At 72.2% G+C, this 57,671-nt stretch carries 46 protein-coding genes and 1 tRNA gene (1 of these 47 running past the window's edge); 26 read left to right on the top strand and 21 right to left on the bottom strand.

The features are described 5' to 3' along the window. Positions 1 to 492: the 3' portion of a molybdopterin-synthase adenylyltransferase MoeB gene (gene moeB, locus CI785_RS14100; RefSeq protein WP_105032743.1), read on the top strand. It extends 750 nt beyond the left edge of the window; 492 of the gene's 1,242 nt are visible here — the last part of the coding sequence; its start codon lies off the left edge, out of view; the stop codon is at positions 490 to 492. A gap of 27 nt (positions 493 to 519) precedes the next feature. Here the strand turns inward: moeB and CI785_RS14095 are convergent, their stop codons facing one another. Next, positions 520 to 1,905, bottom strand: a complete 1,386-nt coding sequence (locus CI785_RS14095; RefSeq protein ID WP_105032742.1) for a glutamyl-tRNA reductase — start codon at positions 1,903 to 1,905, stop codon at positions 520 to 522. Positions 1,906 to 2,087: 182 nt separating this feature from the next. Here CI785_RS14095 and hemE point away from each other — a divergent pair, with 182 nt between their 5' ends. The 8 genes from hemE to hemL all read left to right on the top strand — a co-directional run bounded on the left by hemE (position 2,088) and on the right by hemL (position 10,815). Continuing rightward, positions 2,088 to 3,149, top strand: coding sequence for a uroporphyrinogen decarboxylase (hemE, locus tag CI785_RS14090; protein WP_105032741.1), 1,062 nt, complete (start codon positions 2,088 to 2,090; stop codon positions 3,147 to 3,149). 2 nt (positions 3,150 to 3,151) lie between these two features. Continuing rightward, on the top strand, positions 3,152 to 4,672 hold the full coding sequence (gene hemG, locus CI785_RS14085; protein WP_105032740.1) for a protoporphyrinogen oxidase: 1,521 nt from the start codon (positions 3,152 to 3,154) through the stop codon (positions 4,670 to 4,672). 72 nt (positions 4,673 to 4,744) lie between these two features. Continuing rightward, positions 4,745 to 5,464: a hydrogen peroxide-dependent heme synthase gene (hemQ, locus tag CI785_RS14080; RefSeq protein WP_105032739.1), complete on the top strand. Its 720-nt coding sequence runs from the start codon at positions 4,745 to 4,747 to the stop codon at positions 5,462 to 5,464. Positions 5,465 to 5,511: 47 nt separating this feature from the next. Beyond that, positions 5,512 to 6,666 (top strand): ferrochelatase, encoded by a 1,155-nt coding sequence (locus CI785_RS17585; RefSeq protein WP_240615265.1) that lies wholly within the window; start codon positions 5,512 to 5,514, stop codon positions 6,664 to 6,666. Further along, on the top strand, positions 6,663 to 7,613 hold the full coding sequence (gene hemC / locus CI785_RS17580) for a hydroxymethylbilane synthase (protein WP_240615210.1): 951 nt from the start codon (positions 6,663 to 6,665) through the stop codon (positions 7,611 to 7,613). The genes CI785_RS17585 and hemC overlap by 4 nt, the downstream gene beginning before the upstream one ends. A gap of 7 nt (positions 7,614 to 7,620) precedes the next feature. Continuing rightward, on the top strand, positions 7,621 to 8,487 hold the full coding sequence (locus tag CI785_RS14070) for a uroporphyrinogen-III synthase (RefSeq protein ID WP_105032738.1): 867 nt from the start codon (positions 7,621 to 7,623) through the stop codon (positions 8,485 to 8,487). Continuing rightward, the gene (gene hemB, locus CI785_RS14065) at positions 8,484 to 9,467 is read left to right on the top strand and encodes a porphobilinogen synthase (RefSeq protein WP_105032737.1); all 984 of its coding nucleotides are present in this window, start codon (positions 8,484 to 8,486) and stop codon (positions 9,465 to 9,467) included. The genes CI785_RS14070 and hemB overlap by 4 nt, the downstream gene beginning before the upstream one ends. Before the next feature lie 10 nt (positions 9,468 to 9,477). Next, on the top strand, positions 9,478 to 10,815 hold the full coding sequence (gene hemL, locus CI785_RS14060; RefSeq protein WP_105032736.1) for a glutamate-1-semialdehyde 2,1-aminomutase: 1,338 nt from the start codon (positions 9,478 to 9,480) through the stop codon (positions 10,813 to 10,815). Between the two features lie 115 nt (positions 10,816 to 10,930). On the opposite strand, the gene CI785_RS14055 is transcribed toward hemL, so the two are convergent. Further along, positions 10,931 to 11,737 carry a 3'-5' exonuclease gene (locus CI785_RS14055; RefSeq protein ID WP_105032735.1) on the bottom strand — a complete coding sequence of 269 codons (807 nt, stop codon included), beginning with the start codon at positions 11,735 to 11,737 and terminating at the stop codon, positions 10,931 to 10,933. A 160-nt stretch (positions 11,738 to 11,897) separates the two neighbouring features. Here CI785_RS14055 and CI785_RS14050 point away from each other — a divergent pair, with 160 nt between their 5' ends. The 3 genes from CI785_RS14050 to CI785_RS14040 are packed head-to-tail and all read left to right on the top strand — an operon-like array spanning position 11,898 to position 19,134. Beyond that, positions 11,898 to 12,374 carry an MGMT family protein gene (locus CI785_RS14050; protein WP_105032734.1) on the top strand — a complete coding sequence of 159 codons (477 nt, stop codon included), beginning with the start codon at positions 11,898 to 11,900 and terminating at the stop codon, positions 12,372 to 12,374. Positions 12,375 to 12,403: 29 nt separating this feature from the next. Beyond that, entirely contained in the window at positions 12,404 to 15,730 is a 3,327-nt protein-coding gene (locus CI785_RS14045; protein ID WP_105032733.1) for an ATP-dependent helicase, read from the top strand. After that, the gene (locus tag CI785_RS14040) at positions 15,730 to 19,134 is read left to right on the top strand and encodes an ATP-dependent helicase (protein WP_105032732.1); all 3,405 of its coding nucleotides are present in this window, start codon (positions 15,730 to 15,732) and stop codon (positions 19,132 to 19,134) included. Before CI785_RS14045 ends, CI785_RS14040 begins: the two co-directional genes overlap by 1 nt. 67 nt (positions 19,135 to 19,201) lie before the next feature. On the opposite strand, the gene CI785_RS14035 is transcribed toward CI785_RS14040, so the two are convergent. After that, entirely contained in the window at positions 19,202 to 20,635 is a 1,434-nt protein-coding gene (locus tag CI785_RS14035) for a phosphotransferase (protein WP_170068243.1), read from the bottom strand. 162 nt (positions 20,636 to 20,797) lie between these two features. Between CI785_RS14035 and nudC the strand changes: the two genes are divergently transcribed. From nudC to CI785_RS14020, 3 genes are read left to right on the top strand one after another with little or no spacing between them, the layout of a single operon-like run. Then, positions 20,798 to 21,754, top strand: a complete 957-nt coding sequence (nudC, locus tag CI785_RS14030; RefSeq protein WP_105032730.1) for an NAD(+) diphosphatase — start codon at positions 20,798 to 20,800, stop codon at positions 21,752 to 21,754. Next, positions 21,754 to 23,856, top strand: a complete 2,103-nt coding sequence (locus CI785_RS14025) for an ATP-dependent DNA helicase UvrD2 (RefSeq protein WP_105032729.1) — start codon at positions 21,754 to 21,756, stop codon at positions 23,854 to 23,856. The genes nudC and CI785_RS14025 overlap by 1 nt, the downstream gene beginning before the upstream one ends. Next, positions 23,843 to 24,418 (top strand): M48 metallopeptidase family protein, encoded by a 576-nt coding sequence (locus tag CI785_RS14020; RefSeq protein WP_205753641.1) that lies wholly within the window; start codon positions 23,843 to 23,845, stop codon positions 24,416 to 24,418. Before CI785_RS14025 ends, CI785_RS14020 begins: the two co-directional genes overlap by 14 nt. A 130-nt stretch (positions 24,419 to 24,548) precedes the next feature. Here the strand turns inward: CI785_RS14020 and CI785_RS14015 are convergent, their stop codons facing one another. Then, the gene (locus CI785_RS14015) at positions 24,549 to 25,973 is read right to left on the bottom strand and encodes a zinc-dependent metalloprotease (protein WP_105033204.1); all 1,425 of its coding nucleotides are present in this window, start codon (positions 25,971 to 25,973) and stop codon (positions 24,549 to 24,551) included. Between the two features lie 369 nt (positions 25,974 to 26,342). On the opposite strand from CI785_RS14015, the gene CI785_RS14010 reads away from it, so the two are divergent. The 3 genes from CI785_RS14010 (at position 26,343) to CI785_RS14000 (ending at position 30,857) form a co-directional block, all read left to right on the top strand. After that, positions 26,343 to 27,437, top strand: coding sequence for a YlbL family protein (locus tag CI785_RS14010; protein WP_105032727.1), 1,095 nt, complete (start codon positions 26,343 to 26,345; stop codon positions 27,435 to 27,437). Positions 27,438 to 27,680: 243 nt separating this feature from the next. Beyond that, positions 27,681 to 30,716, top strand: a complete 3,036-nt coding sequence (locus CI785_RS14005) for a UPF0182 family membrane protein (RefSeq protein ID WP_420808248.1) — start codon at positions 27,681 to 27,683, stop codon at positions 30,714 to 30,716. A gap of 67 nt (positions 30,717 to 30,783) precedes the next feature. Continuing rightward, positions 30,784 to 30,857, top strand: a tRNA-Met gene (locus CI785_RS14000). Between the two features lie 213 nt (positions 30,858 to 31,070). On the opposite strand, the gene CI785_RS13995 is transcribed toward CI785_RS14000, so the two are convergent. The 3 genes from CI785_RS13995 to CI785_RS13985 form a co-directional block, all read right to left on the bottom strand. After that, entirely contained in the window at positions 31,071 to 32,462 is a 1,392-nt protein-coding gene (locus tag CI785_RS13995; protein ID WP_105032726.1) for a cryptochrome/photolyase family protein, read from the bottom strand. Between the two features lie 123 nt (positions 32,463 to 32,585). Further along, positions 32,586 to 33,380 (bottom strand): PspA/IM30 family protein, encoded by a 795-nt coding sequence (locus tag CI785_RS13990; protein WP_105032725.1) that lies wholly within the window; start codon positions 33,378 to 33,380, stop codon positions 32,586 to 32,588. A 62-nt stretch (positions 33,381 to 33,442) separates the two neighbouring features. After that, a complete protein-coding gene (locus CI785_RS13985) occupies positions 33,443 to 35,569 on the bottom strand; it encodes a TPM domain-containing protein (protein ID WP_420808247.1) in 2,127 nt (708 codons plus the stop codon). A gap of 447 nt (positions 35,570 to 36,016) precedes the next feature. On the opposite strand from CI785_RS13985, the gene CI785_RS13980 reads away from it, so the two are divergent. From CI785_RS13980 to CI785_RS13965, 4 genes are all read left to right on the top strand, one after another. Beyond that, positions 36,017 to 37,456: a S1C family serine protease gene (locus CI785_RS13980; RefSeq protein ID WP_105032723.1), complete on the top strand. Its 1,440-nt coding sequence runs from the start codon at positions 36,017 to 36,019 to the stop codon at positions 37,454 to 37,456. Positions 37,457 to 37,652: 196 nt separating this feature from the next. Beyond that, positions 37,653 to 38,480: an electron transfer flavoprotein subunit beta/FixA family protein gene (locus CI785_RS13975; protein WP_205753640.1), complete on the top strand. Its 828-nt coding sequence runs from the start codon at positions 37,653 to 37,655 to the stop codon at positions 38,478 to 38,480. 38 nt (positions 38,481 to 38,518) lie between these two features. Then, positions 38,519 to 39,466, top strand: coding sequence for an electron transfer flavoprotein subunit alpha/FixB family protein (locus CI785_RS13970; protein ID WP_105032722.1), 948 nt, complete (start codon positions 38,519 to 38,521; stop codon positions 39,464 to 39,466). 3 nt (positions 39,467 to 39,469) lie between these two features. Further along, the gene (locus CI785_RS13965; protein ID WP_105032721.1) at positions 39,470 to 40,222 is read left to right on the top strand and encodes a PIG-L deacetylase family protein; all 753 of its coding nucleotides are present in this window, start codon (positions 39,470 to 39,472) and stop codon (positions 40,220 to 40,222) included. 172 nt (positions 40,223 to 40,394) lie between these two features. On the opposite strand, the gene CI785_RS13960 is transcribed toward CI785_RS13965, so the two are convergent. The 7 genes from CI785_RS13960 to folP form a co-directional block, all read right to left on the bottom strand. After that, positions 40,395 to 41,264: an anti-sigma factor gene (locus tag CI785_RS13960; RefSeq protein ID WP_157940278.1), complete on the bottom strand. Its 870-nt coding sequence runs from the start codon at positions 41,262 to 41,264 to the stop codon at positions 40,395 to 40,397. 16 nt (positions 41,265 to 41,280) lie between these two features. Next, positions 41,281 to 41,898: an ECF RNA polymerase sigma factor SigK gene (gene sigK, locus CI785_RS13955; RefSeq protein ID WP_105032719.1), complete on the bottom strand. Its 618-nt coding sequence runs from the start codon at positions 41,896 to 41,898 to the stop codon at positions 41,281 to 41,283. A 190-nt stretch (positions 41,899 to 42,088) separates the two neighbouring features. Then, the gene (locus CI785_RS13950) at positions 42,089 to 42,898 is read right to left on the bottom strand and encodes a class I SAM-dependent methyltransferase (RefSeq protein ID WP_105032718.1); all 810 of its coding nucleotides are present in this window, start codon (positions 42,896 to 42,898) and stop codon (positions 42,089 to 42,091) included. Between the two features lie 20 nt (positions 42,899 to 42,918). Beyond that, entirely contained in the window at positions 42,919 to 43,386 is a 468-nt protein-coding gene (locus CI785_RS13945) for a tRNA (cytidine(34)-2'-O)-methyltransferase (RefSeq protein WP_105032717.1), read from the bottom strand. A gap of 9 nt (positions 43,387 to 43,395) precedes the next feature. Then, positions 43,396 to 44,358 carry a J domain-containing protein gene (locus tag CI785_RS13940; protein WP_105032716.1) on the bottom strand — a complete coding sequence of 321 codons (963 nt, stop codon included), beginning with the start codon at positions 44,356 to 44,358 and terminating at the stop codon, positions 43,396 to 43,398. Positions 44,359 to 44,604: 246 nt separating this feature from the next. Further along, positions 44,605 to 45,348: a pyrimidine reductase family protein gene (locus CI785_RS13935; RefSeq protein WP_205753639.1), complete on the bottom strand. Its 744-nt coding sequence runs from the start codon at positions 45,346 to 45,348 to the stop codon at positions 44,605 to 44,607. Then, positions 45,345 to 46,289 carry a dihydropteroate synthase gene (gene folP / locus CI785_RS13930; RefSeq protein ID WP_240615209.1) on the bottom strand — a complete coding sequence of 315 codons (945 nt, stop codon included), beginning with the start codon at positions 46,287 to 46,289 and terminating at the stop codon, positions 45,345 to 45,347. The genes CI785_RS13935 and folP overlap by 4 nt, the downstream gene beginning before the upstream one ends. Before the next feature lie 103 nt (positions 46,290 to 46,392). Between folP and CI785_RS13925 the strand changes: the two genes are divergently transcribed. From CI785_RS13925 to CI785_RS13910, 4 genes are read left to right on the top strand one after another with little or no spacing between them, the layout of a single operon-like run. Continuing rightward, positions 46,393 to 47,616, top strand: coding sequence for a cysteine desulfurase family protein (locus tag CI785_RS13925; protein ID WP_105032714.1), 1,224 nt, complete (start codon positions 46,393 to 46,395; stop codon positions 47,614 to 47,616). Further along, entirely contained in the window at positions 47,613 to 48,749 is a 1,137-nt protein-coding gene (mnmA, locus tag CI785_RS13920; RefSeq protein WP_105032713.1) for a tRNA 2-thiouridine(34) synthase MnmA, read from the top strand. The genes CI785_RS13925 and mnmA overlap by 4 nt, the downstream gene beginning before the upstream one ends. A gap of 43 nt (positions 48,750 to 48,792) precedes the next feature. Then, a complete protein-coding gene (locus CI785_RS13915; RefSeq protein ID WP_240615208.1) occupies positions 48,793 to 49,230 on the top strand; it encodes a chorismate mutase in 438 nt (145 codons plus the stop codon). Continuing rightward, complete coding sequence (locus tag CI785_RS13910; RefSeq protein ID WP_105032712.1) at positions 49,223 to 50,254, top strand: uroporphyrinogen decarboxylase/cobalamine-independent methonine synthase family protein; 1,032 nt, start codon at positions 49,223 to 49,225, stop codon at positions 50,252 to 50,254. The genes CI785_RS13915 and CI785_RS13910 overlap by 8 nt, the downstream gene beginning before the upstream one ends. 28 nt (positions 50,255 to 50,282) lie before the next feature. Here the strand turns inward: CI785_RS13910 and CI785_RS13905 are convergent, their stop codons facing one another. The 7 genes from CI785_RS13905 to CI785_RS13875 all read right to left on the bottom strand — a co-directional run. Continuing rightward, complete coding sequence (locus tag CI785_RS13905; protein ID WP_105032711.1) at positions 50,283 to 50,951, bottom strand: DUF4166 domain-containing protein; 669 nt, start codon at positions 50,949 to 50,951, stop codon at positions 50,283 to 50,285. Continuing rightward, a complete protein-coding gene (locus CI785_RS13900; RefSeq protein ID WP_105032710.1) occupies positions 50,948 to 51,934 on the bottom strand; it encodes a phosphotransferase family protein in 987 nt (328 codons plus the stop codon). The genes CI785_RS13905 and CI785_RS13900 overlap by 4 nt, the downstream gene beginning before the upstream one ends. Further along, complete coding sequence (locus CI785_RS13895) at positions 51,931 to 53,223, bottom strand: DUF58 domain-containing protein (RefSeq protein WP_105032709.1); 1,293 nt, start codon at positions 53,221 to 53,223, stop codon at positions 51,931 to 51,933. Before CI785_RS13895 ends, CI785_RS13900 begins: the two co-directional genes overlap by 4 nt. A gap of 68 nt (positions 53,224 to 53,291) precedes the next feature. Then, positions 53,292 to 54,374 (bottom strand): AAA family ATPase, encoded by a 1,083-nt coding sequence (locus CI785_RS13890; protein WP_105032708.1) that lies wholly within the window; start codon positions 54,372 to 54,374, stop codon positions 53,292 to 53,294. After that, positions 54,371 to 55,513, bottom strand: coding sequence for a DUF4350 domain-containing protein (locus CI785_RS13885; RefSeq protein ID WP_170068242.1), 1,143 nt, complete (start codon positions 55,511 to 55,513; stop codon positions 54,371 to 54,373). Before CI785_RS13885 ends, CI785_RS13890 begins: the two co-directional genes overlap by 4 nt. Positions 55,514 to 55,596: 83 nt before the next feature. After that, positions 55,597 to 56,238 carry a DUF4129 domain-containing protein gene (locus CI785_RS13880; RefSeq protein WP_105032706.1) on the bottom strand — a complete coding sequence of 214 codons (642 nt, stop codon included), beginning with the start codon at positions 56,236 to 56,238 and terminating at the stop codon, positions 55,597 to 55,599. A gap of 58 nt (positions 56,239 to 56,296) precedes the next feature. After that, positions 56,297 to 57,671, bottom strand: a 1,375-nt coding sequence (locus tag CI785_RS13875) for a DUF7847 domain-containing protein (protein WP_105032705.1), incomplete at its 5' end; no start/stop codon positions are given.

The following is a 57,671-nucleotide window of genomic DNA, read 5'->3' as shown; positions in this document are numbered from 1 at the left end:
CCGCTGCTCGGGCGGGTGCTGGTGTTCGACGCCCTGGACATGAGCTGGCGGGAGCTGCGCGTACGGCCGGACCCGGCGGCGGCGCGGATCACGGAACTCGTCGACTACGAGGAGTTCTGCGGCCTGCCGTCCAGGGCGCCGGCGGCACGGGACGGGGACCGGGTCCCGACCGTCACGGTCGACGAGCTCGCCGGACTCCTCGCCGCGCGCTCAGCGGGCACGGCGGACTTCGACCTGCTGGACGTGCGCACTCCGGAGGAGCACGCGATCGTGAGCATCGACGGCGCCACCCTGGTCCCGAAAGAGCTCATCCTCGACGCCGACGTGCGGATCGACAGTGGCAGGACGGTCTACGTGCACTGCAAGTCCGGTGTCCGTTCCGCCGATGTGGTGCGTTTCCTGCGGGAGCGGGGCCATCCGGCCGCATGGTCGGTGGAGGGCGGGATCATCGACTGGGTGCACAGGGTCGAACCGGACAAGCTCACGTACTAGCCGGCGCCCCCGGTCGCAGCAGCGCGGTCAGGCGCTGCGGGCCGGCCGTTCGTGGTCGACGGGGCAGACGGCGCCGTCCGGGTGGGCATGCCCGTGCACGAGGTCCCGCAGCACCACGGCGGCACCGGATGCCGGGTCCGCGGGGGCCTTCTCGGCGACCGGCGCGAGGTCGATGCCGTACAGCGCCTCGAGGGCGGCGGTGTAATCCTCCTGGCGTCCTTCCGCCGCGAGCTCCCGGGCGCGGACGGTCGGCACGTGCAGGAGCTGACGCACCATGCGCCGCAGGGCGAACTCGACCTCCTCGGCGGCGGCCGTGCAGCCGTGCTGCGCGCGGACGCGTTCCATCTCGGAGTCGAGGACCGCCTGGGTGTGCTGCCGCAGCGCCACGATGGCGGCGTTCATGGCCCGGGTGGTCTGCTGCTCCTCGAAGGAGCGGGCGGCCTCGCGGACGAGGTCGCCGGCCTGGGCGAGCGCGTCGGCCTGCTCCTCGGGAGCCGCGGCACGCACGGACTCGAGCGTGATGAGCTCGACGTCGGCGAGGGTCCCGACGGCGGGATCGAAGTCATGGCTGAGGGCGAGGTCGATGACGACGAGGGGGCGGTTGCTGCCCTCGCGGACACGCTCGACGTCGGCGGCGTCGATCCGCGCGTCGCTGCCGCTGCAGCCGATGACGACGTCGGCCCGGCGCATCGCGCCCGGCAGGTCGGCGGCCGTCACGGCGGTGCCGCCGCGCGTGGCGACGAAGGCCTCGGCGCGTCCCGAGGAGGAGAAGACGGAGATGTCGGTGCAGCCGCGGTCCTTCAGGGCGGCCATCGTGGCGCCCGCATAGGCGCCCGTGCCGAAGAGCACCACCGTCTTGCGGGACCAGTCGGCGTCGGCGGAGATGTCGCCGGCGAGCTCGAGGGCCACGGAGACGATGGAGCGCCCGCGGCTGCCGAGGGCCGTCTGCGCGCCCACGTCCTTCGCGGTCCTGGAGGCGGCCTGGAACAGGCGCACGAGGCCGCCGCTGGCGGCTCCCGAGCCCTGCGCCTCGATGAGGGCACGGCGCACCTGCCCGGCGATCTCGCGTTCGCCGATCACGGCGGAATCGAGTCCGGCGCCCACCGCGAAGAGGTGCTCGGCGACGCCCTGGCCCGTGTGGGTCTCGAAGGAGGCGGAGACCGACTGCTCGGGGATGCCCGAGTACTCGCTGATGGTCGAGACGATCGAGGAGCGGGCCGCCTCGACGTCGTCCTCGGTGGGGGCCTCGGCGTAGATCTCGAACCGGTTGCACGTGGCCAGGACGACGGCGCCGGAGACGGCCTGGTCGTCGGCGAGCACGGCGGCAGGGACCTGGGGGGCCCCGACGCTGAGCCGGGCGACCGTTTCCAGGTCCACGTTCGAGTGTGTCGCTACAAGTGAAAGAAGTACCACAACCCCTCGATCATACCGAGAACGGGTGTCCCGTACCGAATAGGCGATCCTTACCGCGGCTTGCCTTCCGCGGATTCCCGCGGGATCCTGCCCCTCCGGCAGGGGCGTGATCTTGGCCACGCGGCGTCCCGGCGCGCGGCCCCGGTTAACCATCCGCCGCGATCTTCGGCAGAATCGGCTGTATGGACCTTGGCGCATCGCACCCGCTGGTCGACGGACGCACGTCCGGTTCGGCCCTCATCTCGGCCTATCGGGGGCGGACGCCGCACCGGCGCCCCGTGTGGTTCATGCGCCAGGCCGGACGGTCGCTGCCGGAGTACCGGGCACTGCGCGAGGGCACGGACATGCTGGCCTCGTGCCTGGACCCGGAGATGGCCTCCGAGATCACCCTGCAGCCCGTGCGACGGCACGACGTCGATGCCGGCATCTTCTTCTCCGACATCGTGATCCCGCTCAAGCTCGCGGGCGTGGACGTGGACATCGTCCCCGGCGTCGGCCCGGTCCTCGGCAAGCCCGTGCGGTCGGCCGCCGACGTCGCCGCCCTGCCTACCCTCACCGGGGAGGCGCTCGAGCCCATCCGTCGGGCGGTCGCGCTCACGGTCGCCCAGCTCGGCTCCACGCCGCTGATCGGGTTCGCCGGCGCACCGTTCACGCTGGCCGCGTACATGGTCGAGGGCAGGCCGTCCCGCGACCACCTCGGGCCGCGCACCATGATGCACGCCGATCCCGACACCTGGCGCGCCCTGACGCAGTGGGCTGCCGACGCCTCGGGCATGTTCCTGCGCGCGCAGCTCGAGGCCGGCGCCAGCGCCGCCCAGCTCTTCGACTCGTGGGCCGGGTCCCTCGGCCTCGGGGACTACCGGACCCACGTCGCCCCGGCCTCGCGCCGCGCACTGGACCACGTGCGCGGCCTCGGCGCGCCCCTGATCCACTTCGGGACCGGGACGTCCGAACTGCTCGTCGCCATGCACGAGGTGGGCGTGGACGTCATCGGCGTCGACTACCGGCTGCCCCTCGACGAGGCGAGCCGGCGCCTCGGCGGGACCGTGCCGGTGCAGGGCAATATCGACCCGGCCCTGCTGCCCGCCCCGTGGCCGGTCCTGGAACGGCACGTCCGCGAGGTGCTGGCCGCAGGCGCCTCGGCGCCGGGCCATGTGGTGAACCTCGGACACGGCGTCCCGCCGGACACGGACCCGGACGTCCTGACGCGCGTCGTCGAGCTCGTCCACTCCGTGGAGCCGTAACCATGACGAAGGGCACGGCCGGCCCCGAGGGCGACGCCGCGACTTCGCCGTCCGGCGGCCCGCCGGAGCGTGCCCCGCGCCGCATCGTCGTCATCGGCGGAGGCATGGCAGGGCTCGTCGCCGCGCGGACGCTGCTGCGGCGGGGGCTCCGCGTCACCGTGCTCGAGCGCTCCGGCCGGTTCGGCGGCACGGTGGACGGGCGTCTGCTGGGAGGCTTCCAGCTCGACAGCGGCGCCGAGTCCTTCTCCACCCGTTCCGCGACCGTCCCCGCACTCGCCGCCGAGCTCGGGCTCGACGGCCGGATCGTCACCCCCGACGCCACCGGCGCCTGGGTACAGCTTCCGGGCAGGGACCTCCGGGCCTCCGCGCAGCCCCTGCCGAGCTCCGGAGTCCTCGGCATCCCGGCGGATCCGTCCGACCCGGCGATCACCGCGGTCATCGGCCGCAGCGGCTCCCTCCGAGCCGCCCTGGACAGGGTCCTGCCCGTCGGGCCCCTCGCCACGCGCAAGAAGGTGAGCCTCGGGGAACTCGTCCGGACGCGCATGGGGGAGGAGGTGCTCACCCGACTCGTCGCGCCGGTCGCGGGCGGCGTGTTCTCCGCCGACCCCGACGACCTCGACGTCGACTCCGTGGCGCCGGGGCTCCGGGCGACCATGGCCCGCCTCGGCTCCCTCGGTGCCGCGGCAGGGGCGCTGCGCCAGGCCGCGCCGGCCGGCGCCGCGGTCGCCGGACTCGTCGGCGGGATGGCGCAGCTCCGCGACGCCCTCGTGGCAGAGCTCACGGCCGACGGCGCCGATCTCAGGACGGGGGAGCAGGTCACGGGTCTCGTCCGGTCCGGCACGGGCTGGACGGTGACCACCGAGCACTCGACGCTGACGCGGCGCATCTCCGCCGACGGCGTCCTCGTGGCCACCGAGGGCCGCGCCGCCGTCGACCTCCTCGCACCGGCCATTCCCGCCCTGGCGGCCGAACGGCCGGATCCGGTCCCCGGCGTCGCCCTCGTGACGCTGATCGTCGACGTGCCGGAACTGGATGCCGCCCCGCGCGGCACCGGCGTGCTCGTGGCCCGCGGCGTCGAGGGCGTGGCGGCGAAGGCGCTCACGCACTCCACCGCGAAGTGGGCGTGGCTGCGGGACCAGGCCGGTCCCGGCTCGCACGTCCTGCGGCTGTCCTACGGGCGCGTGGGGGACACACCCGCCGACGTGGGGCTCGCGACGCCCGACGGCGCCCTCTACCGCCATGCGCTCGCCGATGCCTCGGCGCTGCTCGGCGTACCGATCCTCGAGGCGGACGTGCTCGACTGGGACGTGGTGCGCTGGGCCGGCGCGCTGCCCCACGCCTCGGTCGGGCACCGGGAGCGGGTGGCCCGGATCCGCGGACTCGTCGCGGACCAGTCCGCGTCCCTCGCCGTCACGGGCGGATGGCTCGCGGGAACCGGCCTCGTGGCCGTCATCGACGACGCCCGGGCCCGCGCCGGGGTGCTCGCCGACGCCCTCGCCGAGGGTCCTGCCGTCGCGCTGTGACGTTCATCTCTTCTACCCCTCGTAGAAGTGAAGGGATTCGGTTCGCCTCCCGGCGAGGGGCAGACTAGTACCATGACTGAGCACACCGGTACCGACCCCGCCCACGCTCCCCAGCAGACCGGAGAGGGCGCCGATGCCCCCAGTGAGCTGTTCTACACACTCTGGACGGTCTTCGCGCGCACTGCCGCGACCACCGGATCCGACGCCCGACAGCTCGAGGAGGTCACCTCGTCCTTCGCGGAGGACGGCGTGGTGCTCCGCGGCTTCTACGACGTCTCCGGCATGCGGGCCGACGCCGACGTGATGGTCTGGCTGCACGGGCCCCGCCCCGAGGACCTGCAGGCCGCCGTACGCCGACTGCGCCGCACCGAGACGTTCGCCGGGACCGGCGTGGTGTGGTCCGCGATGGGCGTCCACCGCGACGCGGAGTTCTCCAAGTCGCACAGCCCGGCCTTCTCGCGGGGGGTGGCCCCCGCGGAGTGGGTGTGCGTCTACCCGTTCGTCCGGTCCTACGAGTGGTACATCCTGCCGCAGGACGAGCGTCGCGAGATGCTGATGGACCACGGCATGAAGGGACGCAAGTACCCGCAGGTCATCTCCAACACGGTGTCATCCTTCGCCCTGAACGACTACGAATGGATCCTGGCACTCGAGGCTCCCGAGCTCGTGGACCTCGTGGACCTCATGCGGTACCTCCGGGAGACCGAGGCGCGCCGCCATGTCCGCGAGGAAGTGCCGTTCTATACCGGCCGGCGGATCAACCCCGACGAGATTGCAGAGGTGCTCCAGTGACGACACAGGCTTTCGACCCCCTCGAGGGTGTCGACGAGAACGGCCGCATGGCCCCGAAGGCGTACGACGCCGTGGTGCTCGCCTCCTTCGGCGGCCCGGAGGGGCAGGACGACGTCATCCCCTTCCTGCGGAACGTCACCCGCGGCCGCGGCATCCCCGACGAGCGCCTCGAGGAGGTCTCGCACCACTACCGCGCGTTCGGCGGGGTGAGTCCCATCAACAGCCAGAACCGCGCCCTGCGTGCGGCCATGGAGGCCGAACTGCGCGGGCGCGGCATCGACCTGCCCGTGTACTGGGGCAACCGCAACTGGGAGCCGTTCATCGCCGACACCCTGCAGGAGGCCTACGATGCCGGCCACCGCAAGGTCCTCGCCGTGACCACGAGCGCCTACTCCTGCTACTCGAGCTGCCGCCAGTACCGCGAGGACCTCGGCATGGCCCTCGTGAAGACCGGACTCGAGGGCAGGCTCGAGGTGGACAAGGTGCGGCAGTACTTCGACCACCCCGGCTTCGTCGAGCCGTTCGTCGAGGGCGTCGGCGAGGGACTCGCGAAGGTCCGCGCGGGGCTCGCCGGGCAGGGCACGCCGGACGCACCCGTCCACATCATGTTCTCCACCCACTCCATCCCCATGGGCGACGCCGAGGCGGCGGGACCCCGGGACGGCGAGGGCGGCCCAGCCCACGAGGAGGGTGCCTACGTGGCGCAGCACCTCGCGACCGCGCAGGCCGTGCTGGACCGCATCCCGGAGGCCGCCGGCGTCGAGTGGTCACTGGTCTACCAGTCGCGCTCCGGCGCGCCCCACATCCCGTGGCTCGAGCCGGACATCAGCGACGCGCTGCGCGACCGCTACGAGGACGGGACCCGCGGCGTCGTCATCGTCCCGCTGGGCTTCGTCTCCGACCACATGGAGGTGGCCTGGGACCTCGACACCGAGGCCATGGAGACCTGCGCCGAGCTCGGCATCGTCGCCGACCGCGTTCCCACCCCGGGCACCCACCGGAAGTTCGTCGAGGGCCTGGTGGACCTGATCCTCGAGCGCACCGTCGAGAACAACATCGCCGACCGCCCGGCGGCGACGGCCCTGGGGCCGTGGTACGACGTGTGCCGTCCCAACTGCTGCGCCAACCGCCGCGGCGAGAAGCCGACCGTCGCGGCCGTCGATTCCACCGTGGGGACGCCGCTGCCCAACCCGGGGATGTGACAGTGCCCGGTATCCGGGTCGGCACGCGGGGCAGTGCCCTCGCGCTGACCCAGACCACCACCGTCGCCGAGCGCGTGGCGGACCTCGCAGGGCTGCCGTACGAGCTCGTGCGGGTCCGCACGGAGGGGGACATCCTCAAGGGGTCGCTCTCCCAGATCGGCGGCACCGGGGTGTTCGTCGCAGCACTGCGGGACGCCCTCCTCGAGGAGCGGTGTGACGTCGCGGTGCACTCGCTCAAGGACCTCCCCACACTGCCCGCGCCGGGGCTCACGGTCGCCTCGGTCCCCGAGCGTGAGGACGTCCGGGACGCCCTGTGCGCGCGGGACGGCCTGACGCTCGCCACGCTCCCCGACGGTGCCCGCGTAGGCACGGGGTCGCCCCGCCGCGCCGCCCAGCTGAGGGCCGCACGGCCGGGCCTGGAGGTCGTCGACATCCGCGGGAACGTGGACACGCGGCTCGGGCGGGTGGCGGGGCTCGTCCCCGGGGCTCCGGGAGACCTCGACGCCGTCGTCCTCGCCGCCGCGGGACTGCGCCGGCTGGGGCGCGACGACGCCATCACGGAACTGGTCGACACCGACGTCATGCTGCCGGCGCCCGGCCAGGGTGCGCTCGCGGTCGAGTGCCGCGAGAGCGAGGCCACACCGGGCATGCGCGAGGCACTGGCGGCCTACGACCACCTGCCCACACGCCTCGCGGTGACGGCCGAACGTGCCGTCCTGCTGCAGCTCGAGGCGGGGTGCGCCGCGCCGATCGGTGCCCTCGCACGGCTGCAGGGAGACGAACTGGCCCTCGAAGCCGTGGTCTGCAGCCTGGACGGCCGCGCGATCCTCCGGCGTACGCGCTCGGCACCCGCCACGGATGCCGTCGGTGCGGCGCAGCTCGGGCTCGAGCTCGCCGAGGAGCTGCTCGCCGCCGGTGCCGCGGACATCGCGCCGCTGAAGGGCTGAGCCCTCCGTGGTGCAGGCCCGGGCCGACGCGCCGGTGGTCGTCCTTCGGCATCCCGCACGGTCCGTCCGGATCGCCGAGGCCCTGCGCTCCAGAGGCAGGGCTGTGTTCGCGCTGCCTCTCACCGACACGGAACTGCCCGAGGACCCCGGGGCCGTCACGGTGGAACTCGCGGCGCTGGGGCGCGGCCACTACGCGTGGCTCGTGGTGACGAGCGGCAACGGTGTGCAGGCCCTGGAGCTGCTGGCCCGGGCGCGGGGGACGACCCTGGCGGATGTCGTCCGCACCGGCGCTGCAAGGGTGGCCGCCGTGGGGTCGGCGACGGCCGGACTCCTGGCCGATGCCGGCTTGCTCGTCGACCTCGTCCCGGGGCAGGCGTCCTCCTCGGGCCTGCTCGATGCCTTCGGGCCCGGTCCCGGGTCGGTCCTCCTGCCTCAGGGCGACCTCGCCCCCGACGACCTGCGGGCCGGCCTGACCGCCCTCGGCTGGTCGGTGCGCCGCGTCACCGCATACCGCACCGTGCCCTATCCGGCGGACCCCGCCCGGCATCTGCCGGGCGTCGCGGAGGAGGGGGCGCCGCCGCCCCTGCTGTCCGCAGGCGACGTCCTCGGGTTCGCCGCGCGGCCTGTCCACCCCGCCGTCGTCTTCACGGCTCCGAGCACCGTGCTGCAGTTCCATGAAAGGCTGGGGGGCGGGCCGCTCGCCTTTCTGCCGGTGGCCATCGGGCGCACCACGGCCGCGGCCCTCCGGTCGCACGGCTGGGAGCCTGCCGCGACGGCCGCGGAGCCGACCCCGCAGGGGATCGCGGCGGCCGTCGAGGAAGCCTTCACACGCGGCGTGCCCGTCGCCGCATCACGGAACGGAGATCAGCCATGAGTTTCCCCCAGCACCGGCCCCGGAGGCTGCGCTCGACCCCTGCCCTGCGGCGCATGGTCGCGGAGTACCGCGTCCATCCGTCCGAGCTGATCCTGCCGGCCTTCATCCGGGAAGGGCTCACCGAGCCCTCGCCCATCCTGTCCATGCCGGGCGTCGTGCAGCACTCCACGGACTCCCTGAAGCGTGCGGCGGCCGAAGCCGTGGAGCGGGGCGTGGGCGGCATCATGCTCTTCGGCATCCCCGAGCACCGCGACGCCACCGGCAGCGCGGGCATCGACCCCGACGGCGTCCTCAACCGGGCGATCGCCGACGTCCGCGCCGAGGTGGGCGACGACCTCGTGGTGATGAGCGACGTCTGCCTCGACGAGTTCACGGACCACGGCCACTGCGGCGTGCTCGCCGAGGACGGCTCCGTGGACAACGACACGACCCTGACCCTCTACGCGCGGATGGCCGTCGAGCAGGCCAACGCCGGCGCACACGTCCTCGGCCCGTCCGGCATGATGGACGGCCAGGTGGCCGTCATCCGCCAGGCGCTCGACGAGGCCGGACACCAGGACACCGTGGTGCTCGCCTACGCCGCGAAGTACGCCTCCGCGTTCTACGGGCCCTTCCGGGAGGCCGTCGACTCGCAGCTCGTCGGCGACCGGCGGACCTACCAGATGGACGCCGCGGACAGGCGCGAGGCGATCCTCGAGGTGGAACTCGACATCGAGGAGGGCGCCGACATGGTCATGGTCAAGCCGGCCATGAGCTACCTCGACATCCTCGCCGACGTCGCCGCCATGTCCCCGGTCCCCGTCGCCGCGTACCAGATCTCGGGTGAGTACGCCATGATCGAGGCGGCGGCCGCGAACGGCTGGATCGACCGTCGTCGCGCCATCGAGGAGTCCGTCCTCGGCATCAAGCGCGCAGGTGCGCAGATGATCCTCACCTACTGGGCCTCGGAGCTGGCGCTCTGGCTCGACGAGAAGAACTAAGGAACCCGCCATGACCACATCCCCGACCACGTCGGACACCCTGTACGAACGCGCCCGCGCCCTCATGCCGGGCGGCGTCAATTCGCCCGTGCGGGCCTTCGGTTCGGTGGGCGGTACACCGCGCTTCCTCGTCGACGCCCACGGCGCCTACGTGACCGACGCGGACGGGCAGGAGTACGTGGACCTCGTCTGCTCGTGGGGTCCGGCGCTGCTCGGGCACTCGCACCCGGACGTCATCGCCGCCGTCCACCGCGCTGTCGACCACGGGCTCACGTTCGGCGCCTCGACGCCGGCCGAGGCCGACCTCGCACAGCTCGTGAAGGAGCGCGTCCCCGCCGTCGAACTCCTGCGCATGGTCTCCACCGGCACCGAGGCCACCATGACCGCGGTGCGCCTGGCGCGCGGGTTCACCTCGCGCAACCTCATCGTGAAGTTCGCCGGCTGCTACCACGGCCACGTCGACAGCCTCCTCGCGTCCGCAGGATCGGGCGTCGCCACGCTGGCGCTGCCGGGTTCGGCCGGCGTCACCGAGGCGACCACGGCCGAGACGCTGGTGCTGCCGTACAACGACGTCGAGGCAGTCGAGGAGGCCTTCCGGACGCACGGCGACTCCATCGCCGCCGTCATCACGGAAGCCGCCCCCGCGAACATGGGCGTCGTGACGCCGGCGCCCGGCTTCAACGCGTTCCTGAGCCGCATCACCTCCGAGCACGGCGCGCTGTTCATCGTCGACGAGGTCATGACGGGTTTCCGCACGCATGCCGGCGGGTACTGGAAGCTCACCGGCGGGGCGGACGACGCCGAGCACCCCTGGACGCCCGACCTCCTGACGTTCGGCAAGGTCATCGGCGGGGGCATCCCGGCGGCGGCACTCGGCGGACGTGCGGACGTGATGAACTACCTCGCTCCGATCGGGCCCGTCTACCAGGCGGGCACGCTGTCGGGCAATCCGATCGCCATGGCGGCGGGCGTCGCGACCCTGACGGCCGCCACCGACGACGTCTACCGCCATGTCGACGCGCGCTCGCTGGAGGTGAGCGACGCCCTCACCGCGGAACTCTCGAAGGCCGGCGTCGACCATTCGATCCAGCGGGCCGGGAACCTGTTCAGCGTGGCGTTCGGCACCGCCGAGCACGGCGTGTGGAACTACGCCGACGCCCAGGCGCAGGAGGCGTTCCGCTACGGACCGTTCTTCCACTCCATGCTGGACTCGGGCGTCTACCTCCCGCCGTCGGTGTACGAGGCATGGTTCCTCTCCGCCGCGCACGACGACGCCGCCATGGAACGCGTGCACGCCGCACTTCCCGCCGCGGCGCGGGCGGCGGCGGCAGCGGTTCCGGTCGACTGACGGCAGCGGCCGCGGCTGCAGCGCCGTTCCGCGGCGTGCCGGCCCGCGACGGGCCGGTTCCCGCGCGGCCTGCAGGCCCACTCCCCGCTGGGCCTGCAGGCCGGGGGGCATCGCATCAGCCCGCGATCGGCGCCGTCCGGAGGGAAGGCGCCGATCGTCCGACGGGCGGCACGGTGTCGACCGGTCCCGCCCGCAGCGCCGTCGGCGGCTCCACCGGAGCCGGGCCCGGATCCTCCGGCGGCGCGATGACGGGCCATGCCCGCTCGATCACGGCGTCCGGCTCCGTCCGCCGGAGGTACTCCTCGAAACCGGCCGCCTGCCGCTCCGCCCAGACGATGAGTGCGGCATGGAGGTCGGTCGCCGGTCGCCGGAGGAACGCGTACCGGTCGGCGAGGATCCTGCCGATCTCGAGGGTCGCGAGGACATCGGCGGCAGACGTGTGCGCGTTCTCGAAGCGGACGCCGTAGTGCTCGCACAGCGCCGTCAATGTCCGCTTGCCGCGCCGGTACCGGTCCGCCTGCTTGTCCATGACGTAGGGATCGATCACGGGCGAGGGGCGCGGGACGGGCACCTCATGGCGGCGCCCCTCCTGCTCCAGCACCGTGAAGTCGTACCGGGCGTTGTAGGCCAGCACGGGGGTGCCCTCGCCGAAGAGTCGTGCGAGGACCGCCGCGATGCCGCGGACCACCTCCACGGCGGCCAGTCCGTGAGCGCGGGCGTGCTCCGTCGAGACGCCGTGGATCGCGGCGGCTCCCTCCGGGATCTCGACACCCGGGTCGGCCAGCCACTCGTGGTGCTCGAGCACCTCGCCGCTGCCGTCGACGAGGACGATCGTCGCGGTCACGATCCGTGCCGACAGCGGGTCGCGCCCCGTCGTCTCGAGGTCGAAGGCCGCCCGCGGACCCTCATGCCAGCTCGTCATGCGACCACCGTACTGGCGGGCTCCGACGCTTTGGCGGAGCCCTCCGGCGAGCGCCGCCCCAGGCGGTGTCGCCACCCGGGGACGGCGGACCATGGGGCCGCTCCGCCCTGACGGCACGCTGCGACGGGTGGCGGGACGAGGGCCGGGCTACTGTTGGCGCATGCATCCCCGACCCGCGGGCAGTGTCGAGCCGGAGCCGCAGGACGCCGCCGGGCCGGGTGGGGCACCGTCCCCGCGCGTCGACCCCGACGCATACGTCGAGGCCGTGCTCGCCGTCGCCGGGATGATCCCCGCACGCCGCGTGCTGACGTACGGGGACATCGCCGAACTCCTCGGCTGCGGCGGTCCCCGGCAGGTCGGCAGGGCCCTGTCCCGCAGCACCCGGGACGTCCCGTGGTGGCGCGTCCTGCGCGCCGGAGGCCACCCGCCGCGCGGCTTCGCCCTGCCGGCGCGACGCCACTACGACGACGAGGGCACGGCCCTGTCCCTCCCGTCGGGACCGGCGGGCCCCGAGGAGTACCGCGTCGATCTCGGCGTCGCCCGCTGGTGGCCCTCGGAGGCGGACCAGGCGCGGATGGCAGGGCTCGGTGAGGCACTGCAGGCCGGGCGAGAGCGCCAGCCGTTGCGCTGCCGCTGATTGTCCGTGGCATGTGATGGTCTTGAGGCATGACGAGTACTCTCCCCGACGCGCCGCCGGCGGCCGGCGGTGCCCCGCACCCCGCTGCCACGGCTCGGCACCGGGGGTACGAGGCCGTCCTCGCGTCGCTGGAGGACGTCTCGGGGCAGGTCCTGGTCCTCGGTGCTCCCGGGAGCGGGAAGTCGTCGCTGCTCACGGATCTGGCCGTGCGACGCATCGAGGCGGGGTCCATCGGGCCGGAGGGGCTGCTGCTCCTCGCGCCCACGCGCGCAGCGGCCACCCGGCTCCGCGACGAACTCACGGCGAAGCTCGACCGCAGCATCAGCACGGCGCCCGCACGCACCTGGGCGTCCTACGCCTTCGACCTCATCCGACGGGCGAAGGCCGAGGGCCGGATGCCCCTGATCCCGCGCACGCCGCGGCTCCTGTCAGGCGCGGAGCAGGACCTCATCATCAAGGAGCTGCTCTCCGGGCACGGACGGGACGGCGCCGCATCGCCCGGGTGGCCCTCGAGCCTCGCCCTGGCGCTGCCGACGCGCGGGTTCCGGCAGGAGATCCGCGACCTGTTCGACCGTGTGAGCGAGTACGGGGTGCCGGCGGACGACCTCGCGAAGTGGGGCCACCGCTTCGACCGGCCGGACTGGGTGGCCGCGGCGGCGCTCTACCGGGAGTACCGCGACGTCCTCGACCTCCGGATGCCCGAAGCCTTCGACCCCGCGGGCATCCTGACCGCCGCCCGGGAGATCCTCGAGACGGACCCTGACTTCCTCGACCGGGAGCGGCAACGGCTCCGCCTGATCCTCGTCGACGACTACCAGGAGGCCAATCCCGCGATCCATGCGCTGCTGGGCCTCATCGGGACGGGCAACGACGTCGTCGTCACCTCCTGTCCCGATACCGTCGCGCAGGGCTTCCGCGGTGCCCGCCCCGAACTCACCGGACGCCTGTCCACCCTCTTCCGCCGCGGCGGGGGCCTGACCACCGTGACCCTGCCCGCGTCCCTGACCATGGGGGACCGGCTCGCGGAGGCGTGGGGCAACGTGGCCGCCCGGATCGCCACGACCGGCGTCAGCACGGCCTACCGGACACCCCAGGGCGAGACCGCCTCCGAGCAGGAAGCCGAGCCGGGCGGGCACCGGACGGGGGAGCAGCACGGGACCCGGGAAGACGGTCCGACGGCTGATCGTCCGGTGGTGTCCGCCCACGTCCTGGACAGCGCGTTCCACGAACAGCGTTTCGTCACCCAGCGGATCCTCGAAGCCCACCTGTTCGACGAGCGCAGTCTCGACGACATCGCGGTGATCGTCCGGAACGGAGCGCAGGTATCCGCCGTACAGCGCTTCCTGACCGCGCAGGGCATCGCCGTGAACGTGCCCGCCGCGGAGACCGCGATCCGGGAGGAGCCCGCCGTCCGGCCCCTGCTCGATCTCTACGCCGTGGTGGTGGGGAGGGCGGAACTGGACGCGGAACTGTGCATCTCCCTGCTGACCTCGCGGATCGGCGGGGCAGGCAGTCTCGACCTCCGCCGGCTCCGCCAGATCCTGCGGCGCACGGAACTCCAGCAGGGCGGCGGCCGCACGAGCGACGAGCTCCTCACCGCCCTGTTCACCTCACCCGTGGACATCGCCGCGCTGCCGTCCGAGGGTGCCCCCGTCCGGCGGCTGCACCGCATGCTGGAGGCCGCCAGGGCCGCGACAGCGGACCCGGCACGGGACCCCGAGACCGTCCTGTGGGCCCTCTGGTCGGCGTCCGGTCTCGCGCAGCAGTGGTCCACCGCAGCGCTGTCCGAGGGACCGTCCTCGGCCCGTGCGGACCGGGACCTGGACGCGATGATGGCGCTGTTCCACACGGCCGAGCGCTTCGTCGAGCAGATGCCGGGAGCCGACCCCGAGCTCTTCCTCGACTACATCCTCAGCCAGGACATCCCCATGGACACGCTGACGCAGCGCACAGCCCGGCAGGCGTCCGTCTCGGTGCTCACACCCGCGAGCGCAGCCGGGCGGCACTGGCCGTTGGTGATCGTCGCGGGCGTGCAGGACGGCGTCTGGCCGAACCTCCGGCTCCGCGGAGAACTCCTCGGGTCCGGGGAGCTGCGTGCACTGCTCGATCACGGGGAGTCCTTCCGCAGCACCCGGGACCCGGTGTCGCTGCTGCAGGACATCCGCTTCGACGAGCTGCGGACCTTCTCCCTCGCGGTGTCCCGGGCAACCCGGGAGCTCGTCTGCTGCGCGGTCTCGTCGCAGGACGAACAGGCGTCCCAGTTCCTCGACGTGCTCGACCCCCTGCCGGCCGGTGCGGTCGAGCGCGCGCGCACCGAGGTGCTGCGGCCCGTCACCCTCCGCGCCCTGGTCGCCGAGCTGCGCAAGTTCGCGCAGGACCCGCAGGCCGCCCCCGCCCTGTCGCGTGAGGCCGTCCGGCACCTGGGGCACATGGCCGTGCTCGAGCCGCCGGTGCCCGGTGCGCACCCGGCACAGTGGTGGGGTGTCTTCGGCCTGAGCAGCGAGGAACCGGTGGTGCCGCCGGATCAGCCCGTGCCGGTCTCGCCCTCGAAGGTGGAGTCGGTGCTCACCTCGCCCCTGAGCTGGTTCGTCTCGGCCGCCGGGGGAGAGAGGACCACCGACTTCGCCCGCTCCCTCGGGACCCTCGTCCACCAGATCGCGCAGGACCTCCCGGAGGCCACCGGCAACGAGTACGTCCGCGAACTGGAGCGGCGCTGGCCGCAGCTCGGGATCAAGGACACCTGGGAGGGACGGGCCGACTTCCGGCGCGCCGAGACGATGGTGCGCAAACTCGCCGCGTACGTGCTCTCGATGCGGAAGGAGGGCCGGATGCTGCACGCGACCGAGGTCGATTTCTCGGTGGACCTCGAGGTGCGGATCGACGGCGCGGAGCGGATCGCACGGCTCCGCGGGCAGATCGACCGGCTCGAGCTCGACGCGGAGGGCCGGTTCGTGGTCGTCGACCTGAAGACGGGCAGGAACGCTCCCGCCGGAGCCGACATCGCGCGGCATCCGCAACTCGCCGCCTACCAGACGGCCGTTGCCGCAGGGGCGCTGGCAGGCGATGACACCGGTACGCCCGACGACGGGGCCGCCGCGGGAGACCCGGGCACACCGGGCGGTGCGTCGCTGGTCCAGCTGGGCAAGAGCGACAAGAACGTCTCGGTGCAGGCGCAGCCTGCCGTGGGCCCCGAGGACACCTGGGCGAGGACCATGATCCAGGACGCCGCCGCGCTCATGGCGGCCGCGACGTTCGAGACGATCCACGACCCCCGGCGGTCCGGGTTCGGCGGTAGCGGCTGCCGGTTGCCCGAGATCTGCCCGCTGTGCGAAGAAGGCAAGCAGGTGACGCAGTGATGGCTCCCGAGCCGACGACGATCCGGTACTCCGCCCGGCGACTCGCGGAGCTGCTCCACTCCGACCCCGATGCCCCCGTGCCGTACCCCACCGAGGATCAGGCGCGCGTCATCGAGGCCCCTCTGGAGCCGCTCCTCGTCATCGCCGGGGCGGGATCCGGGAAGACCAGGACCATGGCCGACAGGGTCGTCTGGCTCGTCGCCAACGACCTCGTGCGCCCCGAGCAGATCCTCGGCGTCACCTTCACGCGGAAGGCCGCCGGTGAGCTCGCCTCGCGCGTCCGGCAGCGCCTGGCCCAGCTCTACACGGCCCTCGACGGGGAGCCGTCCGCCCCGGCGGGAGCCGACGCGCTCGACCGGCTCGACCCGGCCATCTCCACCTACCACTCCTTCGCGAACGGGATCGTGCAGGACTACGGGCTGCGCATCGGCGTCGAACGCGACTCGGTGATGCTCGGCACCGCCCAGTCCTGGCAGCTCGCCGCCTCCGTGGTGGAGACCTACGACGGGGAGTGGGAACACCTCACGGGTGCGAAGAGCACGCTCGTGAAGGCCGTGCTGGACATGGCGGGGGAGTGCGCGGAGCACCTGGTCAGCCCCGCGACCGTGCGGGACGAACTGCGCCGCCACATCGAGTACGTGTCCTCGCGGCCCTATGTCGCGGGCTCCCCGAAGACGTCCACCCAGGACGCGGCGAAACTGCTCAACAGGCTGCGCGTCCGCGTCACCGTCACCGAGCTGACCGAGCGGTACGCCGCTGCGAAGCTCGCGCGCCGCCAGCTCGACTTCGGGGATCTGGTGTCCCTCGCTGCACGGATCGCCCGGGACATCCCGGAAGCGGGCACGATGGAACGCGAGAAGTACAGGGTCGTGCTGCTGGACGAGTTCCAGGACACCTCGCACGCGCAGATGGTCCTGTTCTCGCGGCTGTTCGCCGACGGGCGCTCCGTCACGGCGGTCGGCGATCCGCACCAGTCGATCTACGGCTTCCGGGGCGCTTCCGCCGGGCAACTCGCGACCTTCCGGACGGCCTTCCCGAAGGTGCACGACGGCGGACTCACGCCGTCGGAGGTCGCCCACCTGTCGGTCGCCTGGCGGAACTCGACGTCGATCCTCGAGGCCGCGAACACGGTGTCCGCGCCGCTGAACGTTCCGGCGCCCTGGCTCCGCACCACGTCGGTGCAGCAGGTCCCCGGTCTCGTCGCCAGGCCGCAGGCACCGCTCGGCGAGGTGCTGCTGGGGCGATTCCTCACGGACGCCCCCGTGAGCGTCGCAGATCCCGGACCGGAGGATGTGCAGCACACCGTGCCGGCCCTGAGCGAGGCGGAGGCCGTCGCCCGGGAGGTCCTCCGGCAGCGCGGGCGCAGCTTCGAGACCGACGACGACGGCAGTCCGCTGCGGCCCACGATGGCCGTGCTGTGCCGCGGGCGCAAGCAGTTCGATCCCATCCGGCGGGAACTCGAGCGCGCCGGCGTCCCGGTCCAGATCGTGGGCCTCGGCGGGTTGCTGCGCACCCCCGAGATCGTCGATCTGCTCGCCACCCTGCGGGTCCTGGGTGATCCCGACCGCTCGGATGCGATGCTCCGGCTCCTGGCCGGCGCGCGCTGGCGGCTGGGCCCGGCCGACCTCATGGCGCTCGGCGACTGGTCCCGGCAGCTCGCCCGGACGCGCGAGGCCCTGTTCCGTCGCGGTGGGGCGGCGGGGGAGGAGCTCGACCACGAGCAGGGTGAAGCCGCCGTCGTGGCGCCCGACCTCGCCGAGGCGGGCAGCCTGGTCGAGGCCGTCGACTACCTCCCGCCCACGGACTGGGTGTCGGCCTCGGGCAGGTCGCTCAGCGAGACGGCCAGGCGCCGGCTCGATGCGCTGCGGCGTGAATTGCGGGCGCTGCGGAGTTTCGTCGGGGACGACCTCGGCACCATGATCGGTGAGGTCGAGCGTGCGATCCTGCTGGACATCGAGGTGGCGGCGAAGCCGGGTGTGAGCATCCACGAGGCACGCCGCAACCTCGACGCCTTCACGGAGGCCGTCGCGGGATTCGTGTCCACCGCCGAGAGGGTCGACCTCCCGGCGTTCCTCGCCTGGCTCGAGGCGGCGGACCAGGAGGAGGACGGACTGCCCGTGACGCAGCTCGAAGCGAGCCGGGACGCCGTGCAGCTCCTGACGGTCCACGCATCCAAGGGGCTCGAGTGGGACGTCGTCTTCGTGCCGGGCCTCAACGACGGGTCCTTCCCCAGCGGCAAGGATTCACGGTGGAGCAGCGGCGACGCCGCGATCCCCTGGCCGTTGCGCGGGGACGCGAGGGAACTCCCGCAGTGGGACTGGGAGCAGCAGGACCAGAAGGAATGGCTGACCAGCGAGAAGGAGTTCACGGGCGAGGCCCGGGCCCATGCTGAGCGGGAGGAACGCCGGCTCGCGTACGTCGCCTTCACCCGGGCGAAGCACGCGCTCGTGTGCACCTCGTCGGCGTGGGGCGGGGGCCGGTCGCGGCCGTCGGCGCCGTCGTCCTACCTCGCGGACCTCGCGCACCTCGCCGAGTCCGGTTCCGCCGGGTTCACGATGCCGCACTGGGTCGCGGAGGAGGACGAGGGCGATGCCAATCCCGCGAACGCGAGCCCCGAGCGTGCGGGGTGGCCGTTCGACCCCCTGGGTGCCCGGCGCGCCTCCATGGAACGCGCTGCGCGTGCGGTCCTCGAGCAGGCCGCGGCACCCGCCCCCGAGGTGGAGGTCGACGGCGGCCGCTGGGGACGGGAGGTCCGGCTGGCCCTGGCCCGGCAGGCGCGCGAGCGGGAGCGGATGCCCCTCGCGCTGCCCTCGCACATCTCGGCCTCGACCCTCGTGGAGCTCCGTGAGGACCCGGGCGCGGTGATGCAGCAGCTGCGGCGCCCGCTGCCCCGGCGCCCGGGCTCGGCTGCGCGGAAGGGGACGGCGTTCCACGCCTGGATCGAGGAGTTCTACGGCTCCGGCGGCATGCTCGACCTCGGCGAGTACCCTGGCGGAGCTGACGCCTACGTGGACGAGACCCTCGGCCTGCAGGACATGGCCGCGATCTTCGAGCAGTCCGAGTGGGCGCTCCGCGAACCGGCAGCGATCGAGGCGCCGATCGAGACGAGGATCGGTGGCATCGTGGTCCGCGGGCGCATCGACGCGGTGTTCCGGGACGCCGACGGCGGCTGGGACCTCATCGACTGGAAGACAGGTCGCCCTCCTGCTCCCGACCGGCGCGCAGCCAAGGCCGTGCAGCTCGCGGTGTACCGCCTCGCCTGGTCCCGCCTGAAGGACGTCCCGCTCGCGAAGGTGCGGGCTGCCTTCTTCTACGTCGCGGACAACCTCGTGGTCCGCCCGCACGACCTCGCCGACGCGGCGGAGCTCGAGGGGATCATCCGGGCTGCGGCCACGGCGGCGTGAGCACGATGCCGGCCGCCTTCCCGTGCGGGGCCGGTGAGGTCGACGCCCGGGAAGGCGGCCGGCGGCCTCAGTTGCGGGAGGAGACGATCGGCAGGGCCGAGGTCGCGACGTCGTCCGGCGACCCTGCGCCCGGCGCGTCGTTGCGCAGCAGGGCCGTGGCGGAGGTCGCGCCGGTCCGCTGACGACCGGCCGTCAGGCGGGCGTAGGCGAGGGACGAACCCGAAGCGGTCCCGTCGGAGTCTCCATGGGGAGCCGACCGGTCCTCGTCGCGGCTGGAGGGCTGCGCCGAGGGGCTGCCCGGCAGCCGGTGGAACCGCTGGCCGGCAGGACCATCCGGATCGTAGGCATGGCTACCCGCCCTCCAGGAACGGCCGTCCGCGCCTGCGGCCCGGTCGCCCGTCCCGGCCCGTTCCTGCGCCGGAGAGTCCTGCAGAGCACCCTCGTCCACGGAAGGATGCTGCGGCCGACCGTAGACCAAGCGAGCACCGGTAGCAGTAGAACCCTCCGCCTCGTCGGGGGCGTCGGTCCCGAGTTCGTCACCCCACTCGAGACGTTCCTCGTGGGCCCGCTGCGCACGCTCGGCGGCCTCGTGCTGCTCACGTTCGATGGACTCGACGTCGGCCTCGAGCGTGGCGAGCATGCCCTCCGCCTCGTGGATCATCGCGGCGTCCTCGAGGGCCACCCCGCGCACCAGCCACTGCGCCAGGGCGAATTCGGCAGCGAGGGCGGCACGACGCGGGAGGTGCGGGTCGACGGCGCTCGTCCTCGCACCCGCGTACGCCTCATGGACGGCGTCGACGAAGGCCGTGTCCTCGGCGGCTGCGAGCCAGGCGAAATCCTCGGCGGGATCGCTGATGCTCAGGTCGGTCCAACCGGTCACGGCGGACACCCGGCCCGCGGAGACCAGGAGATGGTCCTCGTGCAGGTCCCCGTGGATCACTGTGGGGCTGAACCGCCACAGCGTCACGTCCTCGAGGGCGTGCTCCCAACGGCGCAGCAGGATGGCCGGGATCCTGCCGGTCGTGGCCGCCTGGTCGAGTTCGTTCAGCTTCCGCTGCCGGTACTCGTCCGCCTCGTAGCCCGGGAGGTCGGCGCGCTGCACCATGTCCTTGGGCAGTTCGTGGATCGCGGCGATGACGCGTCCCAGTTCCCGTGCCATGGTTCGTCCGCCGCCGGTCAGCGCGTCGAGCGGCCGGGTGGTCCCGGCGAGGTGGGAGTACACGAACGTGCTGAGTTCACCCTGGCGTACGCTCCCTGCCATGTGCGGGATGAGGAAGGGGAGTTCCGCCTTGACCGCGGGAGTGAAGGCGCGCAGCGCCTGCAGCTCCGTCTCGAGCCGCATGCTGGCCTCGGCATGCTTCGGTGAACGGACCCGCCACTGTTTCCCCGCGTCGTCGACCAGCAGGGCGGAGTCGAAATCGGCGGCGTCGTCGGGAGCGCCTGCGACGCCCGTCGGAGCCAGGCCAGGTACTGCGGCGCTTGCGATGGCGGCAAGTTCCATGGGTGTCCGTTTCACAAGATCAACCGTAGGGCGTGCGCGCACCGGCCGCGCAATTCCGGTGCGGCGAGTCGCCAGATGCACTACTCGTCCTGGGTGTGCACTAGTCCTCCACCTACTCTGCGCTGAATGGGTTTTGGGGGAGCGAGAACGTACCGTAGAACCATGACCGATCCCCTCCGGACCCTTGTGCTGCCTCCCCTCGGATCGCTGCCGCTCTCGCGCGCGGGGTCGGACCGGGACGGTGACGCGAGGACCACCGACAACTTCCTGGAGGACCTCTGGGCCTCGGACGGGACGAGGGTCCTCGCGCTGGCCGGGGGGAGGGCCCCGGTCCAGGGGAACGCGCTCCTGCTCGTCGCGCCGTCCGACATCCAGCGGCCCGAACTGCTCGTCTACCTGGGGCGCATCGACGAGGGATCCGCCGATGCGGGACAGAGGGTGGTCCTCGCCGTCCTCGAGGAGGAGGACCACGACCTGGCTCCCCGGGAGCAGTGGATGGGCCTGCGCGACATCGCCGTGTCGCTGGACGCCCGCGACGCCGGGCTCTTCGTCGAGGGTGCGTCCGTCGCCAACTGGCACGCCACCCACACGCACTGTCCCCGCTGCGGGTCGGCCACCGACGTGCGCGACGCCGGCTGGGTCCGTCAGTGCCCCAGGGACGGCTCGCAGCACTACCCGCGCACCGACGCCGCGATCATCGTCTCGGTGATCGACGACGACGACCGCCTGCTGCTCGGGTCCGCCGCCACCTGGCCGGAGAACCGTTTCTCGACCCTCGCGGGCTTCGTCGAACCGGGCGAGTCGCTGGAGGCAGCCGTCATCCGGGAGGTCGCCGAGGAATCCGGCATCGAGACCGAATCCCCGGAGTACCTCGGATCGCAGCCCTGGCCCTTCCCGGCCTCCCTGATGCTCGGTTTCACGGCCCGCGCCGTCACCACCGACGCCGTGCCGGACCGCGTGGAGATGCGCACCGTCCGCTGGTTCACGCGTGAGGAGCTCTTCACCGAGGTGCGTGACGGGACCATCACCGTGGCCGGAGGTGTCTCGATCGCACGCGCACTCATCGAGCGCTGGTACGGCGGACCCCTGGACGAGGAGCCATCGGAGGCACGTCCCTGATGTCCGGACTTCTGCTCGAGGACAGTATCCTCGAGGGGCTCGACGACGAACAGCGGACGGTGGCGAGTACCCTCACCGGTCCGCTCTGCGTGCTCGCGGGAGCGGGCACGGGCAAGACCCGCGCGATCACCCACAGGATCGCGTACGGCGTCCACACCGGCGTCTACAAGCCCCAGCAGGTGCTCGCGGTGACCTTCACGGCCCGCGCGGCGGCGGAGATGCGCACCCGGCTCCGGGACCTCGGGGCCGGCGGTGTGCAGGCCCGGACCTTCCACGCCGCCGCCCTCAGGCAGCTGCAGTACTTCTGGCCCCAGGCGGTGGGCGGACCCCTGCCCGCACTGGTCGACCACAAGGCCCAACTGATCGCGGAGGCCGCACGGCGGCTGCGCCTGTCCACGGACCGCGCCGCCATCCGCGACGTCGCGGCGGAGATCGAATGGGCCAAGGTCTCCATGCTGACCCCCGACGGATACGCGGCCGCAGCAGCGGGTCGGGCGGAACCGGCAGGCATGGACCTCGTCAGCGTGTCGCGCATCTTCTCGGCCTACGAGGACCTCAAGATCGACCGCAACCTGATCGACTTCGAGGATGTGCTCCTGACGACGGTCGCCATCCTCGAGGAGGACGAGAAGGTGGCGGCGACCGTGCGGGCCCAGTACCGGCACTTCGTCGTCGACGAGTACCAGGACGTCTCCCCGCTCCAGCAGCGCCTCCTCGATCTCTGGCTGGGCGAGCGCCGGGAGCTGTGCGTCGTCGGTGACGCCAGCCAGACCATCTACTCCTTCACCGGTGCCACGTCGCGGCACCTGCTCGAGTTCACGAAGCGCTACGAGGGCGCGCAGGTGGTGAAGCTGGTGCGCGACTACCGGTCCACGCCGCAGGTGGTCCGTGCCGCGAACACGCTCCTGGCAGCGAGGAGCAGCGAGGCCGACCGGCGGGCCGTCGGCACCACCTGGTCCGCACCCCTCGAACTGATCGCGCAGCGGCCGGCCGGTCCCGAACCGGTCTTCACCGAGTGCAGCGACGACGAGGCCGAGGCCGCGGAATGCGCTCGGCGCATCGGCGTGCTGCTCGGGCAGGGCGTCAAGGCGAGCGAGATCGCCATCCTGTACCGCACCAACGGGCAGTCGGAGGCATACGAGCAGGCCCTGGCGAGTGCCGGCATCGGGTACCAGCTGCGCGGCGGTGAGAGGTTCTTCCAGCGGCGGGAGGTCCGTGACGCCCTGCTCCAGCTCCGTGCCGCGGCGCGCACGCAGGGCGACGCCGATGTGCCCCAGCAGGTGCGCGACGTCCTCGCCTCGCTCGGCTACACCGCCGTGGCCCCCCAGACCTCCGGTGCCGTCCGCGAGAAGTGGGAGTCGCTCGCGGCGCTCGTGGGCCTCGCGGACGAGCTGAACAGGGTGCGCGAAGCCTTCACCCTGCAGATGCTGGTGGCCGAGCTCGAGGAGCGCGCCGCGTCCCAGCATGCTCCGACGGTGCAGGGCGTGACGCTCGCGTCCCTGCACTCCGCCAAGGGGCTCGAGTGGGACGCCGTCTTCCTCGTCGGCCTGAGCGAGGGACTGATGCCCATCTCGTTCGCCGACACGCAGGAGGGCATCGACGAGGAACGCAGGCTGCTGTACGTCGGCATCACCCGCGCCCGGATCCATCTGTCGATGTCCTGGTCCACCTCGCGCTCCCCGGGCGGACGGGCCAGCCGCAAACCGTCGCGCTTCCTCGACGCGCTCCGGCCCGCGGAGGCCGGGCAGGCGTCCTTCCGCCAGCCGCGGGCCAAGGCCGGCCGCAAGTCCTCCGCCCCCGCCGTGTGCCGCGTGTGCAAGCGTCCGCTCCTCACGGGATCGGAGCGGAAGATCGGGCGCTGCAACGACTGCCCCGCGAGCTACCAGGAGGAGACGTTCGACGCGCTCCGCGCCTGGCGGCTGGCCGAGGCGCGGGACAAGGACGTGCCGGCGTTCGTGGTCTTCACGGACGCCACGCTCGTCGCGATCGCTGAGGCCAGGCCGCAGACGCTCGAGGAACTGGGCGGCCTCGCCGGCGTCGGGTCCGCCAAGCTCGAGCGGTACGGAGACGCGGTCCTCGGGATCATCAGTGACAACTCCTGATGCTCCCGCCGGGGTGGGCGCACCGCGTCTGCCGGTGGAGGTGCGTCGCTCGGCGCGGCGGAAGAGGACCGTCAGCGCCGACATCCGGGACGGCGTCATCCGGGTCTCCATCCCGGGCCATTTCTCCGCCGGCCAGGAGCGCCACTGGGTGGAGCGGATGGTGGAGCGCATGACGGCCAGGTATCTGGAGACGCCGGCGATCACCGACGACGAACCCGTCCCGGAGCTGCTGCAGCGCGCCGAGCGGCTCGCACGCCGCTACCTCGGCGGCAGGGGAGTGCCGGCGACGATCGGCTGGGTGACCAACCAGAGGTCCCGGTGGGCCTCGGCGACGCCGGCGTACCGCTCCATCCGCCTGTCGCACAGGCTGCAGGGGATGCCCGACTGGGTGGTGGACTACGTCATCCTGCACGAGATGGCGCACCTCGTCGAGCCGTCCCACAACGCCGTGTTCTGGGGCCTGCTCACCTCGTATCCGCGGACGGAGTCGGCTAAGGCCTTCCTTGAGGGTGCGGCCTTCGCGGCCCACCGGAACCTGACGGGCAGCCTGGACGAGCTCTAGGAGTACCGCCCGGGTGACCTCCCGGAACGGACCGCCATGCCCGCGGGGCGGAACCGCCGTACCCGGGAGCGGCAGCACGCGGGTTCGCGGCGTGCCGGACCCGGCACGCCACGAACCCGGCGCGGTCCGCCTACTTGCCGTCGGCGCTGGGAGCGTCCTCCCCGGTCTCCGGGTCCTGCCCGGGTGCGGGAGGCGCCTCGCCGTCGGGGTCCGACGACGACGCGGGACCTGCGGACGAATCGGGGCCATCGGCCGCTGCGGCATCGTCATCCTGCTCGAAGCCTCCCGCGAGGAGCCGCTGGAGGGCCGCGTCGACGTCGGCGTCGGACGACTCGATCAGCTTGCGGCGCTCGGAGAAGCCCGCGGGGTCGTCGAGGTCCTCCGCCGTCGGCAGCAGGTCCGGGTGCTGCCACAGGGCGTCGCGTCCCTGGATGCCGCGTTCCTCGGTGAGCAGCGACCACAGCGCCGCGGCGTCGCGGAGCCGGCGCGGCCGCAGTTCCAGCCCGACGAGCGCCGCGAAGGCGTGTTCAGCGGGCCCACCCGTCGCCCGGCGCCGCCGTACCATCTCACGCAGGGCGCCCGCCGAGGGGAGGTTCGCCGCAGCCGCCGCTGTCAGCTCGTCCACCCAGCCCTCCACGAGCGCGAGCGTCGTCTCGAGCCGCACGAGCGCGGCGTCCTGTTCCGGCGTCCGTTCGGGCATGAACACGCCCTGGGAGAGCGCACCCTGCAGGCTCTCGGGATTGGTCGGATCGATCTCCCGCGCAGCTTCCTCGATCTTGCCCATGTCGATGTGGATGCCCCGCGCATAGCGCTCGATGCTGCCCAGCAGGTGACCGGTGAGCCACGGGATGTGCGTGAAGAGCCGGACGTGGGCCGCTTCCCGCACCGCGAGGAACAGCTGCACCTCCTGCTCGGGGATGTCGAGGCCGGCGCCGAACGCCGCGACGTTGGCGGGAAGCAGCGCCATCCGTCCGTCAGCGAGCGGCACCCCGATGTCGGTCGAGCCCACCACGTCCTTGGAGAGCGCCCCGACGGCCTGGCCCAGCTGCATGCCGAACATCGCACCGCCGACGTTCTGGAGCATCGAGGCCGGACCCATGCCGCCCATCATCGACTTCATCTCGTCCGGCAGCTGCTCGGAGATGACGTCCGACAGCGCCTTCGCGATACTCGTCGCCACGGGTTCGGTGAGGCGCCGCCACGTCGCCATGGTGGCCTCGACCCACTCGGCGCGCGACCAGGCGCGCCCCAGCTGGCCCGTGCTCGGGAAGTCGGTCATCGGGTCGAGCCACATCTCGGCGAGCTTCAGCGACTCGTCGACGCTGCGCCGCTGCAGGGCCGTGACCGAGGGATCGTTGTCGGAGGCCGCGACGCGGCGCGCCTGCTCATGGGCCATCTGCCAGTTCACGGGCCCCTCGCTCTGAGCGCTGAACATCGCCTGGACCTGCTGCATCATCATGGCCATCGCTGCCGGGTCGGAGGGCAGGCCTGCCGCCTTCGCGATCTCCTGCGGGTCGAAGCCGGTGGCCCCGCCACCGAACATCTTCGACAGCATCTCGGACAGCGGATCCTGGGGCGTGTCGTCGTCGCCGTTCGAGGGATTGGATGGGTTGGGCACTGGTACCACCGGTCCTGGGAGTAGCTTGGCGTGTCCGGCAGAGGGGCAGCGCCACCCTGTCGGCTGTGCAACCCACGCTACCGGCCACACCTCGCCGGTGTCCTTCGCGGCGTGAATCGTTCGCTGAGGGCAAAGCCATCCCGGGGTGGGAGTCCGGTGACCGCCGGGACGCGCATCAGTGGCCACCGCCGGCAGCAGACGGCCCCGTGCGGTGTCAGCGAAAGCGTCTACCCTAGGGGTGCCGGAGTGTGCCGCCCGTGCCCGTGCGCGGCACGCCTCCACATGCGCCCTACAGGAAGAAGAACCGTGACGCAGCCCGTCCACGTCGACACGTACACGCCCGAGGAGCCCACGCGGCCGAGGGACCCGCGCTTCCGGGCGATGACGGTCTCCGGCGGTCTCGCCCTCGTCCTCTGCGCCGCGGCGGTGCTCCTGCCGTCGCCTTACGTCCTGGAATCCCCGGGGCCCACGTTCAACACGATCGGTGAGGTGGACGGGCAGCCCCTCATCCAGGTGGAGGGAACCGAGAGCTTCCGGCCGTCGGGCCAGCTCGACCTCACCACGGTGTACGTGAGCGGTGGACCGAACGGCCGGGTGAACATCCTCGACACCTTTCGCGCCTGGGCGAGCCCGAACCAGGACGTCCTGCCCGAGCAGCTGGTGTATCCGGAGGGGACGACGTCCTCCGAGCTGCAGGAGCAGAACGCGCTGGCCATGACGTCGTCCCAGGAGACGGCGATCGCCGCGGCGCTCGCGCACCAGGACATCGACTTCACGGAGGAACTGTCGGTCGCGAGGCTCGCGCCCGGTGCGGCCGCGGAGGGCATCCTGCAGGAGGGCGACATCCTGCGCACGATCGACGGGCAGGAGGTCCGCAACATCACGACCCTCCGCTCAGCGCTCGACGACGCCGCCGGAACGCCCGCCGCCCTCTCGGTCATCCGGGACGGCGCACCGCTGGAGGTGTCGGTGACCCCGCGGCGGTCGGCGGAGGGCGACTACCAGCTGGGCATCATGCTCGCCTCCACGTTCGACTTCCCGTTCGACGTGACCATCCAGCTCGACAATGTCGGGGGACCCTCGGCGGGAACGATGTTCGCCCTCGGGATCATCGACAACCTGACCGAGGGCGACCTCACCGGAGGACGCCACTTCGCCGGGACGGGGACCATCGACTCCCTCGGTGTCGTGGGCCCCATCGGGGGCATCGCCCAGAAGCTCGTCGGCGCGAGGGCCGGCGGGGCGGAGTTCTTCCTGGCACCCGCCGCGAACTGCGGGGAGGTCGCCGGCAACATCCCCGACGGCCTGACCGTGGTCAGCGTGGAGACGCTCGACGACGCCGTGGACGCCGTCGAGGTGCTCGGCTCGGGCGACGGGCCCGAGGGACTCCCCGCCTGCTGACCCTTCGGTACCGAGTGGACCCGGCGCCGGACCCCACGGCGGGCGGCCTGCACGACACGGTTCGGTGACGATCCCCGGCATGCACAGCCTGCTCGGGAACCTAATTGGTCGGGCCGAGCGTGAACAGGGCAGAATGAAAGCACGAAGGGCGGAACTGCGCGCTGTCGTCTGCCCGAGTCGGGGCCGGGGCACGACGCGGGACACCGGTCGTCGTGACCCGCAGCAGCTAACGATGAGGTAGATGTGACATCCGGACCAGACCGTCCGTTCGGCAGTAGCCCGAGCCCAGCAAGTGCAGCAACGAGTCGGCGTCGCAGCCCGCTGATCCCGACCATCATCGTCGTCGCGGTGATCGTCATCGCCTTCGTGTACCTGTCCCAGGTCTACGCGGACGTCCTCTGGTACAACCAGCTCGGGTTCCTCGAGGTCTTCGTCACGGAGAACCTGTCGCGGATCGTGCTGTTCATCCTCGCGTTCCTCGTCATGGCCGGGGCCGTGTTCGCCAGCCTGCGGATCGCCTTCCGCAGCCGGCCGATCTATGCGCCCGACAGCGCCGTCCAGGACAACCTGAACCGCTACCAGGCCCAGCTGGAACCGATCCGCCGACTGCTGATGCTCGGCATCCCCGTCGTGCTCGGCGCCTTCGCCGGAACGGCGGCCTCCTCGCAGTGGCAGGAGGTGCTGCTGTTCATCAACCAGGTGCCGTTCGACCGGCAGGACCCGGAGTTCGGCATGGACTACGCGTTCTACATGTTCACCCTGCCGTTCCTGGGCTTCGTGACGGGGTTCCTGATCAGCGTCGTCATCATCAGCGCGATCGCCACGATCCTCACGCACTATCTGTACGGCGGCATCCGGCTCGAGGAGAAGGGCCTGTTCACCACGAAGGCCGCACGGATTCAGATCGCCGTCGTCGCCGCCCTCTTCCTCGTCCTGCAGGGCATCAACTACCTGCTCGACCGCTTCGACACCGTGTTGAACCAGGGCACGTGGGCCGGCGCGCTCTACACCGACGTCAACGCCGTGATCCCCACCAAGGCGATCCTGGCCGTGGCCGCCTTCATCGTGGCGGTCCTGTTCGTCGTCTCGGCCTTCATCGGCCGCTGGCGCCTGCCGCTCATCGGTACGGCGATGCTGATCATCACCGCGCTGCTGGCCGGCGGCGTCTACCCGTCGATCGTCCAGCGCTTCCAGGTGGATCCCTCGCAGCTGAGCCGCGAGCGTGAGTACATCGACAGGAACATCGCGCTGACGAGGGAGGCGTACGGGCTCGACGACGTCGAGACCGCCAACTACTCCCCGGTCGCCACTCCGGAGGCGGGTGCCCTGAACAGCGACGCCGTGACCACGGCCAACATCCGCCTGCTCGATCCGAACCTCGTCTCCGACGCGTTCAGCCAGCTCCAGCAGTTCCGCCAGTACTACCAGTTCCCCGAGACCCTCAATGTGGACCGCTACGAGATCGACGGCGAGGTGCAGGACACCGTGATCGCGGTACGTGAGCTCGACACCAACGGTGTCCCCGAGGGGTGGGTCAACGAGCACGCCTACTACACGCACGGCTACGGAGTCGTGGCGGCTGCAGGCTCCACAGTGCAGCCGGACGGACGGCCGTCCTTCCTGCAGTCGGGTATCCCCTCGACCGGCGTCCTCGGCGACGAGGACTCCTACGAGCCGCGCATCTACTTCGGGGAGTCCTCCCCGGTGTACTCCGTGGTCGGCGCACCGGAGGGGACAGCCGCCGTGGAGATCGACCGTCCGCAGAACGAGAACTCCGCGACGGATTCGCGGACCACGTTCAGCGGCGACGGCGGTCCCGACGTGGGCAACGCCTTCAACCGGCTCGTCTACGCCCTGAAGTTCCAGTCCACGGACCTGCTGCTCTCGAACCAGGTCACCAGCGAGTCGCAAATCCTCTACGACCGGGACCCGGTGGAGCGCGTGCGGAAGGTAGCTCCGTACCTGACGCTCGACGGCAACAGCTACCCGGCGATCGTCGACGGCCGCGTGAAGTGGATCATCGACGGCTACACCACCAGCGCCAACTTCCCCTATTCCCAGCAGCAGGAGCTGGAGCAGGCCACGCAGGACTCGCAGACGGCGGAGGGTCTCGCGACGGCGCTGCCCGCCGAGCGCGTCAACTACATCCGGAATGCCGTGAAGGCCACCGTGGACGCCTATGACGGTTCGATCGACCTGTACGCATGGGACGACCAGGACCCGGTGCTGAAGGCCTGGCAGAACGTGTATCCCGCGTCGCTGCAGCCGTACAGCGAGATGTCGGCGGAGCTGATGGCGCACGTGCGCTACCCGGAGGACCTCTTCAAGGTCCAGCGCGAGCTGCTCGCCAAGTACCACGTCACGGCGACGGACGAGTTCTTCAACAACAGCGAGGCGTGGAGCGTGCCTGCCGATCCCGGGGAGAGCACCGAGGGGGCAGCGGCAAGCACCGCCGACCGGCAGCCGCCCTTCTACCTCACCCTGCAGATGCCCAATCAGGACGAGGCCGCCTTCTCCCTGACCACGCCCTACATCCCCTTCGTGCCCACGGGCCAGACCCCGAGGAACGTGCTGTACGGATTCCTCTCGGCGAACGGGGACGCAGGCACGGGGGAGCCCGGCGTCAAGAGCGAGGACTACGGCCGGCTGACCCTGCTGGACAGCTCCGGGCAGGATTCCGTGGTGGGTCCCGGCCAGGCACAGAACCTGTTCAACTCGGATACCGAGGTGTCCCAGGAGCTGAACCTCCTGCGTCAGGGTGCGTCCGAGGTCATCAACGGCAATCTGCTGACCCTGCCGATCGGCGGCGGTATCGCCTACGTCCAGCCGGTGTACGTGCAGTCCTCGGGCAGTTCGTCCTTCCCGGTCCTGCGGAGGGTCCTGGTGAGCTTCGGCGAGAACGTCGGGTTCGCGCCGACCCTCGCCGAGGCCCTCGACCAGGTCTTCGGCGGGAGCTCGGGTGCGACCACGGGCGACCAGGACAACGTCGGCGCGACGCCCGAGGATCCCGCGACGCCTCCGGCAGAGGGCGGCGCGACCCCCGCGCCGACACCCACGCCGACGCCGTCCGAGGGCGGAAGCCCCGGCGGCACCACCGGTGATCCCGCGGCCGATCTGCGGACCGCCCTCGACGATGCGAACCAGGCGATCCAGGACGGCAATGCCGCCCTCGCAGCCGGCGACTTCGCCGCGTACGGCGCAGCGCAGGACCGTCTGCAGGACGCCCTGCAGCGGGCCCTGGACGCCGAGGAACGCGTCTCGGGAGGCGCCGGGCAGTAGTCGGAGGGGGTCGGGTTCCTGCCCGATTTGCCTCCGGGCCCCGCGGCCGGTAACGTTAGTTACACGCCGCGGGGTGGAGCAGTTCGGTAGCTCGCTGGGCTCATAACCCAGAGGTCACAGGTTCAAATCCTGTCCCCGCAACGAAGAGGAGTCCGGTCCACCCCTGGTGGGCCGGACTTCTTGCTGTGTGCACCTAGACGCCACGGAGGACCTGCGTCCTGGTACTACCGGAAACCGGCACCGCCCGTCTCCTGGGATCTCCGCGGCAGGCGCATCGGGCGAGGAACCATCAGCAGGCGCCCGTCCACGGCCCGGTGTGGGCGGGATGGCGCGCCCGGGCCTGAGAACCCGGCCTCAGCCCTCCGAGAGGGCCTTGTACGCGCTGAGGGCGCGCTGGCGGCTCTCCTTGAGGTCCACGACGCGTTCCGGGTAGCCCGGGGCCGCGCCCTTCCACGGTTCGTGCACGTTCTCGGCGTCGGCGAGTTCCGGCACGAATCGGACGAGGTAGGTTCCCTCGGGGTCAAACTTCTTGCTCTGCAGCACGGGGTTGAAGATCCGAAAGTAGGGACTGGCGTCCGCGCCCGACCCCGCGACCCACTGCCAGCTCGCGGCATTGCTCGCCGCGTCGGCATCGACGAGGCAGTCCCAGAAGAACCGCTCGCCCACGCGCCAGTCGATCATGAGGTTCTTGATGAGGAACGACGCCGTGGCCATGCGCACCCGGTTGTGCATCCACCCGATCTCCCACATCTGGCGCATCCCGGCGTCGATGAGGGGATAGCCGGTGCGACCGCGCTGCCAGGCCTCGAGCTCCGCCTCCGTGGAGCTCTCCCAGGTGAAGGCGTCGAACTCCGGGCGGTAGTTCACGGTGGCGAGCTGGGGGTTGAAGTAGAGCAGCTGCCAGCTGAACTCGCGCCACCCCAGCTCGGAGCCGAACACGCGGATGTCCTCCGCCGTGGAACTGTCCTTGCTGTCCTGCGCCGCGTGCCACACCTCGAACGGGCTGATCTCACCGAAACGCAGGTGGGGGGAGAGCCTGCTCGTGCCGTGGACCGCCGGCCGGTCACGGCTGTCCTTGTACCCGTGCGCGGCACCGTCGAGGAACTCGTCGAGGCGGGCATGAGCGCCGGTCTCCCCGGGCGTCCACGTCTCACGCAGTCCCTGCGCCCAGTCGGGCGCGGTGGGGAGCAGCCCCCACGCCGGGAGGTCGTCAGAGGCCAGCTCGGGCCCGTGGAGGGAGGCCGGAGCCGGGAGGGGCTCCCGGGGCGTGCGGAAGGCCAGACAGGCCCGCCAGAAGGGGGTGAACACCTTGTAGGCCTCCCCGGATCCCGAGGTGACCTCCCACGGTTCGTACATGAGGTTCGCCTGGAAGCTGGTGGCCTCTACTCCCTGCTCGGCGAGGGATGCCTTCAGCGCCGCGTCCGTGGTGCGCTCGGCCAACCCGTAGCGGCGGTTCCAGACCACGGCCCCGGCGGAGGATTCCCGCACGAGGTCCGGCACCACGTCGCCCGCGGCCCCCCGGCGCAGGACGAGGGGGATCCCGAGATCCGCGAGGGAGGCGTCGAGCGCCGCGAGGGAGTGGTGGAGCCACCAACGGGAGGCTCCACCGAGGGGGCGGATGCCCTCCGTCTCCTCGTCGAGCACGTAACAGGCGACGACGTCGTCCCCGCTGTCCGCTGCTGCGGCGAGCGCCGGGTTGTCGGAGATACGCAGATCGTCGCGGAACCACACCAGTGTCACGGCCATGGCTTCAATCTACCGGCGGCCTCCGACACTCCGGACGGCCCGGACAGGAAGGGAACCGCGGCCGGGCGGCCGCGGTTCCCTTGTGCTATGCGCGTCGGCGTCCGCCGACGGAGACTCCGTGCGTCAGTACGCGATCTCGTCGGACGTCGCCGGGGCGCCGGCGGCGGTCTTGTCGCCCGAGCCCTGCCCGATCGCCGACTGGGTGCCGGATCCGGACTTCAGGGCCGCGAGGCGTGCCTCGATCTCGGTCTGCTCGCCCAGGTCCTCGAGGCTCTCGAACTGTGCGTCCAGGCTGGACGACGCCAGCTCCTGCTGCCCGCGGACCTTGGCCTCCTCGCGCCGGATCTTCTCCTCGAAGCGGCCCACCTCGCTCGTGGGGTCCATGAAGTCGATGCTCTTGACCGCGTCGTGCACCTGCTGCTGCGCCTGGGCGGTGCGCGCGCGGGCGATCAGCTGGTCGCGCTTGACCGTGAGCTCGCCGAGCTTGCCCTTCATCTGGTTGAGGCCGTCCTTGAGCTTGTCGACGATCTCGGTCTGCGAGGCGATGGTGGGCTCGGCGCCCTTGGCCTCGGTCTCGGCGGAGATCTGCCGCTGGATGGCCACCTTGGCGAGGTTGTCGAACTTCTGGGCGTCCGCGGTGTTGCCGGTCCCACGGTACTCGTCGGCCTTGCGGGACGCGGCGAGGGCCTTGTTGCCCCAGCTGCGCGCGTTCTCGATGTCCTCGTTGTAGTCGTCCTGCATCATGCGCAGGTTGCCGATGGTCTGGGCGACGGCGCTCTCGGCCTCGGCGATGCTGTTCGTGTAATCGCGGACCATCTGGTCGAGCATCTTCTGCGGATCCTCGGCCTGATCGAGCAGCGCATTGATGTTGGCTCGCGTGAGCTGGGTGATCCTGCCGAAAATTGACTGCTTTACCATTGATTTCCCTTTCGATTCCTGCTTCTTGTCCGTGCGTCCTGCTGTCGGGGAGGTGGGGTGACCTAGAAGTCTCCGCCGCCTCCACCGAAGTCTCCGAATCCGCCGCCGCCGCCGTCGAACCCGCCGAAGCCGCCGCCGCCGAAGCTGCCGCCGTCGCCACCGAAGCCCCCGCCGCCGTCGCTGTACCCGCCGCCGCCGAATCCGCCGAAGCCTCCGCCGAAGCCGCCGCCGTTGAGCACGGACCCGAGGAGGATCCCGCCGAGCAGGGCGCCGCCCATGCCGTCGCCGCCCCGGCCACCGTACCCGCCCATGCCCATGCCGCCGCGCCCGAACCCGTCCACGTCCTGCTCCGCGAGCTGGGCGGCCTGGTCCGCCAGCATCGAGGCCTGCTGCGCGTGGGAGAGTGCGGTCACCGGGTCCGAGCGCTGGAGATCGACGGCGTAGTCGAGGTTGCGCTCGGCCTCGGCCAGGCGCGTGCGTGCCTCGCTGCCCACGCCGCCGCGGCGCGCGCGGATGTAGTCGGCCGTCCCGGAGATCCCCGACTGTGCCGCGATGATGGCGTGCTGGAGGGAGTCCTGAGCCCGCCGGTTGTTCTCGGCCTGGTCCCGCACACCGCCCAGGGCGGCGTCGAGCTGCGCGTGGGCGGCCTCGAGCCGCTGCAGCAGCGCAAGGGGATTGCTCCGTGCGTTCTGCCGCTCCTGGCGCACCGTGGCCGCCGCGGCCTGGGCGGCAGCGATGGGGCCGGCGAGGTCGCGGTACTGTCCGGTGCGGTCCATGGCCTGCGCCTGCGCGAGGTCCTGCTCCGTCTCGGGCAGGGCGCGTTCGAGCTCACGCTCGGCCGCCGCGAGCTCCTCGGCCCGCTTGTCGATCGCGTCCAGGAGCACGGTGCTCTGGTGGACTGCCTCCTCGGCGGCCCGGACCGCGATCACGGCGCGCCCGGTATCGCCGGCGGCCATACGGGACTGGGCCTCGGTGGCTGCGCTGTCGACGAAGGTCAGGCGCTCCCTGGCCTGCTCGATGTTGTCCGCGACTTGGGAGGTCGCGGTCTCGAGGTAGCGGCCCTGGAGCGTCCGCAGGGACTGTTCCGCCGCCGCGAAACGGCGCTGGGCACCACCGGCCGCGGACTGCGCGCGGCTCAGTGCCTCGGGAGCGTTCCGCTCCAGCTCCCGCAGCGCGTCGAAGTCGGTCTTGTGGGCCTGCAGCGAGGCGTTCACGTCCTCGCAACGGCGGATGATCTCCCCGAGCCACTGGCGCTGCTGCTGCTCCGTGTCGGGGATGTGGTCGTCGAGCTGCTGCTGCAGCTTGAAGGACTCGCTCATGTGCTGCCGGGCCGCCGTGATGTCCTGCGAGAACGTCGCGATGGCCTCGCTGCCGTACTGCGCCTCCGCGAAACCGAGTTCCTGCTCGCTCGACTTGATGGCGTCGTCGGCGGCCACCAGCAGGCTCCCGGCCCGCTTGCGCAGGTCCTCGACGCTGACGGAGGCGAGCGGGTCCACCATCTCGCCGCTGGCGGACGGCACCGGGCCGTACCCGTACTGCTCCCGCTTGCGCTGTGCGCTGTTGGTGCCGCGGCTCTTCAGGAGCAGGTAGCCGCCCGCACCGGCGACGGCGACGAGCCCGCCCACGAGGACCAGGCCGCCGAGCCCGCTGCTGCCGGAGGAACCGCTGGTGCCGGAGGAGGTTCCGCCGTTGGTCGTGCCCCCGGTGTTGCCGGAGAGCGCCTCCTCGGTTCCCTGGGCCGCTGCGAGGCCCGCGGCGGCGAAGTCCCCTGCCCGGAGCTCGGGGCTGATGAACTCGTCGTAGATCGCCTGGCCCTGACCGCCGATCGCCGATCCGCTGCCGACCACGTAGGCAGCCGCTCCCTGATCGACGGCGATTGCGAGCATGCCCTCGTTCGAGGTCTGGTCGTTCAGCTGTGCCGACGCCGTCGCCCACGAGGCGCGCTCGGTGGGACTCTCGAAAGTGTCGACGTACGCGACACGGACGGTGAAGCCCTCCTGTGACCGAAGATCCTCGATCGCGGCCTCGAGCTCACTCTCCTCGGCCGCAGTGAGGACGCCGGCGTTGTCGATGACGTAATCGCCTGACGGGAAGGTGAGCGGTTCGTCGGCGATGGCCGCCGTACCCGACACCAGGGGGATCGCCATGACGGCGCCCAGGACAGCAGCGACGCGGGTGCGCCTGCTCAACATTCGCATTCTCGACCCTTCGACACGTCCCCCGGACCCTACCGGTCCCAGGACTGGGGGCGGCGGACGCCGGAGGCTCCCTGTCTTCCCGATTCTATGGTTGGGCTCGGGGAGCGTCCACCACCGCGCATCAGCCCCTAGCGAAAGCGACGAGGGCGGCCGGTGCACGCCTCCCGCTGCAGTTGGAGAACCCGGCGGGATCTGCGGCTCCCTCGCCGCCCGTGAGCATCTACCACGCGCCCGCTAAAGGGTCACTCTCGTGCGTCTCCGCCCGGCAGCGCCGGGTGCAGGCCGTGACGGACGATACTGGGGGTAAGGGCGGCCACGTCCCGGTGGACCCGTCACGCCGGCGGGTCCAGCAACCTCCCAGACACCGCACAGCGAACGCATGCTTGATGCTCAGCGAAGGTTGCCAGAATGTGGTCAACAGCAACGAAAGGACCTCCGATGAACGAGCAGTCAGGCGTGCCCGGCAAGACCGACCGCCCCCTTCCTCCCCAACCGCAGAACCCGCCGTCCTGGGGGGCCGGCTGGCAGGACCGGCAGCGCGGCGGCTCGGAGGACGGCGGGCTCTCCCCGGAGGACACCGCCGCGCACCCCGCCTACGCGGGCCACCAGCCCTTCTACGGGGAGCAGACCGGTCACGGCCCGGCGGCACAGAAACCCGGAGTACGGACGACCGGCAGCGACCGCCGGCGGGTGGGCCTCGCCACGTTCGCCGCCGGGGTCCTCGCCGCGGGGCTGATCGGCGGCGGCGTCGCCACGGCCGCCTACGACGCCCTCGACCAGGATGCACCCGTCGGCACGTCCCAGGCGGCGCCGAACTCCGTCGTGGTCAACAACACCGAGGACGTGAACACCATCACCGGTGCCGCCGTGACGGCGACACCGAGCGTCGTCACGATCGCCGTCAGCGGAGGAAGCTCGAGCGGGTCCGGGTCCGGCATCATCCTGGACACGGACGGGCACATCCTGACCAACACCCACGTGGTGACCCTCGGCGGCCAGGTCTCGGACCCGACGATCGAGGTCAAACTGAACGACGGGCGCGTCTTCCCCGCGACGGTGGTCGGCACGGATCCGCTCAGCGACCTCGCGGTCATCAAGGTGGAGGCACCGGACCTGAAGGCCGCCACGCTCGGTGACTCGGACGAGCTCAACGTCGGTGACACGGCCATCGCGATCGGTGCGCCACTGGGCCTCAGCGGCACGGTCACCGACGGCATCGTGTCCACCCTCAACCGCACCATCAGCGTCGCGTCCTCGGCGGTACCGGAGGAGCAGCCGGACAGCATGGGCTCCGACGACGGCGAGGGGTTCAACTTCCTTCCTCCGGGCGGATCGGGGGGACAGCAGACCCAGGCGCAGGGATCCATCTACCTGAACGTCATCCAGACCGACGCCGCCATCAACCAGGGCAACTCCGGCGGCGCGCTCGTGGATGCGGACGGACGCATCATCGGGGTGAACGTGGCCATCGCGTCAGGGGGATCGGGTGAGTCCACCGGCAACATCGGCGTCGGTTTCTCCATCCCGATCAACTACGCCAACCGGATCGCGCAGGAGATCATCGCGGACGGCGAGGCCGAACACGGATTCCTCGGCGTCAGCGTCACGGACGCATCCAGCGACGGATCCAGGAGCGAGTCCACCTTCTCCTCCGGTGCCCTCGTGCAGACCATCGAGCCGGGATCGCCCGCGGCCGGTGCCTCGCTCCAGGTGGGCGACATCATCACGAAGGTGGGCGACTACCCCATCAGCGACCCGCAGTCCCTGACTGCGGCGGTGCGCATCCAGTCGGTCGGGCAGCAGGTACCCCTGGAGATCCTCCGCGACGGGGACGCCCGCACCGTGGAGGTCACCCTGGCGCAGGCACCGACCCCGTAGCAGGGCAGCCTGCGTCGGGGAACCACGGCGAGCAACCCACAGGAGGCGGTCCCGGATCAGGGACCGCCTCCCGTGCGTTGAAGGAGGGTCGGAGGCCTCCGGCGCGACCCGACCGGCGGGCGCCGCCGTCGGTAGCCGGACGCTCCACCTATGGTTAGCTAGTCGATGGGAACGCCCCGAACGAGGAAGGTCATCAATGGACGAGGCCACAGCAGGAGGACTGCGCATCGCGGTCCTGGTGAAGCACGTTCCGGACGCTCAGTTCGACCGCCACATCGGTGGTGACGACCTGACGACGGTCCGCGCGGAGAGCATCCTCTCCGAACTGGACGAGTACGCCCTCGAAGCCGCCCTCCAGCTCGTCGAGGCGCACGGGGGAGCGGCCGCCGGGCACCGGGTCACGGCCATCACCATGGGGCCGGCCGCGGCGGTCAACGCCGTGAAGAAGTCACTGCAGATCGGCGCCGACGACGGCGTCCACCTGACCGACGAGGCGCTGAACGGATCCGACGCCTCGGCCACCTCGAAGGCCCTCGCCGCGCTGCTGCAGCATCTCGGGCCGTTCGACCTCATCCTCACCGGCATGGCGTCCACCGACGGCGAGACGTCGCTCGTCCCGGCGCAGCTCGCCGAGCGGCTCACCCTGCCGCAGGTGACCTTCGCGGCGTCGCTCGACCTCGCACCACGCGACGACGGGTGGGGACTCACAGCCCGACGTGACAACGACACGTACGCCGAGACCATCGAGGCGTCCCTGCCGGCGCTCGTCTCGGTGACGGACCAGATCAACGAACCGCGCTACCCGAACTTCAAGGGCATCATGGCGGCGAAGAAGAAGCAGATCCAGGTGCTGTCGCTGGAGGACATCGGCGTCCAGCAGGACGAGGTCGGCCTCACCGGGTCGTGGACCCGGGTGCAGGCGGCCGCCCCGAGGCCGCCGCGCAGCCAGGGAGTCGTCATCACGGACGAGGGCGACGCCGGCGTCCGGCTCGTCGACTTCCTTGCGGGACAGAAACTCCTCTAGCCCACCCCGTCGTCCCCTCAGTCCCAGGAGATCCCGCCATGAGCACCGTCCTCGTTTTCCTCGACCACCCCGGCGCCAGCCTCGCCAAGAGCGAGCGGGAGCTCCTCTCCCTCGGGGGGTCCCTCGGGCAGGTCTCGGTCGCCCTCGCGGGGGACGCCGACCAGGCCTACCTCGACGGCATCGGCTCCTACGGTGTGCAGGAGGTGTACCGCCCGGAGGCCGCCGCCGTGTCCGAGGTGCTCGTGGCCGGCAAGGCTGCGTTCCTCGCCGTGGCCGTGCAGGCCACCGGCGCCGGCATCGTCCTGCTCGGCAACTCCTACGAGGCGAAGGAGATCGCCGCGCGGCTCGGCGTCCGGCTCGAGGCCGGGGTGATCACGGACGTCGTCGCACTGGCCGCCGACCTCACGGCCACGAAGTCCGACTTCGCCGGCTCCTACACGGTCGAGTGCCGCGCCACGACCGACGTCGCGATCCTTACGGTCAAGCCGAACAGCTTCGAGGCCGTGGAAGCGGGCGCTGCGGCCCCACCGCGCGAAGTGCGGATCCCGGTGGACGTGCCCCAGGCCGCCGCGCGCGTCACCGGTCGTGTGGAGAAGCCGGCGAGCGGCCGGCCGGAACTCGCCGAGGCCCGGGTGATCGTGGCCGGTGGGCGAGGCGTCGACGGCGACTTCGGGCCGCTCGAGGACCTGGCCGATGCCCTCGGAGGCGCCGTCGGCGCGTCCCGGGCAGCCACCGATGCCGGGTGGATCGAGCACTCGGCCCAGATCGGGCAGACCGGCAAGACCGTGTCGCCCCAGCTGTACATCTCCGTGGGGATCTCCGGCGCGATCCAACAGAAGGCCGGGATGCAGACCTCCAAGGTGATCGTCGCAATCAACAAGGACGCCGACTCACCCGTCTTCGAGATCGCCGACTTCGGGATCGTGGGTGATCTCTTCACGGTGCTGCCGCAGGCCACCGAGGAGATCCGCAAGCGCGGCCTGTAGACCATGGCACCCGCAGCCGATCCCTCAGCGCCCGGGCGCGTGCTGGTGTTCGCCGCCCACCCCGACGACCTCGACTTCGGGGCGTCCGCCACGATCGCGGGGTGGACCGCCGCGGGGGTGGAGGTGAGCTACTGCATCCTGACGGACGGCGACGCCGGGGGTTTCTCGGAGGAGGATCGCCCCGACATCGCGGGTCTGCGCCGGGCGGAGCAGCGGGAGGCCGCGGCGCTGGTCGGCGTCACCGACGTCACCTTCCTGGGCGAGCCGGACGGGTACCTGGCGCCCACGGACGCCGTCGTCCGCGAGATCGTCCGGCGCATGCGCGAGGTGCGTCCTGACATCGTGCTGTCCATGCACCCGGAGCGGAGCTGGGACCGGATCCAGAAGAGCCACCCGGACCACCTCGCCTGCGGGGAGGCGGTCACGAGGGCTGTCTATCCTGCCGTGGAGAACCCCTTCGCCTACCCCGAACTCGAGGCTGCCGGCCTGCGGAGCTTCCGCGTCCCGTGGCTGTGGTTCTACGGCGGTCCCGCCCACCTCGAGAACCGCTTCGTCGACGTGACGGGGCTGGAGGACCGCAAGATCGCGGCCATCACAGCACACCGGAGCCAGCATCCGGACGTGGAGCGGATGCAGTCGCGGGTACGGGCCATCCTGCAGGACAATGCCCGGCGCGGGGGCCTGCCCGAAGGCCGCAGCGCCGAGGCGTTCCACGTGGTCGGGGTCAACACGGACGAGACGATCGCCGGCTTCTGACCCGCCCCGGAACGGCCGATGAAAGGTCCCGGAAGCACCTCCGGCGCCGTCGGTACGACGGAGCCGGAGGTCTGGCGGATCCGGCCGAAAAGGGCCGGGGAGGTACGACGGAGCGGGTGTCGTCAGGTCACGCCGGACGCGACCAGGACGGAGCCGGTGATGCCCGACCCGGTCAGGCTCCCAGCGGGATCTGGGCGACGATCGGCAGGGTCGGCGTGGCCGAACCGCCCTCGGGCTCGACCGTGATGGCGATCGCGCTGAAGCCGCTGATGCCCGGAAGCTCGGTGACCTTGGTCCCCGCCACGTCCTCGCCGGACATGGTGCCCTCGGACACCGGCGCCGCTCCGTCGGCCGGGATCCGCCACATCTGGTAGACGAAGCCCTCCGCCGGTGCGGGCACGCCGCTGAGCGTGACGACGGCGGCGTCCTCCTCCCCGGAGACCGCAAGATCCGCCGTCCCACCCGCTTCGAGGGAGAGCTGCTCCGTCCGCACGTCGGACGCCTGGAGCACCTGCTGCTGGACCGTCGACTGCTGCAGGTTCTGCGCGATGGTCACGCCGCCGACGGCGATCACGACCGCCGCAGCCGCGGCGACGACCCAGCGGGACGCCCGCGACGACATCGAGGTCCGTGCGGACCGTCGCTGGGCGAGTTCGTCCTGCCCGGACGGGTCTGCAGCGGCATCAGCGGCGCCGCCGGTCCGCACGTCCGCGGGGGAGTCCGTCCCGGCCACGACCGGCAGCGTCCGGACGGATGCACCGGAGGGGGCCTCCGCCTCCGGCAGCCGGGCCATGATGCGCTCGAGGAGGTCGGCCGGAGGCTTGGCCTGGACCGTCGCGTAGGAGGCTGTCACGGTCTCGCGGCACGTGCGGACACGGTCGGCGAACGTGGCCCCGACCGCCGGCTCGGCGTCCTCGAGGTACCCGTCGAGTTGCCGGCGCTCCTCTGCACTGATGGCGTCGAGGGCGTAGAGCTCCGCCCACTCGAGGACGTGACCTCGTGCCAGGTCCGTGGAGAGGTCGTCTGCGAATCGTCTGTTCATATCCTTGTCCTGCATCTCAGGTCACCCCCAAACATGTCTTGAGCCGGATCAGCCCGTCGCGGATCCTCGATTTGATCGTCGGCACCGCGACGCCGAGCTTCTCGGCCACCTCGCGGTAGGTCAGGCCGCCGTAGTAGGCCAGCCTCACCGATTCCTGCTGCGTCTCGGTGAGCGTGTCCAGGCATCGGACCACGCTCTCCGCCTCGAGGCGCTGGGTGACGGTGTCCACGACGTCGTCGTGGTCGATCGTCTGCGTGGCGGCGCCGTACCGGGCCTCGCGGTCGGTGGCGCTCTGTTCGGAGCGCACCTTGTCCACCGCGCGGCGGTGGGCCAGCGTCATGAGCCACGCCATCGGGCTGCCCAGCGCCGGGTTGAACCGTTCGGCGGTGTTCCACACCTGGAGGTAGACCTCCTGTGTGGCGTCCTCGCTCAGGTCGGGGTCGATCAGTACGCGTCGGGCGAGCCCGTAGACGCGCCTGGACGTCTGCTCGTAGAAGTGGGCGAACGCCGTACGGTCCTGTTCCGCGATCCTCAGCAGCAGGTCGGTCAGGGTGGCACCTGTGTCCTGATCGACGGCCGCCTCGTCTGCTGCGGGAGCGATCGGGCTGACCCGGCTAACTCGTGGCGTTTCCATAGGGCTCCAGCATAGGGCGCTGCCCGCCGAAGGCCGAACACGCTGTGACGCGCCGTGCCGCGGGGGACGCTGACGTCCGTGCTGCAGAAGCACCATTGCGCTGCACCCCCCCCGATATCCGGTTTTCCGCTGACATCTACTCTTCGGTGCTGCAGGGTCCGCGGATGGCCCCGACAGGGGCCGGCCTCCGTCAGCGCGACGAGCCGACGGCGATCAGCGAGTCGGCGTTGAGGACCAGCGTGCCGCCGAGGCGCTCGACGAACGCCCCGCGGATGTCCTGCAGGGCATCCGGTTCGTCCGGCAGCAGCCCGCGATACCCGCTGCCGAGCGCGAGCGACCAGGCGAGATCCGGATCCAGCGGGACGGTCAGTCCGAACTCCTCGACGGAGACGTCGGTGAGCCCCCGTGCGCGCAACCACTCGGTCAGCCGGTCCGGGGAGGCGAGCCGCCGGCAGTTCTCCACGAAGACCGGTGCCGCCGGGTGTCCGGTCGATGCGAGGCCGCCTCCCGAGGTCCGGAGCGTCTCGAGGAGGATCTCGCCGAAGGGTTCCAGGGCGCCGTCGTCCCAGGCGCTCAGGGCCACGCGCCCGCCCGGGCGCAGCAGGCGGACGATCCTGTCCATGCCCGCGTCCATGTCGTCGAGGAGGAAGACGCCGTAGCAGCTGACGACGGCGTCGTACGGGGTGTCGGTCCAGGCGGCGGGATCCGCCCGGTGGAACGCCACGTTGCCGAGTCCGAGCGCCTCCGCCTTCGCCTCCGCGAGGTCCAGCATCGCCGACGAGCGGTCGACGGCGTCCACGTGGCCGTCCGGGCCCGTCAGCTGTGCCGCGGGGATGGTTCCCGCGCCGGTGCCCGCGAAGACGTCGAGCACGCGCTCGCCCACCAGCACGTCGGCGGCGGCGACGACGGCGTTGCTCACCGGGTTCCAGACGGCCGGTGCGAGGCGGTCGTAGTCCTCCGCTCCGCCGTCGGGCAGTGTTGCGGCATGGCGAGCGGGCATGGGGGACTCCTAGGCGTGGGTCATCGCTGGGCGCCCGCGAAGCCCTGCTGGCGCCAGGCTTCGTAGAGGACGATGGACGCGGTGTTGGCGAGGTTGAGCGAGCGGCGCGAGGCGAGCATGGGGACGCGGACGCGCGAGGTCACCCGGGGGTCGTGCTTGACCTCGGCCGGGAGGCCGTCGGACTCCCGGCCGAACATCAGGATGTCCGTCGGTTCGTAGGCGATGTCCGTGTAGGAGACGTCACCGTCGGAGGTGTAGGCGAAGACCCGACGGGGCCGCAGGGCGGCCCAGGCGTCCTCGAGGCTCGCGTGGACGTGCAGCACCGTGAGGTCGTGGTAGTCCAGCCCCGCCCGTCTGAGCTTCGAGTCCTCCAGGCTGAACCCGAGTGGTTCCACGAGGTGCAGTTCGGCGCCGGCCACGGCCGCCAGGCGGATGGCGGCGCCGGTGTTGCCCGGGATCTCGGGCGTGTGGAAGAGGATGCGGAACACCGTTTCATCCTAGCTTCCGGCTGCGGACAGCAAGCGCGCGAGCGCCGGCAGCTGCACCACGTTCGGGCTGGGGCCGGAGGCCAGGAAGGAGCGGATGGTGCGGACGGCGGTGCCCGCATTGACCACCTGCACGACGGCGGGGGACGCGCGGTCGAAGCCCGGTGGGACGTCGATGACGGGCGCGAAGGGGTTGTCCGGTGCTCCGTGGATCACGACCCAGCCGGCGACGTTGCAGTCCGGGAACAGCTCCTGGACCGCCCGCAGGGTCCGGGGCAGCTGCAGCTCGACGGGCCGTCCCTGATGGCGCAGTACACGCCCGTCCCAGGAGAAGTTGCCCGGAGAGGCCGTGAAGGAGTCGATGACCGCCATCCGGTAGCCGGCGAGCAGGACGTGCCCCGCCGTCGTCTTCTCGCGGTCCGCGAACTCCACGCCGTTGACCAGGCGTGCTGCGGGGTAGGTGGGCAGCAGCGCCCGGTCGAGCAGGGCCGAGGTGCGCAGCTCGCCGTCGACCCGGGCGCGGACGCCGGTCGACAGCCTCGCGAACATCCCCGGCTGACGGGCTGCACCGTGCAGCTGCCTGCCGGCGGCGATCAGGGGGACGGCGGGCGGAGCGGAGGGTGAGAACGGGGGCAGGTAGTCCGGGGCGGACCGGGCCGCGTCCTCGTCCTCGACCCGCGTGCGCGTCGGCGCCGTCGGTCCCGGCGTCCCGTCCCGGCGCGCTGTCGCACGGTCCGGGACGCCGGCGGGTGCCGGCCGTCCCCGTCCGGTCTCGGCGTCGTAGCGTTCGCGGCGCTGCGGATCGCTCAGGGTCTCGTAGGCGACGGCGACGTCATGGAAATCGGCCGCGGTCCCGCCGAGATCGGGGTGCGCCGCCCGGGCTGCCCTGCGGTAGGCGCTCTTGATGTCCTTGGCACCGGCTCCCGGGCGCACGCCCAGGACGTCGTAGTACGACTTCCGTGCTGCCTCTGGCATCGATCGGGCCTTTCGTGGACGTCTGGTCTCGGGGCAGGGACCGGTTCCCCTGGCCCTGATACCACCCGAGACTAGAGGCACACGCAGCACCGGGCCAAAGCGGTCGGTACGGTGCGTGCGTCTGGTCCCGGTGATCGGGCACAGGTACAACGGAGGACGCACCGGGGAAGTTCGCCCGGTCCGCGCCGGGCCGCTGGAACCGCGGTAGGGCAGGAGTCCACTCGGGGGACGGCTCCGAAGGACCGCTCAGGATGCGCGACGGTACAGCGTGTAGAGCGCCGAGTCCTCCAGGAGCAGGGACGCGAGCGTCAGGGCGACGGCGCCCTCCGGGCTGTCACCCACCGCGATCCGGGGTCCGTCACCGCCGGCGAGCAAGGGACTGATCGACAGGCACAGTTCGTCCACGGCGTCGGCGCGGGTGAAGCCGCCGAGCACGGCCGGACCGCCCTCGCACAGGACTCTCAGCAGCCCCCGGCGGCCGAGCTCCGCCAGGACGGCGGACGGTTCCGCGGTGTCCATGCCGCAGTCGACGACGTCGGCCACCCGGGCGAGCGCCGCGCGCCTCGCGGCCGGCGCGCCCGCGCTGGTGAGGACGAGCGGCCGGACCGGGGCGCTGCTGAAGAACCCGCCGGACGGGTCGAGGTCGAGGCTGCCCGAGATGACGGCGACGGCCGGGTGGGGTGCGAGACCGTGCTCCGCGCGCCAGGACCGGGCGTCGTCGTCCACGAGGCTGCCCGCATAGCCCTCGGTGCGGACGGTGCCCGCCCCCACCAGCACCACGTCGGCAAGGCGTCGCAGGACCGTGAAGATGCGCTTGTCGCCGTCGTTCCCCAGCCCGGCGGAGAGGCCGCCGCTCGTCGCGGCGCCGTCGGCGGCGGCGATGAAGTTGAAGCGGACGTAGGGCCGGTCCACGGCGGGGTAGGCGTAGAGGCGGTGCAGCGCGGCGTCGTCGAGCGCCTCGGGGGACGCGGGGACGAGCGAGCTGATCACGGTGCCACCGGCTCGTTGACGTCGCCCATGTTGTGCCGGAGGTAGGCGGGCTCGCGCCATCCCAGCACCGCCTCGGTGATGTCGATGGCGGCCCGGGAGGCCTGGACGTTGTGCATGCGGACCACGCGGGCACCGCCGAGGATGCAGATGACGGCGGCCGCGAGCGAACCCTCCACGCGTTCGCGCTTCGGGCGGTCCAGGGTCTCCCCGATGAAGTCCTTGTTGGACACCGCGGCGAGGGTGGGGAAGCCGAGGCCGGCGATCTCGGAGAACCGGCGCGTGATCTCCAGGGAGTGCAGCGTGTTCTTGTTGAGGTCGTGTCCGGGGTCGAGGAGGATGCGGTCCTCCGGGATGCCCAGCCGCACGGCGTCGTCGACCCTGCGCAGCAGGAAGTCGGCGACCTCGGCGGCGACGTCGTCGTAGGTGGGCCGCGGGTACACGGTCCGGGGCGCGGCGAGGCTGTGCGTGATGACGAGGTGCGCCCCGGCGTCGGCCACGACGGCTGCCATGTCCGGGTCCCGCAGCCCCGTGGTGTCGTTGACCACGTTGGCCCCGGCGGCCAGCGCCTGGCGGGCCACCTCCGGGAGGAACGTGTCGGCGGAGATGATGACGTCGGACGCCGCGCGTACGGCGTGGATGACGGGCACGATGCGGTCCGCTTCCTGCGACGCCGGGATGGGCTCGCCGGGGGAGAAAGGGGCGCCACCGATGTCCACCCAGTCGGCGCCGTCCTCGACGGCCTTCAGCGAGGCGTCGACGGCGGCCTGGAGGGCGAAGGTGGCCCCGCCGTCGTAGAAGGAGTCCGGCGTCCGGTTGACGACCGCCATGAGGGCCACCTGCCGGTCGAAGTCCAGGGTGCGCGTGCCGAACGTGTGCACCGCGTGCCGGAGAGCCGGCAGGAAGGTGCCGGAGGAGGAAGGAGCCGCTGCCTGACTGTCCACCCTGTCTTTGTACCACTGAAAGCCGGACGTGCTGCCTGGTGGGGAGCTTCGGGATGCGCAGTGCAAGTTCGGCCCTGCGGCGTGGCGCCCGTAGAATCGAGGGATGCCCGTGTATGTCGATCACGCGGCGACCACGCCGATCTCGGCGCCTGCGCTCGCCGCACTCACCCGCGAACTCAGCCGGAGCGGGAATCCGTCCTCCCTCCACGGCTCGGGCCGTCGTGCCAGGAGGTCCGTCGAGGAGGCCCGGGAGACGATCGCCGCGGCCGCAGGGGCGCACGCCTCGGAGGTCGTCTTCACCTCGGGCGGCACCGAGGCGGACAACCTGGCCGTCAAGGGCCTGTACTGGGCGCGCCGGGCCGAGGATCCGGCCCGCACGCGGATCCTCTGCAGCTCCGTGGAGCACCACGCGGTGCAGGACACCGTGGAGTGGCTCGAGCGGCACGAGGGCGCCGAGGTCCTCTGGCTGCCCGTGGACGCGTCCGGCGTCGTGTCCCTCGACGCGCTGCGGGCCGCGATCGCCGACGCACCGGAGCGCATCGCGCTCGTGACCGTCATGTGGGCCAACAACGAGGTGGGGACGGTGCAGCCGGTACGCGCCGTGGTGGAGGAGGCCGCCCGCTACGGCGTGCCCGTCCACAGCGACGCCGTGCAGGCCTTCGGCTCCCTCCCGGTGTCCTTCCGGGATTCCGGGCTCGCGACCATGGCGATCAGCGCCCACAAGATCGGCGGTCCCGTGGGCGTCGGCGCCCTCCTCGTGGGCCGCGCCGTCACACTCACCCCCGTGCAGCACGGCGGCGGGCAGGAGCGCGACATCCGCTCGGGCACCCTCGACGGCGCGGGGATCGCGGCCTTCGCCGCGGCGGCCGACGACGCCGTCGCCCGCCTCGGCGCCGAGGGACCCCGGATCGCCGGTCTCCGGGACCGCCTCATCGAGGGAATCCTCCGCGAGGTGCCGGACGCGGTGCTGCGCGGGGTCGCACACCCCGCCCCGGAGGGCGCACGGCTGCCCGGCAACGTCCACTTCACCTTCCCGGGCTGCGAGGGCGACTCCCTCCTGTTCCTCCTCGACCTCGCGGGGATCGAGTCCTCCACCGGCTCCGCCTGCACCGCCGGCGTGCCGCGGCCCTCGCACGTCCTGCTCGCCATGGGCCTCACGGAGGACGAGGCCCGCGGCGCCCAGCGGTTCAGCCTGGGGCATACATCCACGGCCGACGACGTTGACGCCGTGGTGCGCGTCATCGGGGAGGCCTACTCCCGGGCCCGCACGGCGGGCATGGCGGGGCACGCATCGACCATCAAGACGGCAGGAACGGGTTTCTCATGAGGGTGCTGGCAGCGATGAGCGGCGGCGTCGACTCCGCGGTGGCGGCGGCGCGGGCCGTCGAGGCGGGGCACGACGTCGTCGGCGTCCATCTGGCCCTGTCCCGTATGCCCGGGACGCTGCGGACCGGCAGCCGCGGCTGCTGCACCATCGAGGACTCCCGCGACGCCTGGCGTGCGTGCGACATCCTCGGGATCCCCTACTACGTGTGGGACTTCTCCGAGCGGTTCAAGGAGGACGTCGTGGACGACTTCGTCGCCGAGTACGCGGCGGGGCGTACCCCCAACCCCTGCATGCGCTGCAACGAGCGCATCAAGTTCGCCGCGCTGCTCGAGAAGGCGCTCGCTCTCGGTTTCGACGCCGTCTGCACGGGCCACTACGCGAAGGTCGTCGAGGACGCCGACGGCAACCCAGAGCTGCACCGTGCTGCCGACTGGGCGAAGGACCAGTCCTACGTGCTCGGCGTGCTGACCCACGAGCAGCTCCGGCACTCCATGTTCCCGCTCGCCGAGACGCCGTCGAAGGCCGAGGTCCGCGCCGAGGCCGAGCGGCGTGGCCTCTCGGTCGCGAACAAGCCCGACAGCCACGACATCTGCTTCATCCCCGACGGCGACACCCGCGGCTGGCTCGAGGAGCGCATCGACATGACCGAGGGCGCCATCCTCGACGTCGACGGCGAGCGGATCGGCAGCCACCCCGGCGCCAACGCCTTCACGGTCGGCCAGCGGCGCGGCCTGAAGCTCGGCACCCCCGCCGCGGACGGCAAGCCGCGCTTCGTCCTGGAGATCCGCCCCAAGCAGAACGAGGTGGTGGTGGGACCCGAGCACCTGCTCGCGATCGACGAGATGCGCGGCATCAAGGTGTCCTGGGCGGGCCTGCCCATCGCCGAGGTGGCACGCGGCGAGGAGTTCGCCTGCATGGCCCAGGTGAGGGCCCACGGCGATCCCGTGGCGGCACGCGCCTCGGTCGAGTCCGTCGACGGGGTCCAGCAGCTCCTGGTGCGGCTGGTCGAACCCATGCGCGGTGTGGCTCCCGGCCAGACCGTGGTGCTGTACCAGGACACGCGCGTGCTCGGGCAGGCGACCATCGATGCGGCGCGCTCGGCACTGCGTCCCGAACTCGCCGCGGCAGGCTAGTCGCAGTTCACGGGGCGCACCCGGGTTCTGCTTGACTGGAGTCATGACGCATCCCCGCAGCGGCTTCGACCCTGCCGCCAGTTCCCTCGCAGGAGGCGTGGCCCCCGAGGTGATGGCCGAACTGCTCTCGGTCAGGAGCTCGATCGACAACATCGACGCCACCCTCGTCTACCTGCTCGCCGAACGCTTCAAGGCGACGCAGCGGGTGGGACACCTGAAGGCCGAGCACGACCTCCCCGCCGGAGACCCGCAGCGTGAGGCGGCACAGATCGCCCGGCTGCGCATGCTGGCGGAGGAGGCGCAGCTGGATCCCGCCTTCGCGGAGAAGTTCCTGAACTTCATCATCTCCGAGGTGATCCGCCACCACCAGGCGATCTCCGAGAACCGCCGGCCCGCAGGCGACGCGGGCACCGGCACTCCCGGCCCTGACGTCCCGGCATCGGCGCCCGCCGGCGCGGAGACCCGCGAGCCCCATGCCTGACGAGGCACGCGACGGATCCGTCGCTGCGACGGCCGCCGGCGACTGGCCGGGCACCGACCCCCTCGAGGCCAACCGCGCGGTGCGCGGCGAGTTCGGGGGAGCGAACATACCCTTCCTGCCCTCATTGCCCGCCCGTGGCCCCGGCAGCGACGCCGTCGGACGCACGCTCGGTGTCCTCGTCGAGCTGCCCTTCGACCTGCAGCCGCACGGTTGGCGCCTGGTGCCTCGGCCCGGCCGGGACCAGCGCCGCGCGGACTCGGCCCTGTCCTCCGACATCAGCGCACTCGGGGACGTCGCCGGTGCGGAGGAGCGTCCCGCGTCGCACCTCAAGCTGCACCTGCGTGGGCCGCTGTCCCTCGCGGCGGGCGCCCACCTCCATGGCGGCGAGCGCGTCCTGATCGACCACGGTGCCCGCCGGGAGATCTACGAGTCGCTGGCGGCGGGGACTGCGAACCTCGTCCGCCGCGTGGCGGCCGTGGCCCGGGGAGCGCAGATCCTGCTCCAGCTCGACGAGCCGGACGCCGAGGACGTCCTCACCGGGCGCGTGCCGACCGCGAGCGGCTACCGCACCCTCCGCGCCGTCGACCGGCGTGAGGCCACGGAGGCGTGGGATCTCGTGACGTCGTCGGCGATAGCCGCGGGGGCCACCGGCACGGTGCTGGCACCCGGCCGCGGGGACGTGGCCCTCGACGCCGCCCGGGCCGTCGCCGCGTCGGCGCTGTCCCTGGATCTTGCCGGTCTCGGCGACCGCCAGTGGGAGGCGCTCGCCGAGGACGTCGAGGCGGGACGGCAGCTCTTCCTCGCGGTCCTCGAGCCCCGGGCAGTCCATCCCCAGGTGAGGGTCCTCGCCGAATCGGTGCTCGCCGCATGGCGGCGCGTGGGCCTGCCCGTGACGGAGCTCGGATCGGTGACGGTGACGACGCGGGCCGGGCTGGAATCCCGCTCGCCGGGCGATGCCGTGCGGGCACTCACGCGCCTGGCGCAGGTCGCCGACGCACTGGACCAGGTCCGGTCCGAGGGCTGAGCGGGACTCTCCGGCCGGCTCGCCCCGATCAGACGCGCGCCTCCCAGCGCCGCGGGAGCGCATGGGCGGGCAGGATGCCGTCGAACTCCTCGACGTGGTAGTCGAAGGTGCCCGCATACACCAGCAGGGTACCGAGCTGACGGTGGATCACGTTCGTCGAGATCCGGAACGCGCCGGCGTCGTCGTCCCACCACTGCTCCACGTACGCCAGGGCGCCGACGACGTCCGGCAGGGGCAGGCGGAGCCCGGCGAACACCCGGGTCCGGGAGGACACCATGCGGAGGTGCCCGTCGTCCGTGGGGGTGCAGGTCAGGAGGGTGGCCATGCGCCGGTGCCGTCCCACGTAGTCGGTCAGGACGCCGTCCTGCAGGGACGTGGTGTCCTCGAAGACGCGCAGCGCGCTGCCGAAGTCGAGCTCCCGGCACGCGGTCAGGGCGGGACGGCCGAACGGGTCCATGTGCGGATAGTTGCTGATCGTGAACGGGACGTCGTCGCGGTACTCGGGGAAGAACGCGTTCTCGAGCGCCGTGAGGCGGAACGCCGGCCGGGCGAACCATGCCGGACAGCCGGCGACGTCGAAGACCCCGCGCCCGTGGCCCGCGAGGCCGCTCCCGGCGTGCAGTCCGAAGTACTCGCGCAGCTCCGGCTGCAGGCGGCCGAAGTCGCTGCCCATGGCCTGCTGGTAGATCGAGGTCATACCGTCCACTCCCGTCGCTCGGACAACCAGTCAACCACGATGCCGGCGGTGAACCGGTTGTGGGCCCGCAGCCGGGGGCTGGTCGGCACGTCGGCAGCGAGGCCGCTGACCACCATGTAGGCGGCCAGCACCGCCAGCCAGCTGTCGATGGCCTCGGCCGGGACACCGGCGGACAGCGGGGACGCACCGATCCAGGCATCGGCGTCCAGCCCGTCATGGTGCAGGTAGGGCAGCAGCGCCACCCAGTCGGCCCACGCCGGGCCCCTGGTGAGGAAGGTCCAGTCACACACCAGTGCACGGCCCGACGACCGCTCGAGGATGATGTTGTCCGGGCGGAGGTCGTTGTGGACCATCGCCGACCCGGTCAGCAGCGACGGCGCCCGGTCCACTAGCCCCTGGAGCTCGAGCCAGTGCCGCCTTCCCAGCGCGGGCAGGAACCGTGGGGACCGCCCGCCGGTCGCGCAGCGCCCGAAGACCCCCATGACGGCCTCGTCATCCGTGAGTCCATCGGTCATGGACCCGGTGGCCAGGTGGGCGGGGATCCTCCGGGACTTCCCGTCGAAGTCGACGAGGGCGGCGTGCACGGCCTCCGCCTGCCCCTGCGTCCACGGGCCTCCGGGCAGGGTGCCCGCGATGTGCTCGATGACCAGCAGGACCCACGCCTCGCCGGGTCCGTCGGCGCCGAGGTGCTGCGTCGACAGGAGGCGCGGGATCGGCAGGCCCGCGGGCAGCGCGGCGAGCAGAGAGGCCTCCTGCACGTAGGCCGGGTACGCGAAGGCCGACGACTCGGGGGCCGCCTTGACGAAGAGCGACGCGCCGCCCCGGCGGACCGTCGCCGCGAAACCGGGCGTGAAACCCCCGCCGGCGAGGCGGACCTCCGCGGGCGGACCGCCGAGGGCCTCGGCGACGCCTCGTCGGACGTCGCCCGGCAGGTCCCGGTAGGCAGGCCGGCTGGCGGTGGAGGAGTAGTCGAATCCCGTCACAGCCGCCCGGCCGCCTTGAGCCTGATGTAGGCGTCGGCCAGCAGCGGAGGCAGCTCCGCGGGGACCGCGTCCACGACCTCCGCACCGAGCAGGCGGATCTGGTCGGCGATCGCCGCGCGGTCCAGCAGGGCGCGCTCGGCGGCCGCGGCACGGAACGTCGCCGCCGCCGTCGAGCGGCCGGCCGTCATCTCCTCGAGCCGCGGATCACGGACCGAGGCCACCACCACGGCGTGGCGCCCGGTGAGGCCCGGCAGGGCCGGCAGCAGGCCCTCCTCGACGGCGCCGGAGTCGAGTGAGGTCAGCAGGACCACGAGGGCGCGGTGGGGTGAGGCGGCCCGCACCTGCGCGGGGACGCGCGACCAGTCGGCCTCGATGAGTTCCGGCTCCAGGGGGGCGATCGCCGTCACGAGCGAGCCGAGGAGGTTGCCCTTCGCGGTGGAGTCGACGCGCGCCCGCAGCCTGCGGTCGAACGCGAGGAAGTGCACCTTGTCGCCGCCGCGTTCGGCGAGGACCGAGAGCAGCAGCGCCGCCTCGATGCCGGTGTCCAGGCGCGGCTCGTCGAGGACGCGCGCCGCGGACGTGCGTGAGGTGTCGAGCACGACGACCACACGCCGGTCGCGTTCCGGGCGCCAGGTGCGTACCACGGTGTCGCGGCGGCGCGCTGTCGCACGCCAGTCGATGGAGCGGACGTCGTCGCCCCGGACGTAGTCGCGCAGGGAGTCGAATTCGGTGCCGGCGCCCCGGATCTGGACCGCCGACCGGCCGTCGAGTTCGCGGAGGCGGCGTAGTTTGGACGGCAGGTGGCGCTTGGAGTTGAACGGCGGCAGCACACGGAGCACCCCCGGAGCCGGGACGGTGACCTGCCGGGCTGCGACGCCGAGCGGCCCGGAGCTGCGGATGGTGACCGTCCCCACGCGCAGGACGCCGCGGCGCGTGGGACGCAGGAGGACCGCCAGCCGGCGCGACTCGCCGGGCGGTACCCGCAGGGCCTGCTCCGGATCGGCGGCGCCCGCGGAGGGCTGCCACGCCTCGCGCACCGTGGCCCGCAGCGGGCGCGGGGTGTCGTTGCGCAGCACCAGGGCGCTGCGGCACTCCTCGCCCAGCCGCACGCTGTCGGGCAGCGTACGGACGATCCCCACCCGCCGCGGGGAGGCGGCGAGGGACAGGTCGAGTGCCGTCACGGCGGCGAGCAGCGCGGCCCACAGCAGGATCGAGGCGGCGCCCGGGTACAGGACGACGGGCACGACGCCGAGCAGCGCCAGCAGGACCAGGCGGCCGGTGATCACCAAGGAGGCTCCTCGTGGAGACGGACAGGCAGACGGGGCGAGGGGGCTCCCGGCAGGGAGCACCCGGCCCGCTACCGGGGGACGGGGACGGTGGTGAGGATGCCGACCAGTACGTCGTCGACCTGCACGCCGTCCATCTGCGCTTCGGGCCGCAACGCCACGCGGTGCCGGAGGGCCGGGAGGGTGAGGGCCTTGACGTCGTCGGGCGTCACGAAGGACCGGCCCGAGAGCCACGCCCAGGCGCGGGAGGTGTTCAGCAGGGCGGTGGCGCCGCGGGGCGACACGCCGAGCTGGAACGACGGCGAGGACCGCGTGGCCCGCACGAGGTCCACGATGTAGGCGAGCACCTCCGGTGCGACGGCGACGCGTGCCACCGCGGCCCGCGCCCGGTCGATGTCCTCCGCCCCGGCGACCGCGCGGACGCCGGCGGCACCGAGGTTGCGCGGGTCGAAACCGACGCTGTGGCGGCGGATCACCTCGATCTCGTCGTCGCGCCCCGGGAGCGGCAGCGTGAGCTTGAGCAGGAACCGGTCCAGCTGCGCCTCGGGCAGGGGGTAGGTGCCCTCGTACTCCACCGGGTTCTGCGTGGCCGCCACGACGAACGGGCGCGGCAGGCTGCGCGAGACGCCGTCGACGGAGACCTGCCGTTCCTCCATCGCCTCGAGCAGCGAGGCCTGCGTCTTCGGCGGCGTGCGGTTGATCTCGTCGGCGAGCAGGATGTTGGTGAAGACCGGCCCCTCGCGGAAGGTGAACTCGGAGGTCCTGGAATCGTAGATCAGCGAGCCCGTGATGTCGCCGGGCATGAGGTCGGGCGTGAACTGCACGCGCTTGGTGTCGAGGTCCAGGGCCGCGGCGAGGGTGCGTACGAGCAGGGTCTTCGCGACGCCAGGGACGCCCTCGAGCAGGACGTGCCCGTCGGCCAGGAGTCCGATGAGCAGGCCGGTCACGGCTGCGTCCTGGCCCACGATGGACTTGCCCACCTCGGCGCGGACCCGCAGGAGCGCGGCCCGCGCGGCCTCGCCGTCGTGGTCCGCCCCCGGCTGCCCGGCCTGCGCCGTCCGATCCTCGACACGGGTGGCCGGCGAGGCGCCGGCGGGCGATGCGGCCGGGGGCACCTGCAGGGGTCGGTCCTGCCGGTCGACGGAATCGTTCATGAGGGAATCTCCTTCTCGAGGTCCAGGAGCTCCTGTGCCCACAGCACGAGCTCGCGAGGGGTGGTCGGGGTGTGGTCGAGCAGCCGCTGCTGGAGCTCCGTCCGGGTGCGACCGCTGTGGCGGGACATGGCCTCGAGGACGTCCACGGGGGAGGCCGAGCGGTCCACCCTGAGCCGCCGGGCCATGCGGGAGAGCGTCGCGGCGCGCAGGTTCGCGGCGGCGTGCGCCACCGAGCGGGAGTCCTGGTAGAGCCTCGCCCGCCCTTCCGCCGTCTCGGCCGCGCGGACGACCACGGGCAGCGGCTCGGCCGCCAGCGGACCCAGCCGCCTGCCCCGCCACACCATCGCGAGGATCGTGCATGCGAGCAGCCAGACCAGCAGGGGATCCACCCAGGGCGGCAGGAGGGTCCTCGGATCGATCCCCTCGCCGCTCGAGACGATGTCAGCACCGGTCGGCTCGTACCAGACGAGCGTCGGGGCGGATCCGAGCGCCCGCAGGGCGAGGGCCGCGTTGCCGTCGTCGGTGACAGAGCCGTTGGAGAGGATCGATGGCGCGCCGAGCACGGCCACCGCGCCGTCCTCGCTCGTGACGAACAGGCCGCCCGTCGCGTCACCGACCGTCGTGGGGAAGCATTCCACGGCGCCGGAATACGCCGTCCCGGTCGCGGAGAGCGTGCCGGCGGCTGTCGCGTCGGTGTCGGGGCATTCCGCGGCGAGCGGCGGGGGATCGCCGAGGTCGAGGGGCAGCGGGCCCAGTACCTCGAAGTCCTCCTCGAGGGCGGTCAGCTGCCGGGGGCCCGGCGCCGCCAGGACCGCACGGTCGGCGGCGTCGACCAGGTCCGCCACCTGCGTGGCGCTGAGGTACTGGCGCGCGTCGTTCAGGAACAGCGTGGCCGGCCCGTCGCCCAGCTCCTCGACGGCGTCGTCGAACGAGTCGGCACGCACCACCTCGACACCCTCGGCGGCGAGCACTTCCGCCACGGCCCGCGCGCCCTGCGGTGCCGGGTTCCCGGGGGACAACGGGCGGTCGTCGGTCTCCTGCCCCGGCAGGAGGTTGACCAGGATGATCACCGCGACGACGACGGCTGCCAGTATCAGGGGGACGGACCGCCGGATGCGCGAGCGGGCGGTCGCCAGCACGCTCCCGCCATCGCCCATGACCTCGACCCGCGACGCCGGCTGCGGCCCCGGAGCCTCCGTGCCGGGAGTCCTTCCGCGGGACGTCATCGGGGGGCTGCGGGCGTCGTGGCGGTCCCGGCCGCGGAGGGCCGCTCGGCCGTCAGGCGCCCATCGAGGCTCGACGCGCGCCGGTAGTCCTCGCCCGTGGCGGCACCGCTGCCGTAATGGGTCTCGTTGAAGCGGTCGGCGAGCCAGGTGATGTCGGAGGACAGGGAGGGGAACGCGCCTCCGAGCTGAAGGGCGGCCTCCGTCGCCGTCCTGCCGGGCTGCTCCTCGATGACCACGCGCTCCTCCGCGGACCGGATCACAGCACGCAGCACCTCCGCCACGGCGCCGTTCCAGTCCCCGTCGGTGGCGAGCGCCGAGGCACGGCTCCGGTGGAAGGCGGCCGAGCGCCGCACGCCGTCATCGAAGACCCCCGCCTCCGGGCGGCGGCCACGCGCGTTGAGGCGCGGCCTGACGAGCAGCACGGCCACGACGACGACGAGCGCGGCGCCCACCGCGAGGACGAGCGTCCCCGGGCCCGCACCCAGCCCCCTCATCCCGTCCAGGAGGTCGACGATGCTGCGCAGGAGGTCGCCCAGGATGCGCTCGACGATGTTGGGCTGCGCCTCCACATAGGCGGACTTCGCGAGTTCGTCCTGGAGCAGGCGGCGGGCCTCCTCCGCGTCCGGTGCGGGCAGCATGCGCGGTCCGGGTGTCACGCGCGGTCGTCGCACGGGCGCACCACAAGCGGACCGGGCATCACGCGGGTCCGCCCGGCTGGTGCCCGAAGGACGCGGTCCGGCCGGGGAGGAAGTCGTTCGGACCCGCTGCGGCCCGCTCGTGCTCACGCATCAGGACGACGTCGAAGCCCTCGCGGCGGATGCGGAGGTCCACGTACAGGAGGGAGGTCACCCCGGCCTGGAAGGCGTAACCGATGGCCGAGAACAGTGCAGCGATGGCCTGCGAGGCGAGGATCACGGGAAGCGAGTCCAGGACGTCGGCCGTCCCGGACGCGGAGGCGCTGAAACCGACCACCGTGGACACGGCGAACGTGAGCGGGAAGGAGACGACGGAGCCGATGATCGACACGATGACGCTCGTCAGCAGGACGATGCCGAACGTGCGCCACCAGTTCCCGCGGGTCAGCGACCAGGACCGTTTGACGGACGACCACGGCCCGGTTCCCTCGAGCATGAGGGTCGCGGGTGCCACGACGATCTTCATGCTCGCCCAGACCAGTGCCACCACCGCGCCGATCACGAGCGGCACGACCACCAGGGGCGAGTAGCTGTCCAGCCCCAGGACGGCCAGCGCCGACAGCGCGACCAGCAGGGCGAGACCCAGGAGCCCTGCTCCGAAGGTGAGGAGGCCGAACCCGATCAGCGGGAGGAGGCGGCCCCGGGCGATCCGCCACGCCTGGCCGAACGACGTCCCCTGGTTGATGACGGCCCGGGCGGTGGGGATCACGAGGATGCCCTGCAGGACGAGCAGGGCTGCCGCGGACACCACGCTCGTCACCGCGGCGAACACGCTGAACCCGGCGAGGGCCCCGATGAAGTTGTCCATCGACCCGCTGTCCGCCTCGAGCGCCGCCAGCGACGAGAAGGCGTTCCCGAGCAGGAGGACGGTCACCAGCGCGACGACGGCCTGCAGGAGGACAGCGGTGCCGAACGTGGCCAGCGGGTTCTTCCGGCAAGCCTGGAACGCGCCGTCGAGGATCTCTCCCAGCCCCAGGGGCCGCAGCGGGATGACGCCCGGCTTGGGCGGCGCCTGGTACAGGGGTGCCGGGGGGAAGGGGCGGCCGCCGTACGGGCCTCCCGGCCGCGCCGGTCCCTGCTGCGGATGGGCGGGGCCCCAGCCCTGGCCCGGAGGCGCCCCCGGTGGAGGGAACGTGCCCGGGTAGGCGGGCCCGTAGCCGTCCTGCGCGGGAGGGGTGGGCTGTGCCCACGGGTTCGGTGTCGCGGGGGTGCCGGACGGCGCCTGGGCCGCGTAGGGGCCGCCGGGGCTGGGCTGCGTCCACGGGTTCGGTGCGCCGGCGGTGCCGGACGGCGCCTGTGCCGCGTAGGGGCTGCCGGGGGCGGCCTGCGGTGTCGGGGGCTGCCACGGCCGCCCTCCCGGGGCGCCGGTCCCGGCG

The organism is Arthrobacter ruber (genome assembly GCF_002954225.1).
GTDB classification, from domain to species: Bacteria; Actinomycetota; Actinomycetes; order Actinomycetales; family Micrococcaceae; genus Arthrobacter_D; species Arthrobacter_D ruber.
This window is presented reverse-complemented; position numbering and strand designations above follow the sequence as displayed.

Bases quoted from the DNA above. Each gene is read 5' to 3' on its own strand.
- hemG (WP_105032740.1), top strand. From the start codon at position 3,152: ATGACGAAGGGCACGGCCGGCCCCGAGGGCGACGCCGCGACTTCGCCG.
- hemB (WP_105032737.1), top strand. From the start codon at position 8,484: ATGAGTTTCCCCCAGCACCGGCCCCGGAGGCTGCGCTCGACCCCTGCC.
- CI785_RS14050 (WP_105032734.1), top strand. From the start codon at position 11,898: ATGCATCCCCGACCCGCGGGCAGTGTCGAGCCGGAGCCGCAGGACGCC.
- CI785_RS14015 (WP_105033204.1), bottom strand. From the start codon at position 25,973: ATGCTGTCGAAGATGTTCGGTGGCGGGGCCACCGGCTTCGACCCGCAG.
- CI785_RS13915 (WP_240615208.1), top strand. From the start codon at position 48,793: ATGACGCATCCCCGCAGCGGCTTCGACCCTGCCGCCAGTTCCCTCGCA.
- CI785_RS13995 (WP_105032726.1), bottom strand. From the start codon at position 32,462: ATGGCCGTGACACTGGTGTGGTTCCGCGACGATCTGCGTATCTCCGAC.
- hemL (WP_105032736.1), top strand. From the start codon at position 9,478: ATGACCACATCCCCGACCACGTCGGACACCCTGTACGAACGCGCCCGC.
- CI785_RS13960 (WP_157940278.1), bottom strand. From the start codon at position 41,264: ATGAACAGACGATTCGCAGACGACCTCTCCACGGACCTGGCACGAGGT.
- CI785_RS17585 (WP_240615265.1), top strand. From the start codon at position 5,512: ATGGCCCCGAAGGCGTACGACGCCGTGGTGCTCGCCTCCTTCGGCGGC.
- CI785_RS13940 (WP_105032716.1), bottom strand. From the start codon at position 44,358: ATGCCAGAGGCAGCACGGAAGTCGTACTACGACGTCCTGGGCGTGCGC.
- mnmA (WP_105032713.1), top strand. From the start codon at position 47,613: ATGAGGGTGCTGGCAGCGATGAGCGGCGGCGTCGACTCCGCGGTGGCG.
- hemE (WP_105032741.1), top strand. From the start codon at position 2,088: ATGGACCTTGGCGCATCGCACCCGCTGGTCGACGGACGCACGTCCGGT.
- CI785_RS14055 (WP_105032735.1), bottom strand. From the start codon at position 11,737: ATGACGAGCTGGCATGAGGGTCCGCGGGCGGCCTTCGACCTCGAGACG.
- hemQ (WP_105032739.1), top strand. From the start codon at position 4,745: ATGACTGAGCACACCGGTACCGACCCCGCCCACGCTCCCCAGCAGACC.
- sigK (WP_105032719.1), bottom strand. From the start codon at position 41,898: ATGGAAACGCCACGAGTTAGCCGGGTCAGCCCGATCGCTCCCGCAGCA.
- CI785_RS13980 (WP_105032723.1), top strand. From the start codon at position 36,017: ATGAACGAGCAGTCAGGCGTGCCCGGCAAGACCGACCGCCCCCTTCCT.
- CI785_RS13975 (WP_205753640.1), top strand. From the start codon at position 37,653: ATGGACGAGGCCACAGCAGGAGGACTGCGCATCGCGGTCCTGGTGAAG.
- CI785_RS13965 (WP_105032721.1), top strand. From the start codon at position 39,470: ATGGCACCCGCAGCCGATCCCTCAGCGCCCGGGCGCGTGCTGGTGTTC.
- CI785_RS13890 (WP_105032708.1), bottom strand. From the start codon at position 54,374: ATGAACGATTCCGTCGACCGGCAGGACCGACCCCTGCAGGTGCCCCCG.
- CI785_RS13990 (WP_105032725.1), bottom strand. From the start codon at position 33,380: ATGGTAAAGCAGTCAATTTTCGGCAGGATCACCCAGCTCACGCGAGCC.
- CI785_RS13950 (WP_105032718.1), bottom strand. From the start codon at position 42,898: ATGCCCGCTCGCCATGCCGCAACACTGCCCGACGGCGGAGCGGAGGAC.
- CI785_RS13880 (WP_105032706.1), bottom strand. From the start codon at position 56,238: ATGCTGCCCGCACCGGACGCGGAGGAGGCCCGCCGCCTGCTCCAGGAC.
- CI785_RS14025 (WP_105032729.1), top strand. From the start codon at position 21,754: ATGTCCGGACTTCTGCTCGAGGACAGTATCCTCGAGGGGCTCGACGAC.
- CI785_RS13905 (WP_105032711.1), bottom strand. From the start codon at position 50,951: ATGACCTCGATCTACCAGCAGGCCATGGGCAGCGACTTCGGCCGCCTG.
- CI785_RS14045 (WP_105032733.1), top strand. From the start codon at position 12,404: ATGACGAGTACTCTCCCCGACGCGCCGCCGGCGGCCGGCGGTGCCCCG.
- CI785_RS13910 (WP_105032712.1), top strand. From the start codon at position 49,223: ATGCCTGACGAGGCACGCGACGGATCCGTCGCTGCGACGGCCGCCGGC.
- CI785_RS14035 (WP_170068243.1), bottom strand. From the start codon at position 20,635: ATGGAACTTGCCGCCATCGCAAGCGCCGCAGTACCTGGCCTGGCTCCG.
- CI785_RS13925 (WP_105032714.1), top strand. From the start codon at position 46,393: ATGCCCGTGTATGTCGATCACGCGGCGACCACGCCGATCTCGGCGCCT.
- CI785_RS13970 (WP_105032722.1), top strand. From the start codon at position 38,519: ATGAGCACCGTCCTCGTTTTCCTCGACCACCCCGGCGCCAGCCTCGCC.
- CI785_RS14040 (WP_105032732.1), top strand. From the start codon at position 15,730: ATGGCTCCCGAGCCGACGACGATCCGGTACTCCGCCCGGCGACTCGCG.
- nudC (WP_105032730.1), top strand. From the start codon at position 20,798: ATGACCGATCCCCTCCGGACCCTTGTGCTGCCTCCCCTCGGATCGCTG.